The organism is Streptomyces sp. NBC_01214, assembly GCF_026340975.1.
Lineage (GTDB): Bacteria > Actinomycetota > Actinomycetes > Streptomycetales > Streptomycetaceae > Streptomyces.
Genome location: NZ_JAPEOS010000002.1, coordinates 2,286,859 through 2,344,529, shown reverse-complemented (window position 1 = coordinate 2,344,529; position 57,671 = coordinate 2,286,859). Strand labels below are relative to the sequence as shown.

General features: G+C 72.1%; 34 protein-coding genes and 1 tRNA gene (2 of these 35 only partly in view). 15 read left to right on the top strand and 20 right to left on the bottom strand.

Features of this window, described 5'->3' with window-relative positions:
- From OG594_RS35200 to ligD, 4 genes are all read right to left on the bottom strand, one after another.
- Positions 1 to 3,373, bottom strand: partial view of a type I polyketide synthase gene (locus OG594_RS35200; RefSeq protein ID WP_266606429.1) — the 5' portion only. It extends 3,095 nt beyond the left edge of the window; the window shows 3,373 of its 6,468 coding nt (coding positions 1–3,373); its start codon is at positions 3,371 to 3,373; its stop codon lies off the left edge, out of view.
- Between the two features lie 12 nt (positions 3,374 to 3,385).
- Positions 3,386 to 14,125 (bottom strand): type I polyketide synthase, encoded by a 10,740-nt coding sequence (locus OG594_RS35195; protein ID WP_266606428.1) that lies wholly within the window; start codon positions 14,123 to 14,125, stop codon positions 3,386 to 3,388.
- Complete coding sequence (locus OG594_RS35190) at positions 14,122 to 20,610, bottom strand: type I polyketide synthase (RefSeq protein WP_266606427.1); 6,489 nt, start codon at positions 20,608 to 20,610, stop codon at positions 14,122 to 14,124. The genes OG594_RS35195 and OG594_RS35190 overlap by 4 nt, the downstream gene beginning before the upstream one ends.
- A 1,427-nt stretch (positions 20,611 to 22,037) precedes the next feature.
- Positions 22,038 to 23,057 (bottom strand): non-homologous end-joining DNA ligase, encoded by a 1,020-nt coding sequence (ligD, locus tag OG594_RS35185; protein WP_030016235.1) that lies wholly within the window; start codon positions 23,055 to 23,057, stop codon positions 22,038 to 22,040.
- 75 nt (positions 23,058 to 23,132) lie between these two features.
- Here ligD and OG594_RS35180 point away from each other — a divergent pair, with 75 nt between their 5' ends.
- Entirely contained in the window at positions 23,133 to 24,230 is a 1,098-nt protein-coding gene (locus OG594_RS35180; RefSeq protein ID WP_266606426.1) for an ATP-dependent DNA ligase, read from the top strand.
- Between the two features lie 77 nt (positions 24,231 to 24,307).
- Here OG594_RS35180 and OG594_RS35175 read toward each other — a convergent pair whose 3' ends face one another.
- Both OG594_RS35175 and OG594_RS35170 read right to left on the bottom strand, forming a co-directional pair.
- Positions 24,308 to 25,708, bottom strand: a complete 1,401-nt coding sequence (locus tag OG594_RS35175) for an FAD-dependent oxidoreductase (RefSeq protein ID WP_266606425.1) — start codon at positions 25,706 to 25,708, stop codon at positions 24,308 to 24,310.
- A 194-nt stretch (positions 25,709 to 25,902) separates the two neighbouring features.
- Positions 25,903 to 26,880 carry an NAD(P)/FAD-dependent oxidoreductase gene (locus OG594_RS35170; protein ID WP_266606424.1) on the bottom strand — a complete coding sequence of 326 codons (978 nt, stop codon included), beginning with the start codon at positions 26,878 to 26,880 and terminating at the stop codon, positions 25,903 to 25,905.
- A gap of 66 nt (positions 26,881 to 26,946) precedes the next feature.
- On the opposite strand from OG594_RS35170, the gene OG594_RS35165 reads away from it, so the two are divergent.
- Both OG594_RS35165 and OG594_RS35160 read left to right on the top strand, forming a co-directional pair.
- The gene (locus OG594_RS35165; RefSeq protein ID WP_266606423.1) at positions 26,947 to 27,564 is read left to right on the top strand and encodes a helix-turn-helix domain-containing protein; all 618 of its coding nucleotides are present in this window, start codon (positions 26,947 to 26,949) and stop codon (positions 27,562 to 27,564) included.
- The gene (locus OG594_RS35160) at positions 27,561 to 28,073 is read left to right on the top strand and encodes an NUDIX hydrolase (protein WP_266606422.1); all 513 of its coding nucleotides are present in this window, start codon (positions 27,561 to 27,563) and stop codon (positions 28,071 to 28,073) included. The genes OG594_RS35165 and OG594_RS35160 overlap by 4 nt, the downstream gene beginning before the upstream one ends.
- 18 nt (positions 28,074 to 28,091) lie before the next feature.
- On the opposite strand, the gene OG594_RS35155 is transcribed toward OG594_RS35160, so the two are convergent.
- From OG594_RS35155 to OG594_RS35140, 4 genes are all read right to left on the bottom strand, one after another.
- Positions 28,092 to 28,754 (bottom strand): GPP34 family phosphoprotein, encoded by a 663-nt coding sequence (locus OG594_RS35155; protein ID WP_266606421.1) that lies wholly within the window; start codon positions 28,752 to 28,754, stop codon positions 28,092 to 28,094.
- 96 nt (positions 28,755 to 28,850) lie between these two features.
- On the bottom strand, positions 28,851 to 30,833 hold the full coding sequence (locus OG594_RS35150; RefSeq protein WP_266606695.1) for an MDR family MFS transporter: 1,983 nt from the start codon (positions 30,831 to 30,833) through the stop codon (positions 28,851 to 28,853).
- Between the two features lie 171 nt (positions 30,834 to 31,004).
- Positions 31,005 to 32,372, bottom strand: coding sequence for a 6-phospho-beta-glucosidase (locus OG594_RS35145; protein ID WP_266606420.1), 1,368 nt, complete (start codon positions 32,370 to 32,372; stop codon positions 31,005 to 31,007).
- Positions 32,373 to 32,516: 144 nt separating this feature from the next.
- Complete coding sequence (locus tag OG594_RS35140) at positions 32,517 to 33,389, bottom strand: helix-turn-helix domain-containing protein (RefSeq protein ID WP_266606419.1); 873 nt, start codon at positions 33,387 to 33,389, stop codon at positions 32,517 to 32,519.
- Between the two features lie 334 nt (positions 33,390 to 33,723).
- On the opposite strand from OG594_RS35140, the gene OG594_RS35135 reads away from it, so the two are divergent.
- The 3 genes from OG594_RS35135 to OG594_RS35125 all read left to right on the top strand — a co-directional run bounded on the left by OG594_RS35135 (position 33,724) and on the right by OG594_RS35125 (position 36,180).
- Positions 33,724 to 34,392 carry a helix-turn-helix transcriptional regulator gene (locus tag OG594_RS35135; protein ID WP_266606418.1) on the top strand — a complete coding sequence of 223 codons (669 nt, stop codon included), beginning with the start codon at positions 33,724 to 33,726 and terminating at the stop codon, positions 34,390 to 34,392.
- A 64-nt stretch (positions 34,393 to 34,456) separates the two neighbouring features.
- Positions 34,457 to 35,014, top strand: a complete 558-nt coding sequence (locus tag OG594_RS35130) for a toxin-antitoxin system, toxin component (protein ID WP_266606417.1) — start codon at positions 34,457 to 34,459, stop codon at positions 35,012 to 35,014.
- Positions 35,011 to 36,180: an MAB_1171c family putative transporter gene (locus OG594_RS35125; RefSeq protein ID WP_266606416.1), complete on the top strand. Its 1,170-nt coding sequence runs from the start codon at positions 35,011 to 35,013 to the stop codon at positions 36,178 to 36,180. Before OG594_RS35130 ends, OG594_RS35125 begins: the two co-directional genes overlap by 4 nt.
- A 25-nt stretch (positions 36,181 to 36,205) precedes the next feature.
- Here the strand turns inward: OG594_RS35125 and OG594_RS35120 are convergent, their stop codons facing one another.
- The gene (locus OG594_RS35120) at positions 36,206 to 36,988 is read right to left on the bottom strand and encodes a DUF4239 domain-containing protein (RefSeq protein WP_266606415.1); all 783 of its coding nucleotides are present in this window, start codon (positions 36,986 to 36,988) and stop codon (positions 36,206 to 36,208) included.
- Between the two features lie 85 nt (positions 36,989 to 37,073).
- Positions 37,074 to 37,682, bottom strand: a complete 609-nt coding sequence (locus OG594_RS35115; RefSeq protein ID WP_266606414.1) for a hypothetical protein — start codon at positions 37,680 to 37,682, stop codon at positions 37,074 to 37,076.
- Positions 37,683 to 37,797: 115 nt separating this feature from the next.
- On the opposite strand from OG594_RS35115, the gene OG594_RS35110 reads away from it, so the two are divergent.
- From OG594_RS35110 to OG594_RS35100, 3 genes are all read left to right on the top strand, one after another.
- Complete coding sequence (locus tag OG594_RS35110; protein WP_266606413.1) at positions 37,798 to 39,516, top strand: serine/threonine-protein kinase; 1,719 nt, start codon at positions 37,798 to 37,800, stop codon at positions 39,514 to 39,516.
- A 418-nt stretch (positions 39,517 to 39,934) separates the two neighbouring features.
- Positions 39,935 to 41,245 carry a sensor histidine kinase gene (locus OG594_RS35105; RefSeq protein WP_266606412.1) on the top strand — a complete coding sequence of 437 codons (1,311 nt, stop codon included), beginning with the start codon at positions 39,935 to 39,937 and terminating at the stop codon, positions 41,243 to 41,245.
- Positions 41,233 to 41,889, top strand: a complete 657-nt coding sequence (locus OG594_RS35100) for a response regulator transcription factor (RefSeq protein WP_266606411.1) — start codon at positions 41,233 to 41,235, stop codon at positions 41,887 to 41,889. Before OG594_RS35105 ends, OG594_RS35100 begins: the two co-directional genes overlap by 13 nt.
- 490 nt (positions 41,890 to 42,379) lie before the next feature.
- Here OG594_RS35100 and OG594_RS35095 read toward each other — a convergent pair whose 3' ends face one another.
- The 3 genes from OG594_RS35095 to metG form a co-directional block, all read right to left on the bottom strand.
- Positions 42,380 to 44,968, bottom strand: a complete 2,589-nt coding sequence (locus OG594_RS35095; RefSeq protein WP_266606410.1) for a bifunctional serine/threonine protein kinase/MFS transporter — start codon at positions 44,966 to 44,968, stop codon at positions 42,380 to 42,382.
- 59 nt (positions 44,969 to 45,027) lie between these two features.
- Positions 45,028 to 46,302 (bottom strand): glycosyltransferase 87 family protein, encoded by a 1,275-nt coding sequence (locus tag OG594_RS35090; RefSeq protein ID WP_266606409.1) that lies wholly within the window; start codon positions 46,300 to 46,302, stop codon positions 45,028 to 45,030.
- Between the two features lie 203 nt (positions 46,303 to 46,505).
- Positions 46,506 to 48,221 carry a methionine--tRNA ligase gene (gene metG, locus OG594_RS35085; protein WP_266606408.1) on the bottom strand — a complete coding sequence of 572 codons (1,716 nt, stop codon included), beginning with the start codon at positions 48,219 to 48,221 and terminating at the stop codon, positions 46,506 to 46,508.
- Between the two features lie 303 nt (positions 48,222 to 48,524).
- Between metG and OG594_RS35080 the strand changes: the two genes are divergently transcribed.
- The 3 genes from OG594_RS35080 to OG594_RS47185 all read left to right on the top strand — a co-directional run bounded on the left by OG594_RS35080 (position 48,525) and on the right by OG594_RS47185 (position 51,162).
- Positions 48,525 to 48,647 (top strand): hypothetical protein, encoded by a 123-nt coding sequence (locus OG594_RS35080; RefSeq protein WP_266606407.1) that lies wholly within the window; start codon positions 48,525 to 48,527, stop codon positions 48,645 to 48,647.
- 68 nt (positions 48,648 to 48,715) lie between these two features.
- Entirely contained in the window at positions 48,716 to 49,303 is a 588-nt protein-coding gene (locus OG594_RS35075; RefSeq protein ID WP_266606406.1) for a sigma factor-like helix-turn-helix DNA-binding protein, read from the top strand.
- On the top strand, positions 49,300 to 51,162 hold the full coding sequence (locus OG594_RS47185) for an IclR family transcriptional regulator C-terminal domain-containing protein (protein WP_323185384.1): 1,863 nt from the start codon (positions 49,300 to 49,302) through the stop codon (positions 51,160 to 51,162). Before OG594_RS35075 ends, OG594_RS47185 begins: the two co-directional genes overlap by 4 nt.
- 573 nt (positions 51,163 to 51,735) lie before the next feature.
- Here the strand turns inward: OG594_RS47185 and OG594_RS35060 are convergent.
- Positions 51,736 to 51,820: transfer RNA gene (locus OG594_RS35060), tRNA-Leu, on the bottom strand.
- A 291-nt stretch (positions 51,821 to 52,111) separates the two neighbouring features.
- Here OG594_RS35060 and OG594_RS35055 point away from each other — a divergent pair.
- Positions 52,112 to 53,293 (top strand): low temperature requirement protein A, encoded by a 1,182-nt coding sequence (locus OG594_RS35055; RefSeq protein ID WP_266606404.1) that lies wholly within the window; start codon positions 52,112 to 52,114, stop codon positions 53,291 to 53,293.
- Here the strand turns inward: OG594_RS35055 and OG594_RS35050 are convergent.
- Entirely contained in the window at positions 53,280 to 54,221 is a 942-nt protein-coding gene (locus OG594_RS35050) for a beta-ketoacyl-ACP synthase III (RefSeq protein WP_266606403.1), read from the bottom strand. The genes OG594_RS35055 and OG594_RS35050 overlap by 14 nt on opposite strands.
- Before the next feature lie 218 nt (positions 54,222 to 54,439).
- Between OG594_RS35050 and fdhD the strand changes: the two genes are divergently transcribed.
- Positions 54,440 to 55,267: a formate dehydrogenase accessory sulfurtransferase FdhD gene (gene fdhD, locus OG594_RS35045; RefSeq protein ID WP_266606402.1), complete on the top strand. Its 828-nt coding sequence runs from the start codon at positions 54,440 to 54,442 to the stop codon at positions 55,265 to 55,267.
- Here the strand turns inward: fdhD and OG594_RS35040 are convergent.
- From OG594_RS35040 to OG594_RS35030, 3 genes are read right to left on the bottom strand one after another with little or no spacing between them, the layout of a single operon-like run.
- Positions 55,257 to 55,733 carry a hypothetical protein gene (locus OG594_RS35040; protein ID WP_266606401.1) on the bottom strand — a complete coding sequence of 159 codons (477 nt, stop codon included), beginning with the start codon at positions 55,731 to 55,733 and terminating at the stop codon, positions 55,257 to 55,259. The genes fdhD and OG594_RS35040 overlap by 11 nt on opposite strands.
- Position 55,734: 1 nt before the next feature.
- Positions 55,735 to 56,166, bottom strand: coding sequence for a (2Fe-2S) ferredoxin domain-containing protein (locus OG594_RS35035; RefSeq protein WP_266606400.1), 432 nt, complete (start codon positions 56,164 to 56,166; stop codon positions 55,735 to 55,737).
- Positions 56,167 to 56,175: 9 nt separating this feature from the next.
- Entirely contained in the window at positions 56,176 to 57,219 is a 1,044-nt protein-coding gene (locus OG594_RS35030) for a bile acid:sodium symporter family protein (RefSeq protein WP_266606399.1), read from the bottom strand.
- Between the two features lie 126 nt (positions 57,220 to 57,345).
- Here OG594_RS35030 and OG594_RS35025 point away from each other — a divergent pair, with 126 nt between their 5' ends.
- Positions 57,346 to 57,671 carry the 5' end (the start) of a LysR substrate-binding domain-containing protein gene (locus tag OG594_RS35025; RefSeq protein ID WP_266606398.1) on the top strand. Its footprint extends 532 nt past the window's final position, so 326 of the gene's 858 nt are visible here — the first part of the coding sequence; the start codon lies at positions 57,346 to 57,348; the stop codon falls past the right edge of the window.

Below are 57,671 nucleotides of genomic sequence, written 5' to 3'. Positions count from 1 at the left end.
GGTCGGCGTTGTCGTCCAGGGCTACTTCGGCGTAGATCTCATCGCCGGAGCGCCATGCTGCCCGCATTCCTTGGAAGGCGGGGCCGTACTCGTAGCCCGCATCGGCCAGGCGCTCGTAGAGCCCCTCGACGGCGATGGGTTCGGCGCCGGCCGGGGGCCACTGGAGCGGGAACGGCTCCGAGGGCTCGGCGTCCGCAGTCAGCCAGCCACGGGCGTGGCACGTCGCTTCCTGCTGCTCGTCGCCGCCGGACTCCGGGCGGGAGAACACGGTCACCTCGCGGCGCCCGTCCTCTCCGGCCGGACCGACCGCGACCTGAACCTGCCGGGCGACGTCCTCTTCCAGGACCAGCGGCGCCTCGAGCACCAGCTCGTCCAGCACCTGGCTGCCCACCTCGCGGCTGGCTACGGACACCATCTCGACCAGTGCGACACCCGGCACGATCACCAGGCCGAACACCATGTGGTCGCGGGTCCAGGGCTGGGACTCGATGGACAACCGGCCGGTGAACACCCACTCGTCACGGCCGGCGAGTTGCACGCTCGCGGCCAGAACCGGATGCGCGACCGTGCCGAGACCGGCAGCAGCAGCGTCCGCAGCCCCCGCACTCGGAGTCAGCCAATACCGCTCGCGCTGGAAGGCGTACGTCGGCAGCGGGACCCGCTTGGCACCGGCACCGTCGAACAAGGTGGGCCACTTCACGCTCACGCCGGTGACATGCGCTTCGGCCAGCGAGAGCGTGAACCGTCCCAGACCACCTTCGTCACGCCGCAGAGACCCAACGACACCAACACGGTCCTCGGCGCCATGAGCCGTGATCGTTCCTTCGACAGCCATCGTGAGGACCGGGTGCGGGGAAACCTCGACGAAGCAATTCACACCGCTGTCGATCAGCGCACGGATCGCAGGCTCGAAGCCGACCCGGCCACGCAGATTGCTGTACCAGTAGGCAGCATCAAGAGACTTCGTGTCGATGAACCCGCCGGTGACCGTCGAATAGAACGGAATCTGCCCGGAGACCGGCTCGACCGGCGCCAGGACCTTCAACAACTCGGCCTCGATGGACTCGACATGCACCGAATGCGAGGCGTAGTCCACCGCGATCCGACGAGCCCGCACCTCATCACGCTCACACAACGCAATGAGCTCATCCAGCGCCCCGGGCTCCCCCGCGATCACCACAGAGGCAGGGCCATTCACCGCGGCAACGGACACCCGGCCCTCATACGCCTGCAAAAGGTCCTCGACCTGGTCGACCGGCAGTGCCACCGAAACCATGCCACCGCGACCAGCCAGCTCCTCCAGGACCAGCCGGCTGCGCAGGGCCACGATCCGGGCCCCATCCGCGAGGGAGAGGCCACCGGCGACACATGCGGCAGCGATCTCACCCTGCGAGTGACCCACCACCGCCGAAGGCTCCACACCGCGCGAACGCCAGAGCGCAGCCAGTGACACCATCACCGCCCACAGAGCGGGCTGGACCACATCGACCCGCTCCAACGAAGGCGCACCCTCCGCACCCCGCAGAACATCCTCAAGACGCCAGTCGACGAACTCCGAGAGCGCCTCACCGCATGCCGCGATCTCCTCGGCGAAGACCGGCGAAGACTCCAGGAGCTCCACGGCCATGCCCACCCACTGCGAACCCTGACCCGGGAAGACGAACACCGTCTTGCCAGTGACCGGGCGGCCCTCGACCACTCCGGCGGCCGGTTCGCCGCTGACGAGTGTCTCCAGGCCGGCGAGCAGTTCGTCGCGGTCCGTGGCCACCACCGCGGCGCGCCGCTCCAGCTGCGCCCGCGTGGTCACCGACGAGAAGCCGACGTCCAGCAGGGACACCTCGGGGTGCGAGACCAGATGCGCCCGCAGGCGTTCGGCCTGCGCACGCAACGCAGCCTCACTCCGGGCCGACACCAGAACCGGCACCGCAGACAACGGGCGAGACTCAACCTCGGCCTCGGCCAACTCCTGGGCCGGTGCTTCCTCCAGGATCACGTGCGCATTCGTGCCGCTCACACCGAAGGACGACACCGCCGCGCGCCGCGGCCGGTCCTGCGAAGCGGACCATTCCTGCGTCTCGGTCAGCAGCTCGATCTCGCCCGCTTCCCAGTCGACGTGCGGGGACGGGGCATCCACATGCAGGGTCGCCGGCAGCGTCTTGTGCTGTAACGCCATCACCATCTTGATCACGCCCGCGACACCGGCCGCGGTCGATGAGTGTCCGATGTTCGACTTGATCGACCCGAGCTTCAGCGGACCATGGCTCCGCTCGCGGCCGTAGGTCGCCAACAGCGCCTGAGCCTCGATCGGGTCACCCAGCTTCGTACCGGTGCCATGGCCTTCCACCGCGTCCACATCGGCCGGGCTCAGACCGGTGTTCTCCAGCGCCTGGCGGATCACCCGCTCCTGCGACGGACCGTTGGGGGCCGTCAAGCCGTTGCTCGCACCGTCCTGGTTGACGGCGCTGCCCCGTACCACCGCGAGCACGTTGTGCCCATGGCGCTGGGCGTCCGACAGCCGCTCCACCACGAGCAGGCCAAGACCGTCGGAGAAGCCCGTTCCGTCGGCGGCCGCCGCGTACGCCTTGCACCGGCCGTCGGGCGACAGGCCGCGCTGCCTGCTGAACTCCACGAAGAGGAAAGGACCGGCGAGCACGGTCACGCCGCCGACCAGCGCCAGCGAGCACTCGCCCGAACGCAGCGCCTGCGACGCCTGGTGCAGGGCCACCAGCGACGAGGAGCACGCCGTGTCCATCGACACCGAGGGACCTTCAAGGCCCAGGGTGTAGGAGATCCGGCCCGACACCACGCTCGTCGTCGATCCGGTCAGGCGGAAGCCCTCGATCTGCGGCAGGGCGCCCGCCGGCGCGGCCGCGTAGTCCGAGGCCCCGACACCGCAGAACACGCCGGTGTCGCTGCCGCGCAGCGACGTCGGGTCGATGCCCGCGTCCTCGAACGCCTCCCACGCCGCCTCCAGCAGCAGCCGCTGCTGAGGGTCCATCGCCGTGGCTTCACGCGGGCTGATCCCGAAGAAGTCGGCGTCGAAGTCGCCCACCCCGTCCACGAATCCGCCCGTGCGGGTGTACGACGTGCCGGGCTGGTCGGGGTCCGGGTCGTACAGCCCCTCCAGGTCCCAGCCGCGGTCGGTCGGCAGCCCCGACATCGCGTCGCGGCCCGAAGCCACCAGCTCCCACAGTTCCTGCGGTGAGGTCACACCACCGGGGTACCGACAGCTCATGCCGACGATCGCTAGGGGTTCGTTCGCCCGGTCCTCGTACTCGCGCAGCTGCGCCCGGGTGTTGTTCAGATCGACGGCCATCCGCTTGAGATAGCGAACGAGCTTCTCCTGCTGCTGTTCGGTGCTTTCAACGCTCATCTTCATTCCCCGTCATGCCTCGCCGAACTGGGCGTCGATCAACTGGAAGACCTCGTCAGCCGTGGTGGCCGCTTCGATCAGCTCGCTGGTGCTCTCTCCTCCGTCGGTGATGCTGGACAGGAGGGCGCGGAGCTGGCCCGCCACGCGCTCCTGCTCACTGGCGGTGATCGCGGCGAGCATGCCTTCGAGCTTCTTCAGTTCCTGGTCGATGAGCGGTTCCGCGACGGTGCCGCCGATCTCGGAAAGGAGCAGCTGGGCAACGGCCAGCGGTGTCGGATGGTCGAAGACCATGGTCGCGGGCAACCTGAGCCCGGTGGCCTGGGTCAGCCGGTTGCGCAGTCCAACGGCGCCGATCGAGTCGAACCCGAGGTCCTTGAAAGGCCGTTCCGGTTCGATCGCAGCACCGGAGTCGTGGCCGAGGACGGCCGCGACCTGCGCCTGCACCAGTTCGAGCACGACGCGTTCCCGGTCGGCCTCCGCCACTGCGGCCAGCCGCTGGGCCAGCGACCCGCCCGTGGACTCGACGCGCCGTGCCGGTGCCCGGACCAGCCCGCGCAGCAGCGAAGGCAGCAGTCCCGCACGGGCTTGGACCCGCAGCGCGGCCAGGTCCAGCCCGACGGGCGCCAGCAGCGCCGCGTCGAGGCGAAGGGCCTGGTCGAACAGGTCCAGCCCGAGCTCGGTCGGAAGTACGCGGCTACCCATCTGCTCGAGCCGCGCGTGGTCGGTCTCGTCGAGCTCGCCGGTCATACCGGTCGCGTCCGCCCACAGGCCCCAGGCGAGGGAGTGCGCCGGCAGCCCTGCCGCGCGCCGCGTTGCCGCGAGCGCGTCCAAGGTGGCATTGGCCGCCGCGTAGTTCGCCTGCCCTGGGCTGCCGATCAGCGGGGCCACCGAGGAGAACAGGACGAACGCCGACAGTTCCGTGTCCGCCGTGAGCTCGTGCAGATGCAGTGCCGCATCGGCCTTCGGGCGCATCACCCGCTCCATCTGCTCCGCGGTCAGCGACTCGACGACACCGTCGTCCATCACACCGGCCGCGTGGATCACCGCGGTGAGCGGCTGCTCCAACGAGCCGAGCAGTTGCGCCAGTTGGTCTCGGTCGGTGACGTCGCAGGCGGCGACCCGGGCCTGAGCGCCCAGCTCTTCCAGCTCGGCGACCAGCTCGGCGATGCCCTCGGCGGCCGGACCGCGCCTGCTCACCAGGAGCAGTCGCTTCGCACCGTGGCGGCCGGCCAGGTGCTTGGCGAACAGCGCGCCCAGACCACCCGTACCACCGGTGATCAGCACCGTCCCCTCCGGATCCAGTGACGGCGCCTCGTCCGACGGCTCCGCGGTAGCGCGTACGAGCCGCGGTGCTGTCAACCGGCCCTCACGTACGGCCAGTTGCGGCTCGTCGAGGTCCAGGAGCGAGCTCCAGTCCGGGTCACCGTTGCCGTCGGCATCGACCAGCACGATGCGGCCCGGGTGCTCGGTCTGGGCGCTGCGCAGCAGACCCCAGACCGGTGCCTGTACGACATCCGGTGCCTCGTTGCCGACCGCGATGGCGTTACGGGTCACGACGATCAGCCGCGACTCGGGCAGCCACTTGCTCGCCAGCCAGCGCTGCACCAGCTCCAGCGTGCTCGTGGCGACCGCCCTGGCCGCCTCGGCCACGTCGCCCGTCGCGGCAGGTGCCGCGATCGCGGTGACGACCACCTCGGGCGCTGCCGCTCCGTCGGCGAGTGCCTGCTCCAGGGCGTCCAGATCAGCGAACCGGTCGCCCGAAGCGTCCAGTTCACCCAGGACCGCCAGCCGTACCGGCTTGGGCGACCCGGCCCGTACCGCGGCCCAGTCGACCTCGTACAGCGGACGCTGACCTCCCTGCCGGGCGGCCTCGAGCTGCGCCTGCTCCACCGGACGGACGTCGAGCCGTTCCACACTCGCGATCAGCTGACCGTCCGTACCGGCAATGTCGAGCCGCAGCGCGGACTCGTCCGCCAGACCGATCCGCACCCGCAGCCGGGTGCGGCCGACCTCGTCCAGCCGCACTCGGGACCAGGAGAACGGCAGCCCGCCCGAAGCGTTGGCGTCCCCACCGAGCATGCCGAGCCCACCGTGCAGCGCGGAGTCGAACAGCGCGGGGTGCAGCCCGAAACCTTGGGCGGAACCGGCGACGTCGGGCAGCTCCAGCTCGGTGTAGACGTCGTCACCGAGGCGCCATGCTTCCTGGACGGCCCTGAAGGCGGGGCCGTAGTCGAAGCCGAGGTCGGTCAGGTGTGCGTGGTCGTTCACACGCTCGTAGAGCGTTTCTACCGGGACGGGTTCGGCGCCGGCCGGGGGCCACTGGAGCGGGAACGGCTCCGAGGGCTCGGCGTCCGCAGTCAGCCAGCCACGGGCGTGGCACGTCGCTTCCTGCTGCTCGTCGCCGCCGGACTCCGGGCGGGAGAACACGGTCACCTCGCGGCGCCCGTCCTCTCCGGCCGGACCGACCGCGACCTGAACCTGCCGGGCGACGTCCTCCTCCAGGACCAGTGGCGCCTCGAGCACCAACTCGTCCAGCACGGGGCAATCCACTTCACGCCCCGCCGTCAATGCCATCTCGACCAATGCCGTACCCGGCACCAGCACCAGCCCGAACACCATGTGGTCGCGGGTCCAGGGCTGCGACTCGATGGACAACCGGCCGGTGAACACCCACTCGTCACGGCCGGCGAGTTGCACGCTCGCGGCCAGAACCGGATGCGCGACCGTGCCGAGACCGGCAGCAGCAGCGTCCGCAGCCCCCGCACTCGGAGTCAGCCAATACCGCTCGCGCTGGAAGGCGTACGTCGGCAGCGGGACCCGCTTGGCACCGGCACCGTCGAACAAGGTGGGCCACTTCACGCTCACGCCGGTGACATGCGCTTCGGCCAGCGAGAGCGTGAACCGTCCCAGACCACCTTCGTCACGCCGCAGAGACCCAACGACACCAACACGGTCCTCGGCGCCATGAGCCGTGATCGTTCCTTCGACAGCCATCGTGAGGACCGGGTGCGGGGAAACCTCGACGAAGCAATTCACACCGCTGTCGATCAGCGCACGGATCGCAGGCTCGAAGCCGACCCGGCCACGCAGATTGCTGTACCAGTAGGCAGCATCAAGAGACTTCGTATCGATGAACCCGCCGGTAACGGTCGAATAGAACGGAATCTGCCCGGAGACCGGCTCGACCGGCGCCAGGACCTTCAACAACTCGGCCTCGATGGACTCGACATGCACCGAATGCGAGGCGTAGTCCACCGCGATCCGACGAGCCCGCACCTCATCACGCTCACACAACGCAATGAGCTCATCCAGCGCCCCGGGCTCCCCCGCGATCACCACAGAGGCAGGGCCATTCACCGCGGCAACGGACACCCGGCCCTCATACGCCTGCAAAAGGTCCTCGACCTGGTCCACCGGCAGTGCCACCGAAACCATGCCACCGCGACCGGCCAGCTCCTCCAGGACCAGCCGGCTGCGCAGGGCCACGATCCGGGCCCCGTCGGTGAGAGAGAGGCCACCGGCGACACATGCGGCAGCGATCTCACCCTGCGAGTGACCCACCACCGCCGAAGGCTCGACACCGCGCGAACGCCAGAGCGCGGCCAGTGACACCATCACCGCCCACAGAGCGGGCTGGACCACATCGACCCGCTCCAACGAAGGCGCACCCTCCGCCCCCCGCAGAACATCCTCAAGACGCCAGTCGACGAACTCCGAGAGCGCCCCGCCGCATGCCGCGATCTCCTCGGCGAAGACCGGCGAGGACTCCAAGAGCTCTACGGCCATGCCCACCCACTGCGAACCCTGACCCGGGAAGACGAACACCGTCTTGCCACCGAACACGTCGCCCTCAAGGACGTTCTCCGCAGGTCCGGCCACTGCCAATGCCCCGAGGCCGGCGAGCAGTTCGTCGCGGTCCGTGGCCACCACCGTGGCACGGCGCTCCAGCTGCGCCCGCGTGGTCACCGACGAGAAGCCGACGTCCAGCAGCGACACTTCCGGCCGCGAGACCAGATGCGCCCGCAGGCGGTCGGCCTGCTCCCGCAATGCAGCCTCGCTCCGGGCCGAGAGCAACACCGGTACCACCGACGGCGGTTGAGCCTCAACTTCGGTCAGCTGCTGGGCCGGTGCTTCCTCCAGGATCACGTGCGCATTCGTGCCGCTCACACCGAACGACGACACCGCCGCGCGTCGCGGCCGGTCCTGCGAAGCGGGCCATTCCTGCGCCTCGGTCAACAGCTCGACCTCGCCGGACTCCCAGTCGACGTGCGGGGACGGGGCATCCACGTGCAGGGTGGCGGGCAGCACGCCGTGCCGCATCGCCATCACCATCTTGATCACACCGGCCACACCGGCGGCCGCCGAAGAGTGTCCGATGTTCGACTTGATCGACCCGAGCTTGAGGGGACCATGGCTCCGCTCGCGGCCGTAGGTCGCCAACAGCGCCTGAGCCTCGATCGGGTCACCCAGCTTCGTACCGGTGCCATGGCCTTCCACCGCGTCCACATCGGCCGGGCTCAGGCCGGTGTTCTCCAGGGCCTGGCGGATCACCCGCTCCTGCGACGGACCGTTGGGGGCCGTCAGGCCGTTGCTCGCACCGTCCTGGTTGACCGCGCTGCCCCGCACCACCGCGAGCACATGGTGACCGTTGCGGCGCGCGTCCGACAGGCGCTCCAGGACGAGGACGCCCAGGCCGTCGGAGAAGCCGGTCCCGTCGGCGGCCGCCGCGTACGCCTTGCACCGGCCGTCGGGCGACAGTGCGCGCTGCCTGCTGAATTCCGTCAGCAGGTACGGCCCCGCCATCACCGTCACACCACCGGCCAGCGCCAGCGAGCACTCGCCGGCGCGCAGCGCCTGCGATGCCAGGTGCAGGGCCACCAGCGACGAGGAGCACGCCGTGTCCACCGACATCGCGGGGCCCTCAAGGCCCAGCGTGTAGGAGATCCGGCCCGACGCCACGCTGGTGGTCGTACCGGTGAGGCGGTACCCCTCCAGCTCCGGCTGCGACCCGCCGCCGTAGTCCGTGGTCACCACGCCGGTGAAGACGCCGGTGTCGCTGCCGCGTACCGAGGTGGGGTCGATGCCCGCGTCCTCGAGCGCCTCCCACGAAGCCTCCAGCAGCAGCCGCTGCTGGGGGTCCATCGCCAGCGCCTCACGCGGACTGATCCCGAAGAACTCCGCGTCGAAGTCTCCCGGCCGGTCAAGGAATCCACCGCCCCGCGTGTACACCTTCCCGATCTGGTCGGGGTCCGGGTCGTACAGCCCCTCGACGTCCCAGCCGCGGTCGGTCGGCAGCCCCGACACCGCATCGCGGCCCGAAGCCACCAACTCCCACAGCTCCTCCGGCGACGTCACACCCCCGGGGTACCGACAGCTCATACCCACGATCGCCAACGGCTCGTCGGTCACCACTCGGCGCCGCGACCGCTTCGCGGGGCTCGGAGCCTCGGCGACCGCGCCGACCTCGGTGAGGATCAGCCGGGCAACGGCCACCGGGCTCGGGTGGTCGAAGACCAGGGTGGCGGGCAGCCGCACACCGGTGGCCTGGTTCAGCCGGTTGCGCAGCTCGACCGCACTGAGCGAGTCGAAGCCGAGGTCCTTGAAGGTCCGTTCGGTAGCGACCGCGCCGGCGGAGGCGTGGCCGAGGACGGCCGCGACCTGCGCCTGCACCAGTTCGAGTACGACGCGTTCCCGGTCGGCCTCCGCCACTGCGGCCAGCCGCTGGGCCAGCGACCCGCTCGCCCCGGCACGTCGTGCCGGTACGCGGACCAGTCCGCGCAGCAGCGTCGGCAGCAGCCCCGCGCGGGCCTGCACCCGCAGCGCGGCCAGGTCCAGCCGCACGGGCGCCAGCAGCGCCGCGTCGAGGCCAAGGGCCTGGTCGAACAGGTCCAGCCCGAGCTCGGTGGAGAGCGCGCCGACACCCATCTTCTCGAGCCGCGCGAGGTCGGCTTCGGCGAGCTCGCCCGCCATGCCGCGCGCATCGGCCCACAGGCCCCAGGCCAGTGAGGTGGCGGGCAGCCCTGCCGCGCGCCGCGTTGCCGCGAGGGCGTCCAGGGCGGCGTTGGCCGCCGCGTAGTTCGCCTGACCCGGGCTGCCGATCAGCGCGGCCACCGAGGAGAACAGGACGAACGCCGCCAGTTCCGTGTCCGCCGTGAGCTCGTGCAGATGCAGTGCCGCGTCGAGCTTCGGGCGCATCACGCGCTTCACCTGCTCCGCGGTCAGCGACTCGACGACACCGTCGTCCAGTACGCCCGCCGCGTGGACGACCGCGGTGAGCGGCTGCTCCAACGAGGCCAGCAGTTGGGCCAGTTGGTTCCGGTCGGTGACGTCGCAGGCGGCGACCCGGGCCTGAGCGCCCAGCTCTTCCAGCTCGGCGACCAGCTCGGCGATGCCCTCGGCGGCCGGACCGCGCCTGCTCACCAGGAGCAGTCGCTTCGCGCCGTGCGAGGCGGCGAGATGCCGTGCGAACACCGCGCCCAGACCGCCGGTACCGCCTGTGATCAGTACGGTCCCGTCCGGGTTCAGCGGCTGCGCCTCACTCTGGGGCGCCGTGTCGGCGCGGCCGAGTCGCGGCGCCAGCGCCTTGCCGTCCCGTACGGCCAGCTGCGGCTCGTCCGTGGCGAGCAGCGCTGCCCAGTCCGGCTCGTGACCGTCGAGGTCGATGAGCCCGAACCGGCCGGGGTGCTCGGACTGGGCGCTGCGGACCAGACCCCATACGGGGGCCTGCGCGACGTCCGGCGACTCGTCGCCCACCGCGACGGCGTTGCGGGTCGCCACCACCAGTCGGGTGTCGGCCAGCGGCTCGCTCGCCAGCCACCGCTGCACCAGGCCCAGTGCGTCTGCGGCGGCAGCCCGTGCGGCGTCCGCCGTGGCGACGGCCGGGTTCGTCGCCCCGATGGGGGCGACGACCGCCTGCGGTACCTCGGCGCCTTCGGTGAGCGCCTGCTCCAGTGCGTCCAGGTCCGCGTAGTGGTTCTCGGCGCCGGTGTCGCCCGTACCGAGGTACGCGACGCGCTCCGGCCCTGTGGTCTCCTCGGCCGTGACCGAGGTCCAGTCGAGCTGGAACAGCGAGTTCTGCCTGCCGCGCTGGGCGCCTTCGAGCTTCGCCTGCTCGACCGGGCGTACGGCGACGGAGGCGACCGAGACGACCGGGACGCCGGAGTCGTCGACCGCGTCGAGCCGTACGGAGTTGTCGCTGGTCGCGATGGAGCGGACGCGCAGTCGCGAGACGCCCTGCTGCTGGAGCCGGGCGCCGGACCAGCTGAACGGCATCTTGTGCCGGCTGTCGTCGCGGTCGGTCAGCAGGATGACACCACTCTGCAGCGCCGCGTCGAAGAGCGCCGGGTGGATCCCGAAGCCCTCGCCGTTGGCACCGTCAGGCAGCGCCACCTCGGCGTAGGTCTCGTCGCCGGCGCGCCAGGCGGCCCGCACCCCCTGGAAGACGGGGCCGTAGTCGTAGCCGAGGTCGGCCAGTTGGGCGTAGAGCGTGTCGACCGGGAGCGGCTCGGCGCCCTCCGGCGGCCAGGTGGTGGGCCATGCCTCGGTGGGTTCGGCCGTGGCGGCGAGGGTGCCCCGTGCGTGGCAGGTGACGTCCGGTTCGGCGTCCTGCGCCCCGGTCTCGGGGCGCGAGTAGATGCCGACGGCGCGGCGGCCGTCCTCGTCGGCCTCGCCGACGGTGACCTGGAGCTGCCGTGCGACGCCGTCCTCCAGGAGCAGCGGTGCCTCCAGCACCAGCTCGTCGAGGACCGGGCTCGCGACCCGCCGTCCGGCGGAGAGCGCCAGCTCGACCAGGCCGGTGCCCGGCACCACCATGTTGCCGAGAAGGACGTGCTCGGCGGCCCAGGGCTGGGTGTCGGTGGACAGGCGGCCGGTGAAGACCCACTCGTCGCGGTCGCCGACGGAGACCGCGGCTGCGAGCAGCGGGTGGTCGATCCGGCCGAGCCCGGCCGCGATCGCTGCCCCCTCCCCGGTGTTCGGGGCCAGCCAGTACCGCTCGCGCTGGAACGCGTAGGTCGGCAGGGCCACCTGCTCCGCCCCGGTGCCCGCGTAGAACGCCGGCCAGTCCACTCCGACACCGGCGATGTGCGCCTGGCCGAGGAATCCGGCGAAGGTCTCGGCCTCGGGGTGGCGGGCGCGCAGTGCCGCGGTCAGCACCACGTCGGTGGCGTCCTCGAGGCACTGGCGTGCCATCGCGGTCAGCACACCGTCGGGGCCCAGCTCCAGGAAGCGGCGGACGCCCAGCGTGTGCAGGGCCCGGATGCCGTCGGCGAACCGCACGGCCTGCCGTACGTGCTTGACCCAGTACTCCGGGTCGGTGACCTCGCTGCTGACCAGCTCTCCGGTCACGTTCGACACGATCGGGATCTGCGGCTCGTTGAACCGCAGCCCCTGCGCCACCCGCCGGAACTCGTCGAGCATCGGTTCCATGTGCGGGGAGTGGAACGCGTGGGACACCCGCAGCCGGGTCGTCTTGCGGTCCTTCCACTGCGGCAGCCACTCCTCGGCGGCGTCCGCGTCACCCGACACCACCACCGCACGCGGTCCGTTCACCGCGGCGATCTCCAGCCGGCCGTCGAACCCGGCGAGCGACGCGGTGACTTCGGCTTCGTCGGCCTGTACGGCGACCATCGCGCCGCCGCCCGGCAGCGCACCCATCAACCGGCCGCGCGCCGCCACCAGCTCACAGGCGTCCGTCAGCGACAGCACGCCCGCCACATGCGCGGCAGCGATCTCGCCGACCGAGTGCCCGATCAGGTAGTCCGTCCGTATGCCCAGCGATTCGACGAGCCGGAACAGCGCCACCTCGATGGCGAACAGCGCCACCTGCGTGTACTCGGTGGCGTTCAGCAGCGCCGCTTCATCGGATCCCTCCTCGGCGGTCAGCAGATCCCGCACCGACCGCCCGACCCTGGGGTCCAGCTCCGTGCATATCTCGTCCAGGGCCTCGGCGAAGCGGGGGAACGAGGCGGCCAGTTCCGCGCCCATCCGGGCCCGCTGTGCGCCCTGTCCCGTGAACAGCGCCGCGGTCTTGCCGCCGGTCTGGCGGCCTTCGGCCACGCCGGCACCCGGCTCTCCGGCTGCGAGGGCCTCAAGACCGGCGAGCAACCGCTCGCGGTCGGGGGCCACGACCGTGGCGCGCTGCTCCAGCAGAGCGCGCGAGGCCACGAGCGAATAGCCGATGTCCGCCGACGACAGCTCGGGGTCCGCGAGCACCCGCGCCCGCAGACGCGCGGCCTGGGCCCGCAGTGCCGCCTCGCTCCGGCCGGACAGCAGCACCGGCACGGCGCCCAGCGGCTGCCCCGCCGGACCGTCGGTCCGCGCCTCGTCCTCGACCGGCGCTTCGACCGGTGCTTCCTCGATGATCACGTGCGCGTTCGTGCCGCTGATCCCGAACGACGACACTCCGGCGCGGCGCGGCCGTCCCGAAGCGGGCCATTCCTGCGCCTCGGTCAGCAGCTCGATCTCGCCCGTTTCCCAGTCGACGTGCGGGGACGGGGCATCCACGTGCAGGGTGGCGGGCAGCACGTCGTGCCGCATCGCCATCACCATCTTGATCACACCCGCGACACCTGCGGCCGCCGAGGTGTGCCCGATGTTCGACTTGATCGACCCGAGCTTCAGCGGGCCGTCGGTGCGCTCGCGGCCGTAGGTGGCCAGCAGTGCTCGGGCCTCGATCGGGTCACCCAGCTGCGTGCCCGTGCCGTGGCCCTCCACCGCGTCGACTTCGGCCGTGCTCAGGCCCGCGTTGGCCAGCGCCTGGCGGATCACCCGCTCCTGCGAGGGTCCGTTGGGGGCGGTCAGGCCGTTGCTCGCACCGTCCTGGTTGACGGCGCTGCCCCGTACCACCGCGAGCACGTTGTGCCCATGGCGCTGGGCGTCCGACAGCCTCTCCACCACGAGCAGGCCGAGACCGTCGGAGAAGCCGGTCCCGTCGGCGCCCGCCGCGTACGCCTTGCACCGGCCGTCGGGCGCCAGACCGCGCTGCCTGCTGAACTCCACGAAGAGGAACGGACCGGCGAGCACGGTCACGCCACCGACCAGCGCCAGCGAGCACTCGCCCGAACGCAGCGCCTGCGACGCCTGGTGCAGGGCCACCAGCGACGAGGAGCACGCCGTGTCCACCGTGACAGCGGGCCCTTCCAGACCCAGGCTGTAGGCGATCCGGCCCGAGATCACGCTTCCCTGGGTACCCGTCAGACGGAACCCTTCCAGCTCCGGGAGCATCGACCCGCCGTAGTCCGAGGTCACCGCCCCGGTGAACACACCGGTGTTGCTGCCGCGCAGCGACGTGGGGTCGATGCCCGCGTCCTCGAACGCCTCCCACGCCGCCTCCAGCATCAACCGCTGGGCGGGGTCGATGGCCAGTGCCTCGCGGGGGCTGATCCCGAAGAACTCCGCGTCGAAGTCGCCGACGCCGTCGATGAACCCGCCCGAGCGGGTGTACACCTTCCCGATCTGGTCGGGGTCCGGGTCGTACAGCCCCTCCAGGTCCCAGCCGCGGTCGGTCGGCAGCCCCGACATCGCGTCGCGGCCCGAAGCCACCAGCTCCCACAGTTCCTGCGGTGAGGTCACACCACCGGGGTACCGGCAGCTCATACCGACGATCGCCAGGGGTTCCGCCTCGCGCTGTTCCAGCTCCCGCGCACGGCGGTTGGCCGTGCGCAGTTCCCCTGTCACCTTGCGCAGGTAGGTACGGAGCTTGTCTTCGTCGGTCATCGATCCGCCCCGCACGTTGTCCGCGTTTTCGGTCATGCCGACCCGAGCTCCTTGTCGATCAGTTCAAATATGTCGTCGTCGGACGCCGCGTCGAGGTCGTCGTCGGACACGTCGTCCGTGACGGTGGGCTGGCTGCCGGCCCTGTTGAGGACGGTCCTCAGCCGATTGCTGAGGTAGCGCAGCCGCGGCTCGATCTCGGCGACCCGCTCTTCGTCGCTCGACACCGTGATCAGCAGCGCTTCGAGCTGCTGTAGTTCCGCTTCGAACGGCGAGGAGGACTGCTCCTCGGCGCCGCCGCCGACCTCGGTGAGGATCAGCCTCGCGACCGCCATCGGTGTCGGGTGGTCGAAGACGAGGGTGGCGGGCAGCCGCAGCCCGGTGGCCTGGGCCAGCCGGTTGCGCAGCTCGACCGCGGCCAGCGAGTCGAACCCGAGTTCCTTGAAGGCCCGTTCCGGTTCGATCGCCGCGCCGGAGTCGTGGCCGAGGACGGCCGCGACCTGTGTCTGGACCACGTCGAGCACGACCGGCTCCCGGTCGGCCTGTGCCACTGCGGCCAGCCGCTGGGCCAGCGACCCGCCCGTGGACTCCGCGCGCCGTGCTGGTACGCGTACCAGTCCGTGCAGCAGCGACGGCAGCATCCCGGCCCGGGCCTGTGCCCGCAGTGCGGCCAGGTCCAGCTGGATCGGCACCAGCAGTGACGCGTCCAGCCCGAGCGACTCGTCGAACAGTTCGAGACCGAGGTCGGCCGCGAGCGCGCCGATGCCCGTCCGCTCCATGCGTGCGAGATCGGCCTCGTCGAGCTCACCGGTCATTCCGGTGGCGTCCGCCCACAGGCCCCAGGCCAGCGAGGTGGCGGGCAGCCCCGACGCGCGCCGCGTTGCCGCGAGGGCGTCCAGGGCGGCGTTGGCCGCCGCGTAGTTCGCCTGGCCGGGGTTGCCGAGTTGCGCTGCGGCCGAGGAGAACAGGACGAACGCCGACAGCTCCATACCCGCCGTGAGCTCGTGCAGGTTCCAGGCCGCGTCGACCTTCGGACGCATCACCCGCGCCACCTGCTCCGGAGTGAGCGATTCGATCACCCCGTCGTCCAGCACACCCGCCGCGTGGATGACCGCGGTGAGCGGGTGCTCCAACGAGCCGAGCAGCTTGGCCAAATGGTCCCGGTCGGTGACGTCGCAGGCGGCGACCCGGGCCTGAGCGCCCAGCTCTTCCAGCTCCGCGACCAGCTTGTCCACGCCATCGGCGGCCGGACCGCTCCTGCTGACCAGCATCAGTCGCTTCGCACCGTGGCGGCCGGCCAGGTGCTTGGCGAACAGCGCGCCCAGACCACCCGTACCACCGGTGATCAACACCGTCCCCTCCGGATCCAGCGGAGCCGGAACCGTCAGCACGATCTTGCCGATGTTGCGGCCCTCGCGCAGGAAACGGAACGCGTCCTGCCCCCGGCGCACGTCCCAAGTGCGGATCGGCGACGCCACGAGCACACCCTGCTCGAACAGCCGGGTGATCTCGACCAGCATCTCCTGGATCCGCTCCGGGCCCGCCTCCAGCAGGTCGTAGGAGCGGTACCGCACGCCCTCGTGCTCGCGAGCCACGACTTCCGGGTCACGGATGTCGGTCTTGCCCATCTCAATGAACCGTCCGCCGCGCGGCAGCAACTCCAGCGTGGCGTCCACGAACTCACCCGCCAGCGCGTCCAGGACCACATCCACCCCGGCCCCGCCGGTCGCCTTCAAGAAGGTGTCCCGGAAGCCCAGGTCACGCGAGGAAGCGATCCGCTCGTCCGGGATGCCGAGGGCCCGCAACGCGTCCCACTTGGGCTGACTCGCCGTAGCGAAGAGCTCCGCACCGAAGTGCCGGGCCAGCTGCACCGCCGCCATGCCGACACCACCGGCAGCGGCATGCACCAGCAGCCGCTCACCCGCACGCAGTCCGGCAAGATCGACCAGACCGTAGTACGCGGTCAGGTACACCACCGGAACGGCTGCCGCCTCCACGAACGACAGGCAGTGCGGCATCGGCACGACCGTCCGCCGGTCCGCCACCGCCACCGGTCCGAACGCGTCCGGGATCAGGCCGAACACCCGGTCGCCCGGCGCCAGGTCGGTGACGCCCGAGCCGACTTCGAGGACGACGCCCGCCGCCTCGCTGCCCAGCGGCGCGTCACCCGGGTACATCCCGAGTGCGATCAGTACGTCGCGGAAGTTCACACCCGCTGCGCGTATCCCGATCCGCACCTCACCCACACCGAGCGCCCGTCCGCCGTCCGACGGGACGATCACCAGGTCCTCCAGCGAGCCCTTGCGCCGGGTCGACAGCCGCCACGCGTCATCGGCCGCCCCCGCGGGGGCACGCTCCAGTCGCGGTACCAGCAACCGGCCCTCGCGGACGGCCAGTTGCGGCTCGTCGAGGTCCAGGAGCGGACCCCACGCCGGCTCACTGCTGCCGTCGACGTCGACCAGCACGATGCGGCCCGGGTGCTCGGACTGCGCACTGCGCAGCAGACCCCAGACCGGTGCCTGTACGACATCCGGTGCCTCGTTGCCGACCGCGATGGCGTTACGGGTCACCACGACCAGCCGCGACTCGGGCAGCCACTCGCTGGCCAGCCAGCGCTGCACCAGCTCCAGCGCATTCGTGGCGACTCCCCTGGCCGCCTCGGCCGCGTCGCTCGCGGCGAGAGGCACCTCGACCTCGGCGAGGACCGCGACCGGCGCCGCCGCTCCGTCGGCGAGTGCCTGCTCCAGGGCTCCCAGATCAGCGAACCGCTCGCCCGAAGCGGCCAGTTCACCCAGGACCGCCAGCCGTACCGGCTTGGGCGACCCGGGCGACACCGCGGTCCAGTCGACCTGGAACAGCGAGTTCTGCTTGGTGCGCTGCGCGCTCTCCAGCTGGGCCTGGTCCATGGGACGAACAGCGAGGGCGTTGACGGCCACAACGGTGGCGCCGGTGTCGTCGACGACGTCGATCCGGAGGGCGGACTCGCCCGTCGAGCCGATCCTTACGCGGACCTGCGTGAGGCCCGTCCGCCCGAGCCGGACGCCCGACCACGAGAAGGGCAGGTCCACCGGGGACCCCGTCTCCTTGGAGAGCATCGAGCCGTGGAGCGCGGCGTCGAACAACGCGGGGTGGATACCGAACTCTCCGGCTCCGGCGTTGTCGTCCAGGGACACCTCGGCGTAGACCTCACCGCCGGATCGCCATGCTGCCCGCACGCCCTGGAACAGCGGACCGTAGTCGAGTCCGATGTCGGCCAGCCGCGCGTAGAGCGTTTCGACCGGTACGGATTCGGCGCCGGCCGGGGGCCACTGGAGCGGGAACGGCTGCGAAGGCTCGACGTCCGTGGCCAGCCAACCGCGTCCGTGGCACGTCGCCTCGGGCACACTGTCCGCCTCGTCCGCGGTTTCGAGGCGCGAGTAGATCGCGACCTCACGGCGCCCGTCCTCTCCCGCCGGACCGACCGCGACCTGAACCTGCCGGGCGATGTCCTCTTCCAGGACCAGCGGCGCCTCGAGCACCAGCTCGTCGAGCACGGGGCAATCCACTTCACGCCCGGCCGTCAATGCCATCTCGACCAATGCCGTACCCGGCACCATCACCAGCCCGAACACCATGTGGTCACGGGTCCAAGGCTGTGCGTCCTGCGAAAGCCGCCCGGTGAACACCCACTCGTCGCGGCCGGCGAGTTGCACGCTCGCGGCCAGGACCGGGTGTGCGACCGTGCCGAGGCCGGCAGCAGCAGCGTCCGCAGCCCCCGCACGGGGAGTCAGCCAGTACCGCTCGTGCTGGAAGGCGTAGGTCGGCAGTGAGACCCGCTTGGCGCCGGCACCGTCGAACAGGGTGGGCCACTTCACGCTCACGCCGGTGACGTGCGCTTCGGCCAGCGAGAGCGTGAACCGTCCCAGACCACCTTCGTCACGCCGCAGGGAACCAACGACACCGACACGGTCCTCGGCGCCATGAGCCGTGATCGTTCCTTCGACGGCCATCGTGAGGACCGGGTGCGGGGAAACCTCGACGAAGCAATTCACACCGCTGTCGATCAGCGCACGGATCGCGGGCTCGAAGCCGACCCGGCCACGCAGATTGCTGTACCAGTAGGCAGCGTCAAGAGACTTCGTGTCGATGAACCCGCCGGTGACCGTGGAATAGAACGGAATCTGCCCGGAGACCGGCTCGACCGGCGCCAGGACCTTCAACAGTTCGGCCTCGATGGACTCGACGTGCACCGTGTGCGAGGCGTAGTCCACCGCGATCCGACGAGCCCGCACCTCATCACGCTCACACAACGCAATGAGCTCATCCAGCGCCCCGGGCTCCCCCGCGATCACCACAGAGGCAGGGCCGTTCACCGCGGCAACGGACACCCGGCCCTCATACGCCTGCAAAAGGTCCTCGACCTGGTCCACCGGCAGTGCCACCGAAACCATGCCACCGCGACCGGCCAGCTCCTCCAGGACCAGCCGGCTGCGCAGGGCCACGATCCGGGCCCCGTCGGTGAGAGAGAGGCCACCGGCGACACATGCGGCAGCGATCTCACCCTGCGAGTGACCCACCACCGCCGAAGGCTCCACACCATGCGAACGCCAGAGCGCGGCCAGTGACACCATCACCGCCCACAGAGCGGGCTGGACCACATCGACCCGCTCCAACGAAGGCGCGCCCTCCGCACCCCGCAGAACATCCTCAAGACGCCAGTCGACGAACTCCGAGAGCGCCTCACCGCATGCCGCGATCTCCTCGGCGAAGACCGGCGAAGACTCCAGGAGCTCCACGGCCATGCCCACCCACTGCGAACCCTGACCCGGGAAGACGAACACCGTCTTGCCAGTGACCGGGCGGCCCTCGAAGACATGGGCTGCGGGGTCTGCCACGGACAGTGCGCCCAGACCGGCCAGCAGTGCGCCACGATCCGTGGCCACCACCGCGGCACGCCGCTCCAGCTGCGCCCGCGTGGTCACCGACGAGAAGCCGATGTCCAGGACGGACACGTCCGGCTGAGCGATCATGTACGCGCGCAGGCGGTCGGCCTGCTCCCGCAGGGCCGCCTCGCTCCGGGCCGAGAGCAACACCGGTACCACCGCAGGCGGTTGGACTTCAACCTCGGCCTCGGCTGTCGCAGGCTCCTCGGCAGGTGCCTCTTCCAGGATGACGTGGACGTTCGTGCCACTGATCCCGAAGGACGACACTGCTGCGCGTCGCGGCCGGTCCTGCGAAGCGGGCCATTCCTGCGCCTCGGTCAGCAGCTCGACCTCGCCGGACTCCCAGTCGACGTGCGGGGACGGGGCATCCACATGCAGGGTCGCCGGCAGCATCTTGTGCTGTAGCGCCAGCACCATCTTGATCACACCGGCCGCGCCTGCGGCCGCCATGGTGTGTCCGAAGTTCGACTTGATCGACCCGAGCTTCAGCGGGCCGTTGGTCCGCTCGCGGCCGTAGGTCGCCAGCAGGGCTTCCGCCTCGATCGGGTCGCCGAGCGTCGTACCCGTCCCGTGGCCCTCGACGGCATCCACGTCGGCCGGGCTCAGCCCCGCGTTGGCCAGCGCCTGGCGGATCACCCGCTCCTGCGAGGGTCCGTTGGGGGCGGTCAGGCCGTTGCTCGCACCGTCCTGGTTGACCGCACTGCCGCGTATCAGGCCCAGGATCCGGTGGCCGTTGCGGCGCGCGTCCGACAGGCGCTCCACCACGAGCAGCCCCGCGCCCTCGGCCCACGCCACGCCGTTGGCGGCGGCCGCGTACGCCCTGCACCGGCCGTCGGGCGACAGGGCCCGCTGCCTGCTGAACTCCACGAAGTTGTTCGGCCTCGGGAGCACGGTCACGCCGCCGACCAGCGCCAGCGAGCACTCCTTGCCCCGCAGGGACTTGATGGCCATGTCCACCGCGACGAGCGAGGACGAGCACGCGGTGTCCACCGACACGGCGGGGCCCTCGAACCCGAGGGTGTAGCTGATCCGCCCCGAGGCGACGCTGCCCGCGGCGGCGGTCGGGAGGTAGCCCTCGATCTCGGCGCTCCGCTCGCTCATCCCCGCGACGAACCCGTAGTCCTGGAACATCACGCCGGTGAAGACGCCGGTGTCGCTGCCGCGCAGCGACGTCGGGTCGATGCCCGCGTCCTCGAACGCCTCCCACGCGGTCTCCAGCAGCAGCCGCTGCTGGGGGTCCATCGCCAGCGCCTCACGCGGACTGATCCCGAAGAACTCCGCGTCGAAGTCGCCGGCACGGTCCAGGAATCCGCCGTGCCGTGTGTACGACGTACCCGGATGATCGGGGTCCGGGTCGTAGAGCCGCTCCAGGTCCCAGCCGCGGTCGGTCGGGAACTCCGAGGTCCCGATGCGCTTCTCGGCCAGGAGCTGCCACAGCTCCTCCGGAGATGTCACACCACCCGGAAACCGGCAGCCCATTCCGACGATGGCCAGTGGCTCGCTCGCTCGGTCCAGAAGTTGTTGGTTCTGTCGCCGGAGACGCTCGGTCTCCTTGAGCGACTGCCTAAGGGCTCCGACGATGTCGTTCTTCTCGGTAGCCACTTCTACTCCTCCGTGTCAGGGCGCCCAGTGGCAGCCACGTTCCCGACTGCTGTCACACCACGCTCGCTTGGACCGTCCGGATCGGGGCCTCGGCTGTCAGCCTGAGGTGCGATTCCCACGATCACGGTGTGTTGTCGACTGGCGCCTGTCATGGCGATCCCCGTCACCGCATTCCCCCGCCATGGACTACATGTCCGATGAACACAAACCACGCTACGTAGGCTCGTCTGCGACCAACGGGTCGCTGTCCACTACTTGCCAAAGTGATCGGGGTTGGCTTCGAGCATGTTGCGTACACAGCATCCGCTGGTCGTGTCCCACGACCTGGTGTAGGGGATCAGGCCTTACCCATTCCGGTTCGAGGCCCGTGGTGATCTGCGCGGAGGTGGCAGCCCGAGGGGCACGCCGGTAAAATGAGTTGGATGCCCCATCAGACGCAGTTGCGCTCCCTGGCCTGCGGATTCCCGTGTCTTGATCCCCCACTCCACCTGACGGGACACCATCCATCCGCTCGCCGGTTGCCATGGGCCGCGCCGTCAGTCTGTGGGGGTATGAACCGTCTGCCGACGCGGATTTCGGGTCGGCGCCCAGGTTCCGGTTCTCCTCGTTGGCCTCGATCACCCTGGGGTCCGCACGGGGGTGTGCCATGGGAGACCGGCTCCTCTTGGATCGGCGTTCATGCCAAAGCCCCTGCCGGAGCGACCCCGTGGCGGTGTCAGGTTTTGACCAGCGGCACCTGCCGGTAGCGGTAACAACTCCGTGGTATAGAGCTCCGGTTAGCCACCATATGGGCGGTGGCTGCTACCGGGGTTCACCCGACCGCCCCCCGTCACTCTCGGTGTCCTCGGGCAAGCGAACGCCCCGTACAAGCCTGTACGGGGCGTGACTGCCGGAGGGATCCGGGGGAGTCAGGCGGAGCCCGGAGGGGTGGAGCCGCCGGTGGGCATCAACGGCCGCCGGGACGGCGGCGCGCCGAAGCGCGTCTCGCACGAAGCGGCGGTGGCGATCAGCTCACCGGCCACGCAACTCTCGCCGGGGGAAAGGCGTTGGGTCCGACCAGCCGGTCCACCCGGACCACGTGCCGCACGGTGAATCCGGGTGTGGACCGGCCGGTGGAAGACCACCTTGCGGGCCGCGGCCAACGCCCGGCCCGGTGCTCGACCAGGTAGAAGTGGCGGCCGGGAAGGACGGTGAGCTCGAAGCCCTTGGGAGCGATGTCCGCCCCAGGTCGCCATGGCCTCGGGTGTGATGTGCGGGTCCGCGTCGCCGACATAGGCGTGTACGGGGCAGCGCTCCGTCGGTCCCGCCGAGCCCGGGCACCTCGTCGATCAGCGCCTCGTCGCCACCCCGCGGGCGAAAGGCAGCTGAGCCGGCCGACCCGGCCCCCTTCCTCGGGCAAGGGGCCGCCACGTAGCTCCCGGCGCCCGTCAGTCCTCGTGCTTCGCCCGGCTGGGCTGGACGCGCTTGGGCTCGCCCGGCATCTTCGGGTAGTCCGGGGGGTAGGGCATGTCCCCCAAGCCGTGCTCGTGTTCGTCGCGGGCCGCGAGTTCCAGTACGGCGTCCAGGGCGAAGGCGTGCTCGTCCATGTCGGCGTGCAGATCGCCCAGTTCGGCGAAGCGGGCCGGCATCGTCACGATGTCGAAGTCGCGCGGCTCCGCGTCGTCCACCTCGTCCCAGCGCAGCGGCGCCGATACCGGGGCGTGCGGGCGGGGGCGGACGGAGTAGGCGGAGGCGATCGTGCGGTCGCGTGCCGTCTGGTTGTAGTCAACGAAGATTCGCTCGCCGCGCTCCTCCTTCCACCAGGCCGTCGTGACCTTGCCCGGCATGCGGCGTTCCAGTTCTCGGCCGAGGGCGATGGCGCACCGCCGGACCTCGGTGAAGGTCCAGCGCGGCTCGATCGGCACGAAGACGTGCAGTCCGCGGCCGCCCGAGGTCTTGGGCCAGCCGCGCAGCCCCAGCTCCTCCAGTAGGGCCCGCAGTTCATGCGCGGCGGCCACCGCATGGTGGTAGTCGGTGCCAGGCTGCGGGTCCAGGTCGATCCGGAGCTCGTCGGGACGGTCGGTGTCCTCGCGCCGCACCGGCCAGGGATGGAAGGTGAGGCACCCCAGGTTGGCGGCCCACAGCACGGCGGCCGGTTCGGTCGGGCAGATCTCGTCGGCCGTGCGGCCGCTGGGGAAGGCGATGTGGGCGGTGGGGATCCAGTCGGGGAGGTTCTTGGGTGCCCGTTTCTGGAAGAAGGACTCGCCCTCCACCCCGTCCGGGAAGCGTTCCAGGGTCGTGGGCCGGTCGCGCAGGGCGCGCGTGATGCCGGGCGCGACCGCCAGGTAGTACTCGGCCACGTGCCTCTTGGTGAGGCCGCGCTCCGGGAAGTACACCTTGTCCGGGCTGGACAGCCGTACCGTCCGCCCGCCCGCGTCCAGCTCGATCGCATTACCGGCAGCACCCATGTGCGCCACGGTAGGCGGGCCCGGCCATGCCCGCATACCGGGCAGGTCCGGACGTACCACCGCAGAATCGAAGGCATGGATCTGCCAGTGATGCCGCCCGTGAAACCGATGCTCGCCAAGTCCGTCTCGAAGATCCCACCGGGGATGCAGTACGAGGCCAAGTGGGACGGCTTCCGGGCCATCGTGCATCGCGACGGCGATGAGATCGAGCTCGGCAGCCGCACCGGCAAGTCCCTGACCAGGTATTTTCCCGAGCTGGTCACGGCTCTCAAGAGCAACTTGCCCGCTCGTTGCGTGATGGACGGCGAGATCGTCATCGTTCATGGCGGGCGCCTCGATTTCGACCGGCTGACCGAGCGGATCCATCCCGCACAGTCCCGCGTCGCCCTGCTGGCCGAGACGACGCCCGCCAGCTTCGTCGCCTTCGACCTGCTCGCCCTCGGCGACGACGCGCTGCTCGACACCCCGCTCGCCGACCGCCGTGCCGCCCTCGTCCGTTCCCTCTCCACCGCTCGGCCCCCCGTGCATCTCGCGCCCGCGACCACGGATCCCGCGCTCGCGCAGGAGTGGTTCGAGCGGTTCGAGGGCGCCGGGCTCGACGGGGTGATCGCCAAACCCCTCGATCTCCCCTACCGGCCCGATGCCCGCCTCATGTTCAAGGTCAAACACGAACGTACCGCCGACGTCGTCGTCGCAGGTTTCCGTTTCCACAAGAGCGGTCCGATTGTCGGATCACTGCTGCTCGGCCTGTACGACGTCCACGGCACCCTCCAGCACGTGGGCGTGTGCGCCGCCTTCCCCATGAAGCGCCGCGCCGAGCTGGTGGAGGAACTCGAACCCCTTCGGATGCCTGATCCGACCGGCCACCCGTGGGCCGCCTGGGCCGAGGAGTCCGCCCACGAGAGTGCCCGGCTACCCGGTGCGCAGAGCCGCTGGACCGGCAAGAAGGACCTCTCCTGGGTTCCGCTGCGACCCGAGCGGGTCGTCGAGGTGAAGTACGACCACATGGAGGGCGACCGCTTCCGGCACACCGCCCAGTTCCACCGCTGGCGGACCGACCGGACGCCCGGGAGCTGCACCTACGCCCAGTTGGAGGAGGTCGTCGGCTACGACCTCGCCGAGGTGCTCGGCCCCACCGCCGGCGCCGCCGATGCCGACGGCTCCCCCGGCTGAGCGACCGACCACCGCCGAGCCGCCACCACCACCAAGCTGCCACCGCGCCATCACCACCGGGCCGCCTCCCCCTCGGCTCAGCCCGCCGTCAGCTTCTCCCACTCCTCCCGGTCCGGCCCCGACGCGTTCGGCGCGTAGTGCGGCCGAGCCGCCAGCCAGCGGGCCACCCTGGCACGGATCTCCGGATCCGCGTACGCCCGCCCCGGCGGCTCCGCCAAGTGCCGGACCCTCGCCCGCGCCCGCATCACCTCCGGGTCCTCCAGCGCGCAGTCGAACAGCGCGGACACCTCGCGCGCCGTCCCGCCGCGCACCGCCCGGGTCGCGAAGCGCTCCCCGATGGCCGCGTCCGCGACGACCTGGAAGTCGAACCACGGTTTCAGGGTGCCCTCCGCCCAGGCGTGGTGATCGGCGGCGTACCGCGCCGATCCCGGGTCCTGATGCGCCGTACGGGCCACCCTGCGCGCGGCCCACAGCGCGAGCGAGGTGCCCTGCCCCAGGGTCGGATTGGTGTGCGTGATCGAGTCCCCGACCGGCACCAGCCCGGTCACCACCGGGCCCGCCTCGTCGACCAGCGCGCTCCACCGGTTGTCCAGGCCCGCCGTGGCCAGGACGCCCGACAGCGGCTCGGCGCCCAGTCCCAACCAGGCCGCGCCGGGCGGGAAGGCGCGCGCCGCCGCCTCGAAGACGGCGGGGTCGCGCAGCGCCGCGCGCGTGGAGTCGGCGGTGTGCACGAACAGCGTCACGGCGAACATCCGGTTGTCGGCCGGGAAGACGGCGCAACCGGCGAAGGGACCGCCGGTCACCGCCCACGGCCGGCGCGGCCCCTCGTCCCTGCCCGCGGGCAGCCGGTACCAGCGGCAGAAGTACGCGAGCCCGGTGCGGTGCCGTTCCACGACGGGCGGCCGGCAGCCCGCCTCGGCCAGCCTGCGCTCGGTGCCACCGCGCCGCCCGCCGGCGTCCACGACGAGGTCCCCCGGGTAACTTCCGATCTCGGTGGTCACTCCCGTCACCTGGATCCCGACGCCCTCGGACGGCCTCGGGGCCGTGATCAGCCCGGTGACCGGCTCCCCGTACCGGACGACGACCCCCGGTTCCGCGCGCAGCGCCGTGGCCAGCGCGCTCTCCAGCACGATGCGCCGGGCCTGGAGCATCACGAGGTCCTCGTCGCCCGGTCGCGCGGGCGGCCGTACGTCGAACCAGTCCAGCTCGTGCCGTTCGCGGGCGCCGAGCCGGAGCATCTCCTCGTGGACGTCGGGCAGATCGCCGCGCAGCACGTTGCGGGCGGCCCCGAGCAGCACGTGCGGCTGGGCCGCCTGCGGTACCGTCGGCCGGCGCCAGCCGAAGAAGTCACGGTCGAGCGCCGTGCCAGGGGCCCGCGTATCGCGCTCGAAGACCTCCGCCGTGTGTCCGTGCCGCGCCGCGAGCAGCGCGGTGGCGGCCCCCGCGACACCTCCGCCGATGACCAGCACATGTGCCATGGAGCGTCCCCCCGAGCCGTTGGACCGTACGACGATCACACCGCCCAGAGCCTGCACGGGCGAGGGCCGACCGAAACCCGCACAGATGTCCGAAAAGCGCTCCAGTGCTCGCCCCGAGCGGCCCCTCCCCACACACCCCGCACCGCGTACCGCGTACCGCATACCGGACACCGAAACCCAGCCCGTACGCCGGCTCACACTCCGGCGCCCGCGCGGTGGGCCCGAACGGCCCGCCGGGTCTCCGCCTCGATCAGGTCGGTGTTGATGGCCACCGCGGCCCGCACCCCCTGGGCGGCCGCGCCCGGGACCTTCTCCAGCGGGGAGGTCACGTTGCCCGCGACCCAGACCCCGCGCAGGGCGGTGGCTCCGGTGGCCGGATCCGACGCGATGCAGGTGCCGATCGCCCGGCCGTCCCGCTCCACGACCGTGGTCGGCAGGCCGAGGCCGGTCAGGACACCCGAGCGGGCGGTGAACCGCGGGGCGACCACCAGGGCCCGGCACTCCACCACGGCGCCACCCGCCAGGGTCACCCCGGTCAGCTCCTCGCCCCGGACCGCGAGACCGGTCACCTCGCCCGCGACGACCCGGACACCGAGGGCGGCCAGCAGTTCCCGGTCCTCGGCGGTGGGCCGCCAGGTGTGCGCGAGCAGGGTGATCCGATCGCTCCACTGCCGCCAGAGCTCGGCCTGGTGCACGGCGAGGGGCCCGTCGGCCAGTACCGCGATCGGCTGGTCGCGGACCTCCCAGCCGTGGCAGTACGGGCAGTGCAGCACGTCCCGCCCCCAACGCTCCCCGAGGCCCGGCACGGCGGGAAGCTCGTCCACCAGGCCGGTCGCGACCAGCAGCCGGCGCGCCACGGCGGTGCTGCCGTCCCCGCAGCGGACCAGGAAGCCCCCGTCGGGCAGCCGGTCCGCGGCGACGGCCGTGCCCGGCCGGACCTCCCCGCCGTAGCCGGTCACCTCCGCACGCCCCTTGGCCAGCAGTGCGGCGGGGCTCTCCCCGTCCTGCCCCAGGTACCCGTGCATGTGCGCAGCCGGGGCGTTGCGCGGGCTGCCGGAGTCGATGACCAGTACCGTACGGCGGGCCCGGACCAGGGTGAGCGCCCCGGCCAGCCCGGCGGCCCCACCGCCCACGACCACCACGTCGAAGGAGCTGTCGCTTGCGTTGTCCATACCTGCGAGGGTCCGCCCACGGCGGCCCGCTTGACAAATGTTGTTGCTGAAGCGGCAAATGGATCCATGGCCACCGAGGAACAGGACGAGGAACTCGCCGGCGTGCTCACCGCCGTGGGCCCGCGGCTGCGCGCCCTGCGCCGACAGCGCGGCACCACGCTGGCCCAGCTCAGCGAGACCACCGGCATCTCGCTCTCGACCCTCTCCCGGCTGGAGTCCGGGCAGCGCAGGCCGACGCTGGAGCTGCTGCTGCCACTGGCCAGGGCGCACCGGGTGGCGCTCGACGAGCTGGTCGGCGCGCCCGAGACCGGGGACCCCCGGGTCCGCCCGCGGCCCTTCGTCCGGCACGGCAGCACCTATGTGCCGCTGACCCGGAAGTTCAGCGGGGTGCACGCCTTCAAGCAGATCCTGCCGCCCCTCGACGGTCCGCCGCCCGAGCCCGAACTACAGGTCCACGAGGGCTACGAGTGGCTGTACGTGCTCTCGGGACGCATCCGGCTGTTGCTCGGCGGGCACGACCTCGTCCTCGGCCCCGGTGAGGCCGCGGAGTTCGACACCCGCACCCCGCACGCCTTCTTCAACGCGGGTCCCCAGCCGGCGGAGTTCCTCAGCCTCTTCGGCCCCCAGGGCGAGCGGATCCATGTCCGGGCCCGGCCCACCCCTCCTTCGGAAGGACGTCCATGAGCACCTCCCACGAACGCCCCGAGCGGGCCGCGCCGCAGCCGCATGCCGTCGTCGGTGTCGGACTGGTCGTCCTGGCGGCGGACGGCCGGGTGCTGCTCGGTCAGGCGCACGACGGCCGCTGGGAGCTGCCCGGCGGCAAGGTCGACCCCGGGGAGGGCTTCGAGCAGGCGGCCGCCCGGGAACTCGCCGAGGAGACGGACCTGCGGGCGGCCCCCGAGTCGATCCGGATCCTGTCCGTACAGATCGACGCGCAGTCCGGCTTGACCAGGCTGACGGCAGCCGCCGTCACCACCTCGGCGGAGGGCGTCCCGGCCGTCACCGAACCCCACAAGATCACCCGCTGGCAGTGGTTCGCCCCCGCCGAGATCCCCTCGGCCCTCTACGCCCCGTCGGCGGCCGTGCTGCGCGCCTGGCGGCCGGACCTCACCACGCTGCCGCACGACGAAGCCTCGTACGCCTACCCGACCTCGAACCCGGCGCCGACGCCGCCGCCGGCGCCGAGTGCCTGAACGTCCGCGGTGCTCGGTCTAGGTGGTGGCCGTCAGGACCGTCACCGTGGTCACCGTCACCATCGCGGCCTGCATGTCCCGGATGGCCGCCCGCACGCTCTCGGCCGCCCACTGGCCTTCGGCCATCTGCGCCGTCCTCGCGCTCACCTCGTCGGGCTCCCGGCCGGGGAAGGCGAGCCGGTGCAGCTTGGCCGAGTGGATCAGGGCGATGAGTCCCGCCGTGCGCTCGTCCGGCTCGGCGCCGCCGATGACGACTGCGTGGAGCCGCTCGCGCAGGGCGTGCTCGACCGTGCCGTCCGCCTCCGGATAGCGGCGCTGCGGGAACACCCCGAACACCTTGTGCACCTGCGCGACCACCAGCCCGCGCTCGCTCAGTCGTTCCAGGGCGGCACCGACCGCCTTGGGCTGGTCCTTCGTCAGCCAGTCCGACGCCCGGCGCTTGCCGCGGCTGCGCAGCCAGGCCTCCATCAACCGGATCCGGCCGTCGAGCAGTTCTTCCCCGGTGGACTCGGTGCTCCTGAGCTCCAGGTACTTGCCCGACACCGACACCCGTTCCGCCAGGACGAGTTCGAGCAGGAGCGCGCCCGCCACGGCCCAGCCCGCCGACTGCCGCTGCCGCGCCGCCCCGGACTCGTCGTCCAGGGACAGCAGCATGATCTCCTCGGCCAGTGTGATCCTCACGAGCGCCCCCCGTCGTCCGTCTGCGGTCCGGCTGTCCCACCGCCTCGTAGGGGAGGACGGTGGACGGATCCGCGAGGTTCCGTTGCGGGCCGGGGTCTACCGCCGCACCACCACCTTTGGCGCGAAGTTGCCCTCCCCCAGGTCCTCCGCGAGCAACCGTTTGGCGATCGCGTCCGACGCCACCCGCAGTTCGGCGCTCCGCGGCCGCCCCCGGTCCTTCTCCAACTGGTCCCCCAGCCATTGGGCCCACGCCTTCGAAATCACGTCGGCCTCCCGCTGCCCGGCCGCGGTGAGGGTGACGAAGCCGTCCTCGCGGCTGACGAAGCCCTCGTCCGCCATCCGCTCGTAGACCGGGATCAGCACCTCGGGCGGCAGGGACCGGCGGCCGGCGATCAGTACGAGACTGGCGTGGCCGATGGTGCGGGTCATCAGCTCCACCTGCATCACCGCCCAGGCGCCCGCGATGTCCAGCCGGGTGTCGGAATCCCGGACGATCCCCCGCGCCGTGTCCGCGCCCATGTTCCGTACGAGTTTGCCGACGGCCAGCTCCAGCAGCTTGGCCGAGTCCCCCGAGGCCGTGGCCGGTGAGCCGAACCCGTCTCCCATGTCCGTGGAGCCGGCCCGGGCGCTGTCGCGCAACCGCACCTGCTTGAGGAAGAGCGCCACGACGAAACCGACCACGGCGACCGGGACGGTGTACAGGAACACGGTCTGCAGGGCCTGCGCGTACGCGTCGATCACCGGGGCGGCGACCGCCGGATCGAGCCGGTGCACCCCTTCCGGGGTGGACGCGGCCCTGGCCAGCTCCTGCGGATCCTGCCCGGAGAGCCGCGCCGCCTCCACGTACGCCGCCTCCAGTCCGGGCCCCAGGTGGTTCGCGTAGATCGTTCCGAAGACCGCCGTCCCGAAGGCGCTGCCGAGCGTACGGAAGAAGGTGACGCCCGAGGTGGCCGTGCCCAGGTCGGCGTAGTCGACGGTGTTCTGCACGGCGATGGTCAGCACCTGCATGGACAGGCCGATGCCCACGCCGAACACGAACATGTACAGCGATTCCAGCAGGGTGCTGGTCCCGGGCCCCATCCGCGACAGCAGGTACAGGCCGATGCCCATGACCGCGTTCCCGACGATCGGGAAGATCCGGTACTGGCCGGTCTTGCTGGTCACGTTGCCGCTGAACACGGAGGCGATCAGCAGGCCGATGACCATGGGCAGGGTCCGGACGCCCGAGATCGTGGCCGAGTCCCCGTCCACGTACTGGAGGTACGTCGGCAGGAACGTCATCGCGCCGAGCATCGCGAACCCGACGACGAAGCTCAGGACGGTGCACACGGAGAAGACCGGATTGCGGAAGAGCCGCATGGGCAGCATCGGTTCCGCGGCACGGGTCTCGGCCAGGCAGAACAGCGCCAGCGCGACCGCGCCGCCCGCGAACAGGCCGATGATGACCGGCGAGGTCCAGCCGTACTCGTTCCCGCCCCAGCTGGTGGCCAGGATCAGCGCGCTGGAGCCGACGGCGACCAGCGCGATGCCCAGGTAGTCGATCACCGGCTTGCCCGAGGCCCGGACCGCCGGGATCGTCTTGGCCGCCGCGATGACGACGAGGATCGCGATCGGGACGTTGACGTAGAAGCACCACCGCCAGGTCAGCTGGTCGGTGAAGAACCCGCCGAGCAGCGGGCCGATCACGGTGGCGACCCCGAAGACGGCGCCGATCATGCCCTGGTACTTGCCGCGTTCGCGCAGGGGCACCACATCGGCGATCAGCGCCATCGCGGTGACCATCAGACCGCCGGCCCCGATGCCCTGAACGCCGCGCCACACGATCAGGAGGGTCATGTTGCTGGACAGGCCGCACAGGAAGGAGCCGCTGATGAAGACGATGGCGGAGATCTGGAAGATCAGTTTCCGGCCGAAGAGGTCACCGAACTTGCCGACCAGGACCGTCGCCACGGTCTCGGCGAGCAGGTAGGAGGTCACCACCCACGACATGTGGTCACCGCCGCCCAGGTCCCCCACGATCGTGGGCAGCGCGGTGCCCACGATCGTCTGGTCGAGCGCCGCCAGCAGCACGCCGAGCATGATCGTGCCGAAGATGACGTTGCGCCGCCGCCGGTCGATCTCGGGGGGCGCGGGGGCCGTGGCGGGGGCAGTGGTCACCTTCGCACTGTCACAGCGCGCCCGCCGCGGCGCATGTGGCGCTGAGCCGTACGGGGGAACCGCCCGCCGGGCTCGACGCAGGTGGACCGGGCCTCAGCGCAGGTAGGCCAGGCCCGGGTGCTCCGCCGCGTACCCGTCGAGCAGCCGTCGGGCCACCCCCACCGAGTCGACCAGCGGATGGAGCGCGAAGGCCTTGACCGCGTCCGCCCGCGCACCGCTCGCGGCCGCCGCCAGGACCTCCCGCTCGACCGCCTTGACCGCCGTCACCAGGCCCACGGCGTGCAGGGGCAGCTGTGCGACGCCCACCGGGTGGGCGCCGTTCGCGTCGACGAGGCAGGGCACCTCGATGACGGCCTCGGCGTCGAGGACGGAGAGCGTAGACCGGTTCCGGACGTTCAGGATCAGTGTGGCCCGCTCGTCCCGGGCGATGGCCCGCATCAGCGCGAGCGCGACCTTCTCGTAGCCCCCGGATTCGAGGTCGCTCTCCTCGCGCTCCGGGGCACCCGCCGCCTCGCGGTTCTCGGCCATGTACGTGGCCTCGCGCTCGGCCCGGGTACGGTCCCAGGCGGCCAGCGCCGCCCCGGCCGGCGCCCCGGCCCGGCCGGCCTCGGCGTAGAAGCCGCGCTGCTGGTCGCGCAGGAAGGCGCCGCGGGTCTGCTTGGCCTCCTGGTACGCCCGTACCGTGTCACGGTTGAAGTAGTAGTAGTGCAGGTACTCGTTGGGGATCGCGCCGAGCGAGCGCAGCCATTCGGCCCCGAAGAGCCGGCCCTCCTCGAAGGACTCCAGGGCTTCGGTGTCGGCCAGCAGCCGGGGCAGCTCGTCGCGGCCGCCGATGCGCAGCCCGCGCACCCAGCCCAGGTGGTTGAGGCCGACGTAGTCGATCCAGGCCTCCTGCGGGCGGGCGCCCAGCAGCCGGGCGATGCGCCGGCCGAGGCCCACGGGGGAATCGCAGATGCCGATCACCCGCTCGCCGAGTTCCTCGGCCATGGCCTCGGTGACCAGCCCGGCCGGGTTGGTGAAGTTGATGACCCACGCCTCGGGGGCGGTACGGGCGATCCGGCGGGCGATCTCGCGCGCCACCGGCACGGTCCGCAGGCCGTACGCGATCCCGCCCGCGCCCACCGTCTCCTGGCCCAGGACTCCCTCGGCCAAGGCGATCCGCTCGTCCGTGGCACGCCCTTCCAGGCCGCCGACGCGGATGGCGGAGAAGACGAAGTCCGCCCCGCGCAGGGCTTCGTCGAGGTCCCTGGTGACCGTGACGGCCGGGACCTCGACCGCCGGATCGGCCGCCGATGCGGCCGACGCCTGGTCGCGGAGCACCCGGGCCATGGCGGTGAGCCGCGCCGGGTCCTCGTCGTACAGGGTCACATGGGACACCCTGCCCTCGGCGCGGTCGCCGAGGAGCGCTCCGTAGACGAGCGGTACCCGGAAGCCGCCCCCGCCGAGGATCGTCAGCCGCACGCCCCTACCGCCTTTCGCCCGTGCAGATCCCGTTGCCGGCGCCGCCGTGCCGGCCGGTGCCACGATCGGTGACACGATCGGTGACGCGATCGGTGACGCGGAAGCCACGGCTCACGTCCGCCGGCACCAGTCTGCCCCGGTCGGTCACTCCACCGGCGACGGCACGGCGCGCAGCCTGGCGCCCTGCTGCTGCGTGAAGCCCGCGCCGCTGCGGACGGGGCCCGTCGGTGTACCCGTGGGCGTCGAGAGGATCAGGGTGATCCGGGTCAGTCCCATCTCGCCCAGCATCCGAGTGGTCTCGGCCACCATCCGGCAGCGCACCAGCCCCCACCGCGGGTCGGGGTGGCGCACGGTGCGCACCGCCCCGTCGAGCTCGGCGGCGTCGGCCCCGTGCGTGCTCAGCCAGTGCGGCACCCCGTACCGGTAGGCCGCCTCCATGAACGGGTCACGGGCCACTTCCTGGCGGATGCTGCGCAGCCCCTCGTCCTCGGGGGCCCCGGCCAGCGCGGTCGCGAACTGGGCCAGCAGCGGTACGCACCAGGCGGGTTCGTGGTCCTCCAGCACGGCGGCCGCGTCCGGGTGGAACAGCACGAAGCGCAGGAAGTTGTCGTCCGGCAGGGCCGTCGGGTGCGGTCTGACCGACTGGAAGAGCTGGTCGAAGGCCGAGTTGGTCAGGGCCACGTCCCAGCGGTGGTCCACCAGGAAGCTCGGGTACGGCACGGACTCCATGAGGGCCGCGTAGTCGCACAGGTAGTCGCGCTGCGCCGGGTCCTCGGGCAGCCGGTTCTCCTCGGCGGCCCGCCACGTGGGCGGCGGGTCGCGGTCGACCATGACGCGGAACAGCCAGAAGCACTGCCGCTCGCTCATCTCCAAGGCCTCGGCCAGGGCGAGGAGTTTGCGGTCCGTCCACTCCTTGACCAGGCCTCTTTCCCAGTTCCCGTACGCGCGCACGCTGATGCGCAGCCGGGCGGCGAGGTCTTCCTGGCTCAGGCCCAGCTCCTCGCGGCGCTGGCGCAAAATCTCCTTGCGTCGCTCCGACCGCACGGCGCCGCGGGCGGGTTCTTCGCCCGCCAGGCGCTCTTCAACGGCTCGGGCGAGTCCATCGGACGGGCCCACCGCTGCGAGATGTGGCACTGAGAGCTCCCCCTCCTCCGGTCTGGATCTTCATTTCCGTGTGGCGATCCTGCTACCGACTTCATTCGAGTGTCAACTATTGTGGCAATTCCAGCCTCTTGACAGCTCATTCCCGCCACAGCTGTGGCACGTTCTAGCCCTTCTAGGAAAGAGCGGCTAGATTCCAGAAGCCGACCATGTGCCCATACCGACTTCGCGCGATCTAGGAGAACCACTGGTGACAGACGGCTTCCCGGCTCCCGTCGCGGTAGCCGACGCACCCATGGCAGCCACCATCACGCGTGTCGCCGAACTCGCGGGCAAGATGGGCCGCGACCTGAACCAGGTCTTCGACCTGCGGCGGCTCTCCGAGGCCTCCGGCGTACCCACGGACGTGGTCAGGACCCTGCTCGACGGCAGGCCGGCCGGCGAACCCGATCTACAGACCCGGTTCCTCCAGCGTCTCGACCTGCTCCGGCGGACCCGCGTCAAAGCGAACGGCCGCCGCTACACCCAGCAGGAGATCGCGGACGGCGCCGGCATGTCCCGGCAACAGGCCGGTGCGCTGATCAACGGCGACCGACGCCCCACCATGGAGCATTGCGACGCGATCCAGCGGTTCTTCGGAGTGCACGCCGGCTTCCTCACGGCGCACGACGCCGACGCCCTGACCGACGCGCTCCAGCGGACCGAGCAACAGCTGCTCCAGGACTTCGCGGGGCGGGCGCGGGAAACCGTACCGGCGTCGGCCGCATCGGCGGGCGATCCACTGGCAAGACTCCTCCAGAACCACGGTGTACGGGGCATCGCCTGGCGCGCCGCCCAACTGCCCAGCGACAAGCACCGGGACAAGGTGACCGAATGGCTGGACATGCTCCTCGAAAGCGTCAAACCGAACGAATCCTGACCCAGTCGAAAGTCTGGGTCTGATCCTTGAGTCCTGATCCGGATCCGCGCCGACGGGGAGAACGGTGAGCATAGGCAGAGAGCAGCGGCGGTTGTGCGGGGAGTTGGTGGCCGGCATCCGGTTGACCGCCCCCGTGGAACCCGTGGACCTCTACGCTGCCCTCTGCGAGGGCATGAGCAGACACCGCGGTCGCCGGGTGGACTTCCGGATGGCCTCGTTCCCGCCGCGGACGGCCAGCGGCCTGTGGCTCGACATGGCGGACCGCGATCTCGTGGTCATCGAGGAACGCACCGCGCCGGACCACCAGTTGGTGATCCTGGGCCACGAGCTGTGGCACATGAAGGCCGGCCACTGTAGCCACCACGTCGACGGCGCCGCCGTCGCCGCGCGGCTGCTGACCGACGAGGCCGACATCGGCGAGACGGTGCGCCGCGTCGCCGCGCGCACGCGCGCCGACGTCCGAGAGGAGACCGAGGCCGAAACCTTCGGCTTACTGCTGGGTAGTCGGTGTCGGAACTGGCTCGCCGGATCGGCGAGCCACCGCGCTCCGGTCCAGCGCGATCAATTGGCGGGCCGGATCGAGGCTTCGCTGGGCTACCGGGGGCACAGGAAAGAGCGTTGAACGGCAAGGACTACTACATACCGGCGGCCGCGATGGCGGTCTCACTCGCCTTCAAGCTGCCGGCCCTGCGGCACAACTGGCGCGACCCCCTCCTGAGGTCGGTCGTCGCCCTGCTGACCCTGGCCGGAGCGGTGTTCACCTTCGCGGCCCCGCCCACCATCGCTGCGGTCAACCGCTGGACCGGGATCGTCAACGTCTCGGCCCCCCTGGTCTACTGCCTGATCACCGCGTTCAGCGCCTCCTGCCTGGTCCTGATGGTCAACTGGCGGGGCGGCCCGCCCGAACAGACCCGGCTCGTCTCGCGCCGCTGGATCCTGGGCTACAGCGCGGTGGTCCTCTCCCTGATCATGCTCTTCGCCCTCGGCGAGACCCCGGTGGAGCGGCTGCGCGACTTCGACACCTACTACGCGAACACGCCCTACATCGGCCACATGATCGCCCTCTACCTGCTGGCGCACTGCGTGGCCGCGGTGGTGATGGTGGTCCTGTGCTGGCGCTGGTCGCTCCAGGTCCGCGGCTGGCTGCGGGTCGGCCTGGTGATCATCGTCATCGGCTACATCTTCAACCTCTCCTACGACGCGACCAAGATGACCGCGGTCGTCGCCCGCTGGTCGGGTCACGACCTGGACGGCCTCAGCACCTTCGCCGCTCCGCCGCTCGCCTCCCTCGGGGCGCTGATCAGCGCGATGGGCTTCGTGGTCCCGCTCGTCTGCCAGCGGCTGTCGGACCACTGGCAGACCTGGGCGACGTACCGCCGGCTCGGCCCGCTCTGGCACGAGGTGCAGATCTCCGCGCCCAGCGGCACCCCCTCCGTCCAGATGGCCTGGTGGTCCGCGGCGGAACTACGGGTGATCCAGCGCGAGTCGGACATCCACGACGGCTTCCTGCACCTCGGGCCGTACTTCGACAAGGGCCTCGGCGACGGCGCCTACGAGAGCGCCGTCGCCGCGGGTGCCGACGAGGAGACGGCCCGCGCCGTCGCCGAGGCCGCCATGGTCGCGGCCGCCGTACGGGCCCGCTCCGCCGACCCCGACGGAAAGGTCATCGGAGAGGACGAGGAGACCGTCCTCGACGCCGCCGACGGCCCGCGCGACCTGCTGCGGATCTCCCACGCACTGCGGCACTCGCCGGTGGTGCAAGCGGTCCGGCGCGAGGTGACCGCGTAGCGGCGGACGGGGAGTCCGCCGGCCCTCAGCGGCTGGCGACGGCCGCCGACGCCGTGGCCGGGAACAGGTCCTGGAACGGTGCGGCCGAGTCGATCCCCTCCCGCCCGTACGGCGCGTCGAAACTCCACACCATGAAGAGCAGGAACACGATCAGCGCGCTGAACAGCCCGGCGAGCAGCAACTCCCGTCCGGAGCGTCGGATCTGCAGGGTGAAGATCAGCCCGACCGTGACCAGCCCGCCGACCAGCAGCCCGAACCACACCACGCCCGGCAGCGTGGACTCGGAGCTCTGCGTCCGCGAGTGCCGGGCGTCGTCGGCGGCCGCGATGTGGTCCAGCAGCGGCTGGTAGGCCTGCGCCTGGAGCTCGTTGGCCGGGCTCTGGTGCGTGACGTCGGTGCGCAACTTGCCGAGCAGCGCAGCGCCTTCGGGCGAGGCGCTGTCGCCGGAGGTCAGCAGCGGCCAGTCCACGGCGACGGTGTGGGAGACGTACGCGTCCACCTCGCCCCGGATCCGGTCGCGGACGGCCGCCGGGTAGACGTCGGCGCGCTGGGTGACCTCGTACAGGGCCTGGGCCTCACGGCGCACGCTGTCCTCGGCGGCGCCGCGCGCCTCCCAGACGCCCGCGATGGCCAGGCCCAGCACGATCGCGTAGACCACCCCCACCATCATCGTCATGTACTCGATGACATCGGGGGTTTCGCTGGTGTCCTCGTCGGCGGCGGCCCGGCGGTGCCGGATCGCGGTGATGGCGAGGACGAGGGCGCAGACGAGCGCCATGGCGATGGCCAGGACCAGCCATTCGGACACGTGGATTCTCCCGGTGCGGATCGGTGTTCGACGGATCGGTGGATCGGTGGATCGGTGGACGGGGGTGCGAAGGGTTCGGCGGCGGTCAGCCGCGGCTCTTGGAACGGGGGCGCAGGGCGGCGGCGGCGAGTACGGCCGGAGTGGTGACGACGACCATGAGCGTCATGGTGGACATCCCGCCCGGGCCGCGCCGCTCCAGGGCCACCGAGCGGTACGGACGCACGTGAAAGGCGCTCACCCGTGCGGCGGCGGCCCTGGCCGCGGGCGGGGCGGGTGCGTCGGCCGACGCCGGTTCGTCCCGGCCCTCGGGACCCGGCGCGGGCTCCGGCGGCTCCGACCGCCCGGCCCTTGCCTGCGCGGAAGGCTCCACCGCTGCGCCGGGCGGACGCCGCTGCGCAGGCCCGACCGGCCGCACGGGCCGTTCCGCGGGGGTGGCGGACTGTGCGGGCCGCCCCGGGTGACGCACGGTCGGCCGGTCGGCGCCGGGCACGACCACCCGGACGGAGGGCCACCCGGACGGAGGCCGCAAGACCGGCCTCTCCGGCTGCCCGGCCGGCACGCACAGGTCGACGCGGGCTCCGTAGCCGTGGCCGTAGCCGTCGCCGTCTCCCTCGCCCGCGACCGCCACGTGGCCGTGCAGCGGGCAGAGTGCCGCCACCAGGCCCGCCCCGGCGAAGTATTGCCAAGCGGTCACCGCGCGCCTCCCGAAATCCGCAGCAGAAGTAAGGGCTACCGCTGAAGAAACGATCAAGGGGCGGCTTCGACACGCCGCGGACGGGTGCTCATCCGCGATGCGGCATGATGTCGCCATGGGGACCGAGGGGGCGAACGCCCGGCTGATCGCAGGGCGCTACCGGCTGGACGCCAAGCTCGGACGCGGTGGCATGGGCATCGTGTGGCGCGCCACCGACCAGCTGCTCGGCCGGAACGTCGCCGTCAAGGAGGTGGCGCTCGATCCCGCGCTGTCCGAGGACGAGGCCCGGCACCAGCGTGAGCGCACGCTCCGCGAGGCACGGGCGGCCGCGCAGCTCAAGCACCCCCACATCATCGTGGTGCACGACATCGTCGAGGACGGCGAACTCCCGTACATCGTCATGGAACTGGTCGAGGGCGGTTCCCTCGCCGACCGGCTCTCCCGGACCGGCCCGGTGGACGTCGTCGAGGCGGCCCGGATCGGGATCGCGCTGATCGGCGCGTTGCGCACGGCGCACGCGGCCGGGGTGCTGCACCGGGACATCAAGCCGGCGAACGTGCTGTTGGAGGCGCCGGGCGGACGGCCCGTGCTCACCGACTTCGGCATCGCGCAGGTGTCGGGCGCCACGACGCTGACCACCACCGGGTCCTTCGTCGGTTCCCCCGAGTACACCGCGCCCGAGCGGATGTCGGGGCAGACGCCGGCGGGACCCGAAGCCGATCTGTGGTCGCTGGGCGCCCTGCTGTGCGCGGCCCTCAGCGGCGCCTCGCCGTTCCGCCGGGACTCGCTCGGCGGGATCCTGCACGCGGTGGTCTTCGACGAGATCCGGCCGCCCGAGGCGTGCGGCGCGCTGTTGCCGGTGGTGCGGGGGCTGCTGGAGCGCGATCCGGCCGGGCGGCTCGAAGCGGAGCGGGCCGAGCAGATGCTGCGGGCCTGCGCGGAGGCGGCGGCCCAGTACACCCCGACGCAGTACGCCCCGGCCCCGCAGGACCCCGCCCCGCAGAACCCGGCCCCGGCCGCGCCCACTGCGATGCCCGCCCCGCACGCTCCGGTCCCGCACGACCCGACACGGCCCGGCGCGACCCCGGTGTCCGCGCCGACGCCCGTATCGGCCGCCGTACCCGCGCCCGGGCCCGTACGCGCCCCCGGGAAGCGGCGGCCGGGGGCGGCGCTGATCGCGGGTCTGCTGGTGGCCGCGATCGCCGGTGCGGGCGTGTCCGCCGCGCTGCTCATGAACGACGGCCAGCGGGGCGGGCAGACGTCCACGAGCGGGGCGGCCGGCCGACCGCACGCGCCCGCCACCGGGACCGCCGCCCCCGCCACCGCCGCCCCCGCCACCCCCGGCGAGCGGATCGACACGGGCTCCCCCTCGTCCGACGACGAGCCCGCTCCCGCCGGCTACCGCGTCGTCACCGACCCGGAGGGATTCTCGCTCGCCGTACCGCTCGGCTTCACCCGCAAGGTGGAAGGTCCGCGGATCTTCTACATGTCACCCGGTGAGACCTTCCGCATCGGCATCAAGGTCGCCGAGCCCGAATCGGGCGGCCCGCTCGCCGTCCATCAGCGGGCCCATGCCAAGGGGCCTGGGACCAACCCCGGTTACCGTGACGCCGAGGTCGTGACCACCTCGCAGAACGGCCGGCAGGCCGCCCTCTGGCTGTTCACCTGGGACGGCTTCTCGACGACCGAGGGCCCCCGGCACACCCGCGACCTGTGCTGGGAGGAGGACGGCCGCCTGTACGACGTGTGGGTGTCCTCGCCGGTCCGCCAGGGCGACGAGGCCCGGGGCTACTTCGACACGGCGGTGCGGACCTTCGTACGCACCGGGGGCTGACAGCCGCCGCAGCGCCCCGGTTCACCCGCCAGGCGCAGCCCACCGCAGCACCCGCCCCGCCCCCGCTCCATGATCGGGGGAGCGGACCGGCGGGCCCCCTCAGGGATGGTGGCGGATGGAACCGGACAGCCGGGGCACCCCTTGAGCACGGCTCCCCCGGCCCCCGCCGATCCGGCTCCGTCGCCGGCCCCGCAGGAGCCCGCGGGCAAGGGGTTCAGCCTTCCGAGCGCGCTGACCGTCCTGGCCGCGGTCGACCGCGGCATCGCCCGCCTCGCCCACCGGTTGCGCCACCGCGGCACCTTGCTGATCGCCGCCGTGATGCTGGTCTTCTCCGTCCTCGGCACCGTGGAGGGCTCCGCGGCCGATCGGCAGGGCCGCCGCCCAGGACACCCCTGGACACCCCCTAGGCTGGGGAGACATGTCCCACTCCACGCCCCTCCACGAACCGGCGGGCCTTCCGCCGGTCGCCCTCCTGGCCGCGATACGCCGGCCGCTGCGGTTCCTCGGCTCGTGGTGGCCCTGGCGGTGCTGGGCGTACCTGGTCAGCGGGTTCCTCATCGGCTATCCCGTGCTGGTCGTCCTCGTCCTGCTCCTCGGGGTAGGGGTGGCGCTGGCGGTCGTCGGGATCGGACTGCTGCTCCTGCTCGGCGCCGTCGTCGCCGGGGTACCGCTGGGGGCGCTGGAGCGGTGGCGGCTGCGGTGCGTGGAACCCGAGCCCGTACCGGACCCGCACGCCTCCCTCGCCGGGGCCGGGCCCGCGGCCTGGTTGCGGACCCGGCTGCGGGAACGGGCCACCTGGCGGGAGTTCGCGTACGCCACCCTGCTCGGGCCGGTGTTCGGGGCGGCCGGGTTCGCCGTGATCGCGCTGCTGGCGTTCGCCCTGATCCTCGTCGCGACCCCGGCGATCGTCTGGGCCATCGCCCCGGACCACGTGATGCTGATCCCCGGCCGGCCGGTCTCCGGGCCGCTGGAGGCCCTGGGCGGCACGGCCGTCGGACTGGTCGGCATGCTGGTGGCGGCGTACGCGGGCGCCCTGCTCGCCGCGGCCCAGGTGAAGACCGCCCGCCTGTTGCTCGGACCGCGCGTGGAGGCCGACCGGATCTTGGAGCTCACCCGCTCCCGGGTCCGCCTGGTCGACGCCTTCGAGGCCGAACGCCGGCGCATCGAGCGGGACTTGCACGACGGTGCGCAGCAGCAGCTGGTCGCCCTGAGCATGACGCTCGGCCTCGCCGAGCTGGAACTGCGCGGCATCCCGCAGGCGGCCGGGGCCGCCGCCCTGGTGGCCCGGGGGCGCGGGGAGGCCAAGGTCGCCCTGGAGCAACTGCGCGAGCTCGTACGGGGCATCCACCCGCAGGTCCTCACCGACCACGGGCTCGCGGCGGCCGTCGCCGAAGTGGCCCTGCGCCATCCCGTACCGGTGACCGTGGACCTCGACGTGCCCCGACTGGCCGAATCGGTGGAGATCACGGCGTACTTCACCGTCACCGAGGCGCTCGCCAACGCGGCCAAGCACAGCGGTGCCTCGCGCGTCGCCGTGGTCGGTAAGGTCGAGGGTGACCGGCTCACTCTCACCGTCACCGACGACGGTCGCGGCGGCGCCGATCCCGGCGCGGGAGCGGGCCTGGCAGGACTCGCGGACAGGGTGGCGATGTTGAAGCGCAGGCTGGTGGTGTCCAGTCCGGTGGGCGGACCGACCCGACTCCGGGTGGAGGTCCCGTGCTCCGGCTGATCCTCGCCGAGGACTCCGTACTGCTGCGCGCGGGGCTGACGGAGCTCCTCACCCGCGGCGGCCACCAGGTGCTCGCCGCCGTCGGGAGCGCCGATGAGCTGGTGCGGGCGGTGGAGGCGCAACGACCGGACGCCGTCGTGACCGATGTGCGGATGCCGCCCGGCTTCCGCGACGAGGGTCTGCGGGCCGCACTCGAACTCCGCTCCCGGGACGCCTCGTTGCCCGTGCTCGTGCTCTCGCAGTACGTGGCCACGGCCTACGCCACCCAGCTGCTCACGGGTTCCTCCGCGGCCGGGCTGGGCTATCTCCTCAAGGACCGGGTCGGCGAGGTGGCCGAGTTCCTCGACGCCCTCCAGCAGGTCGCCGAGGGCCGCACGGTCATCGACCCCGAGGTGGTACGGGTCCTGCTCAGCCGGCAGTCCGAGGAGCGGCCGCTGGCCCGGCTGACCCCGCGCGAGCGGGAGGTGCTGACCCTGATGGCCTCGGGCCTCAACAACCAGGCCCTGGCGGCCCGGCTGTTCATCACCGAGGCCGCCGTCGTCAAACACGCGTCCAGCATCTTCATGAAGCTCGACCTGGACGCCACGGAGGGCAACCGCCGCGTCCTGGCGGTCCTGGCCCACCTGTCGGGCCAGGAATCGTAGGCTCTGTCGACCTCGCGGTCTCGCCGGCAGGTCCGCCTCGCGAGCGCCGCTTCAGTCCACCGGGGAGCGGCAGCGCACCGAAGGCGAGGGGGCCGGCCTGAGCAGGGTGCTCCAGGCGGCCACGGTGATCCCGCGCCGCTTCGGCGCGAGGTGGACCAGCGTCGCAGCGTCGCGTTCACCGCGAGGAACAGAACAGACCTGCGTCGGGGGCGAGCGTGATCGCCGGGGCGATCGGGGCGCTGATCACCTGCCGGCGATCCCGCGCCACGCGGGGAGTTCGGCGGTCAGGGCGGTGGCGAAGGCGGTGGCGGCCGTCGGGTTTCCGCCGTTCACGCGGTGCACGGCGCGGTCGGTGAGCACGATCTCGACGTGGCGCCCGCCGTCGGTACGGCCTCCTGGACCACCGCGAGGGGGATCTCCCTACGGGTGCGGCCGTCGACGAGCCGGAGACCGCCGTCTCGCGGCACGGTCTCGGCGCCGTCGCCGCCGATCAGTACCTGTGCACAAGCCGTCGCTCGCCGCCCTGTTGACGCGGGGTCCTGAGCAGCAGGGCGGCCGGCAGGGTCGCGAGCAGGAGGGCGCCGGCCCCGCACCAGAGGGTGGTGGTGTAGGCGCTTAGCATCCGGGCGAACACGTCGGTGTCGTCCGAGACCTGGCTCAGGCGGCTCACCAGGACGGTGCCGAGCACCGCCCCGCCGATCGACTGGCCCAGGTAGTGGGCCGCGCCGAGGGCCGCCGAGGCCGCACCCGCGTGGCGCGGGGCCACCCCGGCGGTCGCGGTGGCGTAGAGCGGGGCCAGGGCCAGGCCCAGGCCGATGCCGGTGAGCAGCATGCCGGGCAGCACCCCGGTCGCGTAGGTGGACGCACCCCCCACACCGGCCAGCAGGGCCAGCCCGAGGGCGGCGACCACCAGGCCCGGCAGGACCAGGACGCGCGGCGCGACACGGGGCAGCAGGCGGGCGGAGACCTGGGTGGCGACGACGAGGGCCGCGGCGACCAGGGGCAGGTGGGCCGTCCCGGACGCGGCAGGACCCTCGCCGCGGATCTGCTGGGCGAAGAAGCCCAGGGCCGGGAGGAGGGCGACCAGGGCGACGCCGGTGAAGAGGACGGCCAGGAGGGAGGCGAGGCGGCTCCGGTCGGCGAGGACGTACGCCGGAAGCAGCGGGCCGGACGTTCCGGCCTGCCACCACAGGAAGGCGGCGAGCAGCGCGGCGCCGACCACGAGCAGGAGCAGGCTCGGGACGACGGCCCAGCCGGTCGTCTGGGCCCGGGCGAGGCCGTAGGCGAGGGCGGCGGATCCCGCCGTGCCGAGGAGTACGCCGAGTCCGTCGAACCGGGCGCCGGTACGGCCCGGACGGGCGGGCAGCAGGGTGAGCGCGCCGATCAGCGCGAGCACGGCGAGCGGGACGACCGACCACAGGGCCCAGCGCCAGTCCAGGGTCTCGACGAGCCACCCGCCCGTGAACACGCCGAGCGCACCGCCGCCCGCGGCGACCGCCGCGTAGATCCCGAAGGCCCGCCCGCGTTCCCGGGGGTCGGTGAATCCGGTGGCCACCAGGGACAGCGAGGCCGGGACGAGCAGGGCGGCGAAGGCACCCTGGAGGGCGCGGGCGGTGATCAGCGGTCCGGAGCTGCCGGCCGCGCCGCCGAGCACGTCGGCCGCAGCGAATCCGATCAGGCCGGCCACCAGCATCCGTCGGGCCCCGAGCAGGTCGACGAGGTGCCCGCCGAGCAGCAGCAGTCCGCCGAGGGCGACCAGGTAGGCGCTGAAGATCGGGACAAGGCCGTCGGCGCTGACGGCGAGGTCGCCATGGATCTGCGGAACCAGCAGGTTGAAGTGCGCCGCTTCGACGAGCACCAGCAGCTGCGTCAGGGCGAGGACCGCGAGGCCCCACCAGCGCCTCGGGTGCGGGGGTGCGGGGACGGACGGGTCGCCGGGGAGGGGGCCCGGGGGCGGACCGAAGCCGTCCGCGGGACCGAAGCGACCGGGCGCCGTGGGGGCATACGCGGGCGGCGGGGGCGGTGTCACGGGCGGCAGGGGCGGTGTCACGGGCGGAGGGGCGTCCTGCCGGGACTGCGCCGGCACGCGGCGGGGGTCCGGCATCTTCTCGACGGGGGTCCCCTCGACTGGGGTCCCCTCGGCAGGGGTCCCGCCGCCGGCTCCGACTCCCGCCGGGGACGCCGGGGCGTAGTCCAGCAGCCGCGCCGCATGGCGGCCCAGTTGGGCCAGCACCGCGCCCGGAAGCCATTCCCCGACGGCGTCCGCTGCCGTACGCGCCGCCACCTCCTCGGGAGTGGGCCGCAGGGCCGGGTCCTTGTGCAGGCAGGCGCCGACGAGTTCGACCAGCGACTCCGGTACCCCGGTCAGGTCCGCCTCCTCCTCGGCGATCCGGAAGAGGTGGGCGTTCAGACCGGTGTCCTTCGCGCCGAAGAGCATGCGTCCCGTGGCGGCGTACACGAGGACCGCGCCGAGGCAGAAGACGTCGCTGGCGGGGCCCAGTTCGAGGCCGCGGACCTGTTCCGGGGACATGAACCCCGGTGAGCCGATCAGCATGCCCGTGCGGGTGTGCAGGCTGTCGCCGGTCAGGCTGTCCATCGCCCGCGCGATGCCGAAGTCGATGACGCGGGGCCCGTCGACGGTGACGAGCACGTTGGACGGCTTCAGGTCGCGGTGGACCAGGCCCGCCTCGTGCACGGCCCGCAGGGCGTGGGCGAGCCGGTTGGCGAGGGTCCGCACCGAGTCCTCGGGCAGCGGGCCGAACTGCCGGGCGACCACGGTCTGCAGGTCCGGCCCCGGGATGTACTGGGTCGCCACCCAGGGCACGGCGGCCTCGGTGTCGGCGTCGAGCACGGCCGCCGTCCAGCTGCCGCCCACCCGCCGCGCGGCTGCCACCTCGCGGGCGAACCTCCTGCGGAATTCGGGGTTCCCGGCGAACTCCGTCTGGACCACCTTCACGGCAACGGTTCGGCCGCCCTCGGAGCGGCCCAGGTAGACCAGGCCCATGCCACCCGCACCCAGCCGGGCGATCAGGCGGTACGGTCCGATGCGGCTCGGGTCTTCGGCGATCAGCTGATCCACGGAGCGAAGGCTAGTGCAACGAGCCAATGCGCAGGGGGCCGTCAGGCGAAACGTCCTCCCTACCGCTCGTTCCGTACCCGCGGCCGCCCGTCCGAGGGTCGGAGCCGGAACGAGCCCGCCACCACCCGCGAGACACCCGGTACGGCCACCGAGCGGGCCCAGACCGACAGCAGGACCGGCAGCGCCAGGTACCCGAAGCGGCCCGCCGGGGCCAGGAGGAAGGCCAGCGCGAGACCGAGGGCGAGGCGGTCTGCGGCGGCCACCACCGTACGCGGCGGCCGGACGAGCAGGGAGAGGGCCACCGCGAGGCCCCCCGCCAGCAGCAGACCTACCGTCAGGTACCATCCCCAGGACCCGAGTTCGGCCAGGAGGCGCCCGGGCAGCGGGCTGCTCGCCGGGGTCGGCACCTCCGCCCGCCCGGTGGGGAAGGCGAAGACCTGGCGCCACAGCTCCGCCGGCTGGAGCAGTGCGGCCGGCAGCACCAGCAGGGCCGTGCCGCCGGCCGCCGCCAGAGCGCAGCGCACCGCCGGCCGCCCGCCCCGGCAGACCGCGAGCAGGGCGACGGCCACCGCGACCGCGGGCAGCGCCGTCCACTTCAGTGCGCACGCCCCGGCGAGGGCCGCCCCGGAATGGACGGGCCGCCCGGCGGCGGCCGCTGCCAGCGCGAGGCAGCAGAGCCCGGCCAGCGGCAGGTCCACCCCGCTCACCGCCAGGGGCAGGGCCACCACCGGCGAGGCCACGAGGACGGGCAGCAGCCGGACCGCCCCACCGACCGGTCCGGCGCCGGTCCCGCCGCCGGTCCCGCGGCCGGTCCCGCCGCCAGCCCCACCGACCAGCAGCCGCCGGGCCGCCCCCAGGCAGCCGAACAGCACGACCGCGCACCAGATGCGGGCGTCCCCCAACAGCCGCACCACCCAGCCGTCACCGCCACCGTCGCCCCCGAGCAGCGCCCGCGGTACGCCGAGCAGCGCCATGCCCGGCAGGTAGGGGGTGTACTCCTCGACGTGCCCGGGCCGGTCGACGTAGAGCCGGCCGGACTCCAGCAGGAGCCGTCCGGACCGTTCGATGACCGTCACCTCCGACTGCCCCTGGCCGGTCAGGACCAGCCAGAGGAGGGGTACGGCGACGGCGCCCAGCAGGGCGGCGGCGAGCGCCGCGCGACGGCGGCCGAGTGCGGTGGCCGCGGCGGCCCCGAGGTATCCGGCGGCGGCGCACCAGCCCCACAGCCGGTGCGGCGCCAGCGAGGAGAACAGCGGGAAGGACAGCGCCCACGCGGCGGCGAGCAACCAGGGCAACCAGCCGGTGGCCCACCGGGCGGTACGGGAAGGGATCATGGGCCCATTCCAGCCGCGCGGCCCCGGTCGGGTCTGCACGGCCAGGTGGACGGTCAGCGGTGGGGTTTCCCCTACCCTCGCCCCTCCCCCGTCCTCCCTGCGGGCATGCGAGAGGGGCACGACCCCGGCGGGTCGTGCCCCTCACTCAGCTGTCACCGGGCCTCAAGGGGCCTCGGGCCTCCGGACCTCCGGGCCCTCCGGCCTCAGGCCTCCGGGTTGCCGCCGAACCGCTCGCGGTAGGACTCCAGGTCCTCCTCGGTGACCCGCGCGAACAGCACCGGCGGGACGGTGAACGGGGCGCCGGCCGGAACGGCGTCCAGGGACCGCGCCTGCTCCGGGGTGATCCACGTGGCCGTGTCGTCGGCGAGCGCGAACGAGGAGCGCATGGCGCGCGCCGAGGCCGGGATGAACGGCTCGGAGACCACCGAGTAGAGGTGGATGAGGTTCATCGCGGTGCGCAGGGTGAGCGCGGCGCCCTCCAGGTCGGTCTTGACCTCCGTCCAGGGGGCCTTCTCGTCGAGGTAGGCGTTTCCGGCCGACCACAGGGCGCGCAGCGCGGCCGCGGCCTTGCGGTACTGGAGGGTGTCCATGTGGCCCTCGTACTCGGCCAGCAGCTCCGCGATCTGCTCGCCCAGCTTGGCCTCGGCCTCGCCGGCGGGGCTGCCCGCGGGGGCCTCGTCGCCGAACTTCTTGCGGGAGAAGGTCAGCACGCGGTTGACGAAGTTGCCGAGGGTGCCGCCGAGGTCCTTGTTGACGGTGGCCTGGAAGTGCTCCCACGTGAACGACGAGTCGTCGGACTCGGGCGCGTTGGCGATGAGGAAGTAGCGCCAGAAGTCGGCCGGGAGGATCTCCAGCGCCTGGTCGGTGAAGACGCCGCGCTTCTGCGAGGTGGAGAACTTGCCGCCGTAGTACGTCAGCCAGTTGAAGGCCTTGACGTAGTCGACCTTCTTCCACGGCTCGCGGGTGGCCAGTTCGGTGGCGGGGAACATCACCGTGTGGAACGGGACGTTGTCCTTGGCCATGAACTGGGTGTAGCGGACGTCCTCGGCCTCGTACCACCACGACGTGTAGTCGCGGTTCTCCGGGTCCAGGTCCGACCACTCCTTGGTCGCGCCGATGTACTCGATCGGGGCGTCGAACCAGACGTAGAAGACCTTGCCCTCGGCGGCCAGCTCGGGCCACGTGTCGGCCGGGACCGGCACGCCCCAGTCGAGGTCACGGGTGATGGCGCGGTCGTGCAGGCCCTCGGTCAGCCACTTGCGGGCGATGGAAGAGGCGAGCTGCGGCCACTCCTCCTCGTGCTCGGCGACCCAGGCCTCGACCTCGTGCTGGAGCTTGGACTGCAGGAGGAAGAGGTGCTTGGTCTCGCGGACCTCCAGCTCGGTGGAGCCGGAGATGGCCGAGCGGGGCTCGATCAGGTCCGTGGGGTCCAGGACGCGGGTGCAGTTCTCGCACTGGTCGCCGCGGGCCTTGTCGTAGCCGCAGTGCGGGCAGGTGCCCTCGACGTAGCGGTCCGGCAGGAAGCGGCCGTCGACCGGCGAGTACACCTGCCGGATCGCGCGCTCCTCGATGAACCCGTTCTCCTGCAGCTTGCGCGCGAAGTGCTGGGTGATCTCGCGGTTCTGCGCGGAGGAGCTGCGGCCGAAGTAGTCGAAGGACAGCTCGAAGCCGTCGTAGACCGCCTTCTGGGCGTCGTGGGCCTGCGCACAGAACGCGGAGACCGAGACGCCGGCCTCCTTGGCGGCGAGCTCGGCGGGGGTGCCGTGCTCGTCGGTGGCGCAGATGTAGAGGACGTCGTGGCCGCGCTGGCGGAGGTACCGGGAGTACACATCCGCCGGAAGCATCGACCCGACCATGTTGCCCAGGTGCTTGATCCCGTTGATGTACGGAAGCGCGCTGGTGATCAGGTGTCGAGCCATCCTCGGATGCTCCATTTCCTATGTGCGGTACAACGTGACGTAACGGATTGTGAATGCGGTTCATCGTATCGAACCGCCGCGAGGCCACGCGCCGCATTTGTTCATGGGTGGACGTAAAGCAAAAGCGAGGGCAGTGACCTCTCCGTCACGGCCCTCGCGATCAGGCACATGTTACAGCCGGACCGCGGCGCACCCGACCGGTGCCCGGGCGACGGCGGCGACCGCAGTGGCGACGGCGCCGACGCCGGCATCTGAGATGGCACCGTCGGCGGGCATATGCAAACGCGCTGGCTGGAGCCGCGCGTGATCGAGGTCGATCACGAGTCGATCATCCGCGACGTATTGCTTGCAGCTTTCTTCTCTGCGCCCTCCGAGTGCGCCCGCGCTGCTTTCCTGTTCAGCACAGGGGATGAGGTGGAGCGGTGAACGATGGCGGACCGGAGGAGTCCGGTGGGGCCGTGGGACTACCGAGCCGGCGTCGGCGGCCGACTCCCATGAGCCAATGGGATCCGACGGCGCGCCTGTCGTACTGGGCCTTCCACGCCAATCGGCGGCCCGCGTACATGCGCTTCGCGTATCTGCAGCTGGGCTCCGACGCGGCGGCGGAGGCCGCGGTCGACGCCGCTTTCGACTCGATCATGGATGAATGGCTGCGGATGCTCCACATGGACCGCCTCGACGCCTACGCCTGGACCGTCCTCAAGCACTGCCTGGTCGACCGGCAGCGCCGGCGTCATCCCTGGCAGCAACGACCGGAGCCGATGGACATCAGCGCCTTCGAGGCCGCCCTCAAGGAGGCCCACGCCGATCAGTACGAGGTGCTGACGGACACCATCCGCTTCTACTCCGCCGTCTCCCGGCTCGCCGAGCGGCAACGCGACTCCGTGCTGCTGCGGTACGGGCTCCAGTGCACCCCCGGTGAGGCCGCAGCCGTGATGGGGGTCGACGAGGCCACGGTCCGCTCCTACCTCGGACAGGCCCACCGGCGGCTCGCCCGCCTGCTCGCCACGTCCACCGCATCCGCCCCATCACCCGACTCAGCAGAATCAGCAGAATCAGCAGAAGAACCAGCCGAATCATGAGGCGCCACGAACGGCAGGAGCTGCAGGACGGCGACCCGGTCGCCCGCTCCCTGGCCGAGTTCCTCGCCCGGGCGGGCGTCCGCGACCGCTACCGGTACTACGACCTCGGCGCCGCCGAGGCCCGGCTGCTGCGCGCCACACCGCACCCGCCCGCCTCCGGACACTGCGCCCGGCGCCGGCCGGTGCACGGCTGGAGCGACCCCGCACGGGACTGCCCGCTCGAAGCCGAACGGGCCCGGCGTGACCTCAAGGCCGTCTGCCTCGCCTCCGCGTGCGCGCCCAAGGCCGCGGCACACCTCGACTCCTTCCTCACCGAGGGACACACCGACCTGTCCGGGGCGGTCGTCTTCGGCTGCCTGCTGCACCTGGCCGGGCTGCGCGAAGGAGCCCGCTTCTGGTGGCAGTTCGCCGCCGGCTCCGGGAGCCCGCGGACCTCCGCGGCCGCGTACTGCCTCTTCCTCGACCACTCCCGGCGCGGCGAGCACCACGACGCCCGGCACTGGGCGCGCGAGCTGGGCCGGCGCGGCTTCCGGCCGGGGGGCCGACGGGATCTGCGGGAGGTCCGGCTGTGCACGCAGGCGGCCGTGCTGCGCTACGTCGACCAGCTCGAGGACCCCGACCTGGGCCCGGTGCCGCTGCCGAGGCCGGGGCTGTCCGGGGTGCTCACCGCGTTCCTGCCGCAGCAGCCCGCCGCGGTCGTCGCGCCGGTGGCGGCCCGGCCGGCCGCCGGCCCGCTGCGCCACCCCGCGCTGACGGCCGCGGCCCGCGGGAGCGTCGTACGCGGCGGTACGGGCGAGGCGCTGGCGGAGGCCCGCCGCGCGCTGGGCGTCGTACGCGTCCTGGAGCAGCATCCGTTGGGGGTCCGGGCCGGCCAGCTCGCGCGGGAGTCGGGCCTCGCGGAGGCGCAGCTGGGCCCCCTCCTGGCGATGCTGTGCGAGGAGGAGTACGCATACCGGCCGGGGGCGGGGGTGTACGGGCGCGGCCCGGCCCTGGACCGGCTCGCCGCCCCCGGCGGCCACGGCCTGGCCGGGCAGCTCCAGCGCACCCTGGCCCTGGCCCGGGACAGCGCGGGCGCCGCGGTGTACCTCAGCCGGTACGCGGGGGGCGAGGTCCACATCACGCAGATGGCGGCCGGGCCGGCGACCCCGCCGGTTCGGGAGTGGGTCGACTTCCGGGACGCCGCACACGCCAGCGCGGTCGGCAAGTGCCTGTTGACCCAGCTCGACCACGACCGCCGCGCCGATCACGTGGCCCGGCACCGGCCCGCCCGGCTCACCGCGCAGACCATCACCGACAGCCGGGCCCTGTTCACGGCGCTGGACGCGGTGGCTCCGGGCGCGCCGGTCTTCGACCTGCTCGAGTACTCCCCGGGGGTCGTCTGCTCGGCCGTTCCCATCGCCACGGGCGGCGCCGCGGGGAGCCTGGCGCTGTCGCTGCCCGCGGCCCATGCCCACCGGTTGCGCTCGGCCACCGAGGCGCTGCGGCGCAAGGCCGTGCCGATCCTCCTCGCCCTGCTCCTGACCGGCGCGATCCCTCCGGACGCCCCGGTGGCCCCCGCCGTCGAAGCCGACTCCGCGCCCGGCCGGCCCGAGGCCCGGCCGCTGCGGGCCCCGGTCACCCCGGAGACCCTGCGTCACCTCCGGCTGCTCTTCCGCACCCCGCTCGCGGAGGCCGCGACGGCGGCGGCGCACGGCCCGCACCTGGTCAGCGACACCACGACCGCGGCGGCCTACCTCTTTGAAGCCGCCCCGGACGGCGCGACCCCCCGGCTGTCCCTCCCCCGCACCTTCACGTCGGTGACCCCGGGCAGCCTGACCCGCCCGACGGACCCGACGGGTCTGGTGGTGCTGGGTACGTGACGACGGGCCGGCCGGCTCCACCGCCAGGCCGGCAAGGGGTCAGGAGGCTCCCTGGGCCTGAGGCCGAGCTCGTCGCAGCGCCGCTGGTACTCGGCCGCGGCAGCGGCGTCGCGGAACTCGACCCTGTGCCAGCGTTCGAGGTCGTAGCCTTCACAATCGCGCCAGACCTGCAGGCCGTAACAGAGGGCGTTCCAGTTCTCGCGAATCTTGTCGAGGCGCCACTCGTCCCGGGCGTGGAGCACGGCCTCGGACGGCGGCGCCCATACGAGGACCGGCGTGGTGCCCCGCCTCGTGCGGTAGGGCCTCCAGAACCGCTCCCGGACGTCCCCCTCCAGGTGCAGTACGGCGCTGACCAGCATCCGGGCCAGCGCATCGGCCGTCCTGTGTTCGTCGGTGCCCGGAGCGTGGCCGGCTTCCAGGGCCTCCAGCCGCGGGTTCAGGAACGCGTAGACCTCCCAGAGGTCGTCCTCCGTGATGTCGCAGGCGTACCGCAGTGGCGCCCGTTCCGTGTTCATGTCCGCCCCCGGGATAACAGCAGGAGCCCCACACTAGGTGTGGGGCTCCTGCTTTTTGTGTCCGAGGGGGGACTTGAACCCCCACGCCCGATAAAGGGCACTAGCACCTCAAGCTAGCGCGTCTGCCATTCCGCCACCCGGACTAGGTGGTCGGCCCCGGTTTCCCGCGGCGACATGGACAACAATAGCAAAGGATCGGCGGGGCTCCGACCACTTATCCGGGCGGTGATCCTCCGCCACGCCGGGCTGACCTGCACGCATGCACCGAAGGCCGTAGCGAGACGGCCCGTCTCGCCACCGGCGGGGCGGCCGCCCGGTCCCGGCGGCGGGAAGAAGGGGATGCCTCGCGTCCACTTCTGGGTGCCGATACCGGCTGGACATCAGGGGGAGCCGGGCGGTCGGATGGCTGCGCACACGTCCGGGGGGAGCCGCGCATGGAATCCGAGCACCGCGTCAGCACGCTGGAGCTGTTCTTCGACCTCGTCTTCGTCTTCACCATCACGCAGTTGACGGTGCTTCTGGCGGACGACCTGAGCCTGCGGGGCGCGGGGCAGGTGGTGCTGATCTTCACCGTCCTGTTCTGGATGTACGGGGGCTACGCGCACCTGACCAACCAGGTGCCGCCGGACCGGACAGTCCGGCGGGTGCTGCTGATGCTGGCCATGGGGGCGTTCATGGTGTGCGCCCTGGCCGTGCCCACGGCCTTCGGGGCGGGCGGCGTCGCCTTCGGCCTGGGGTACCTGCTGGTCGTCCTGGTCCACGGCGCGCTGTTCACACAGGCGCACGGCCGCGGGGTGCTGTGGTTCGCGCTGCCCAACGTGCTGTGCGCGCTGGCCGTGACGGCAGCCGGGTTCTTCGACGGGCTGCCGGCCTGGGGGCTGTGGATGCTGGCGCTGCTGCTCCAGTTCGTGACGCCGATGGTCGTGCAACGGGTCACGGCGAGTGGGACCGCCACGGAGCCCGAGGTGCCCGAGCAGACGGTCGGTGACCAGCTCGGCGGGATGAACGCGGCGCACCTGGTGGAGCGGCACGGCCTGCTGCTGATCATCGTCTTCGGTGAATCCGTGATCGCGATCGGCATCGGGGTGGGCTCGCTGCCGCTGTCCCCCGGTATCGCCGGCGGCGCGTTCCTGGCCCTGACGGTCGCGTCGGCGATGTGGTGGATGTACTTCGTGCGCGACGAGGGCCGGGCCGAAGAGGTCTTCGCGCAGACCCCGCCGGCGCGGCGTTTCAAGCTGGCGATGGTCGCGTACTACTACGCCTTCCTGCCCGTGCTCCTGGGCATCGCCGTCTTCGCGGCCGGTGTGAAGAAGACGATCGGGCACCTCGGGGAGCACCTGCACACCGGCCCGGCGGTCGCGCTGGCCGGCGGGGTCGCCCTCTACCTGGCAGGGAACCTGGTCTTCCGTGCGGTGCTGGGCATCGGGCCGGCCCGCTACCGCGCGACGGCGCTGGTGCTCGCGCTCGCCACCGTGCCCGTGGGGACCAGCTGGACGGGAGCCGGCCAGCTGGTGGCCCTGTCGGTCGTCCTGGTCGGCGCGGTGGTGGCCGAGGGCGGCCGCTCCCCCGCCGCGCAGGCGCGGGGAACGGACGCCGGAGCCGTCACGGGCAGCTGATGACCTGGCCCGCGTAGGAGAGGTTGCCGCCGAAGCCGAAGAGGAGGACCGGGGCGCCGGAGGGGATCTCACCGCGCTGGACCAGCTTCGACAGGGCCATCGGGATGCTGGCGGCCGAGGTGTTGCCGGACTCGATGACGTCGCGGGCGACGACGGCGTTGACGGCGCCGATCTTCGCGGCGAGGGGCTCGATGATCCGCAGGTTCGCCTGGTGGAGGACGACCGCGGCCAGTTCCTCCGGGGTGACCCCGGCCTTCTCGCACACCTTGCGGGCGAGCGGCGGGAGCTGGCTGGTGGTCCAGCGGTAGACCGACTGGCCCTCCTGGGCGAAGACCGGCGGCGAGCCCTCGATCCGGACCGCGTTGCCCATCTCCGGGATCGAACCCCACAGGACCGGGCCGATGCCCGGCTCCTCGCAGGCCTCGACGACGGCCGCGCCCGCTCCGTCACCGGTGAGCACGCAGGTGGTGCGGTCGGTCCAGTCGGTGATCTCGGTCATCTTGTCGGCGCCGATGACCAGCGCACGGGTGGCGGAGCCGGCCCGGATGGCGTGGTCGGCGGTGGCCAGGGCGTGCGTGAAGCCCGAGCAGACGACGTTGATGTCCATCACGGCGGGTCCGCCGCCCATGCCCAGCTTGGCGGCGACGCGCGCGGCCATGTTGGGCGAACGGTCGATCGCGGTCGACGTGGCGACCAGCACCAGGTCGATGTCGTCCGGGGTCAGGCCGGCGCCGGCCAGCGCCTTGCCCGCAGCCTGGTAGGCCAGCTCGTCCACCGGTTCGTCCGGGCCAGCCATGTGGCGCGTGCGGATGCCGACGCGGGACCGGATCCACTCGTCGGTGGTGTCGACCATGGCCGCGAGGTCCTCGTTGGTGAGCACTTTCGCGGGCTGGTAGTGCCCTAGCGCCACCACGCGTGAACCGGTCATGGGCGGGGTCCCCCCTTGTACGGAAGTCAGGATCACCCAGCTTTGCCTGCTACTGGTGGGTACGTGTGCGTGTGACCCGACAGGATTCCGGCCCCGGATTTTGGAGCTTCCCGAGGATCCACCTGCCGGGGGCGTCGTGTGAAGCGGAACCGGGACAATGAGCTCGTCGGGAGCCGGCGGAAACGAAGACCGAGAACAGAAGGGGTGGGCTGATCACCATGGGACGGGTCACCGAGCGCCGTCGCGTCGTCCGGATCCGGAGCGGCGGGGCGGGTGTCCGGCCGGACACACTGGTGGCCGAGGAGCCGCTGGAGATACGGCTGAACGGCAAACCGCTGGCCATCACGATGCGCACGCCGGGCGACGACTTCGCCCTGGCGGTGGGCTTCCTGGTCAGCGAGGGCGTGCTCGGCGCCGCCTCGGACGTGCAGGCCGTCACCTACTGCGAGGGGGCGACCGAGGAGGGTTCGAACACCTACAACGTGGTGAACGTCCAGCTGGCCGCCGGAGTCCCGGTGCCGGACATCACGCTGGAGCGGAACGTCTACACCACCTCCTCCTGCGGCCTGTGCGGGAAGGCCAGCCTGGACGCGGTCCGTACGGCGACCCGCTTCCCGGGGATCGCCGCCGATCCGGTACGGGTGCCCGCGGAGGTCCTCAGCGCGATGCCGGACCGGTTGCGCGCGGCCCAGAAGGTCTTCGACCGTACGGGCGGACTGCACGCGGCCGGGCTGTTCACGGCCCAGGGCGAGCTGCTCGACCTGCGGGAGGACGTCGGCCGGCACAACGCGGTGGACAAGATCGTGGGCCGGGCGTACCAGTCCGGGCGCCTCCCCCTGGCGGGCGCGGTCCTGCTGGTGTCGGGCCGGGCCTCCTTCGAGCTGGTGCAGAAGGCCGTGATGGCGGGCATCCCGGTGCTGGCGGCCGTCTCGGCGCCGTCCTCGCTGGCGGTTGACCTGGCGCTGGAGTCGGGGATGACGCTGGTCGGCTTCCTGCGGGGGCCGGACATGAACATCTACGCGGGCGAGGAGCGGATCACCCTGTAGGGGTGCGCCGGAACAGCTCCCTGCCCCGTTCGTAGCTGCCTATGAACGAGGCCCACACGTCGCTGCCGTCTCCTGCGGTGCCCCCCTTGCCGGTGCCGTGGAGCGTGAACCAACCGTCGCAGTCCTGTACAGCGGGCGTTCCGTCGGCAGTGAACTTGATCAGGATCAGGATCCCCGGGTCCTCGTCGGAGAGACTTCTGATGGTCCAGCTGCCCTCGCCGGTGAACGTGCCCGGCTGCGGGCCTTGACCGCATCCCCAGCCGTCGAGCTCCGTGAGGCGGACCCGGCCGTCGGCCAGCACCTCGATCCGGCCTCCGCGGTCGCCCTGCCACGTGCCGGTGACGTTCTGCGCCCTGAGCGGAACGGAGGGTTTTCTGTCGAACAGGTCGAGGGACAGGGCCATCCAGACCACCAGAGCGACCAGCAGGCCGAACAACACGAGCACCGTGCGCGCGAGGTTCTGCACGTCAGCGCCCCCGGCGGCCGCGGCGCGGGGAGTCCTTGGCCGGCTTCGGGGTCGGCGGGTCGATGCGGTGCAGGTCCAGGGTGGGCGGGAGCGGGGTGGTGCCCGGGCCGCCGGATTCGGCCCAGGCGATGATCTCGTCCGTCGCGGTGTCGTCCAGGGCCCAGCCGAACCAGGTCGCGCGGGCGCCGCGGCGCCGGGCCGCGGTGGTGGGCTGGACCACGATGACGTTGGCCTGGGCGCAGGGGCCGAGGCACTCGCTGGTACGGACGGCCAGGCGGCCCCCGGAGGCGGCGGCGGCCTCGCGCAGCCGGGCGAGCTGGCCGGCGTGGTCGGAGCCGGGGTTCTTGCGGGGGTCACCGCAACAGCAGCCGCGGCAGACCACCAGCGTGCAGGGGCGTTCGGCGTGCGCGGCGAGCGGGCGTATCCAGGTCACCACCGAACGTTAACGGGCCCGGGACGCGGGCCGTTCGAGCGCGGGCGAGACGTCCGCCACACGGTCGGCGGCGAGTTCGGGCTCCGGGTCCTGGGCGCGGCGCCGGGCGATGACCGCGCAGACCATCAGCTGCATCTGGTGGAAGAGCATCAGCGGAAGCACGGCGAGGGCGGCATGGGGCCCGAACAGCACGCTGGCCATGGGGAGTCCGGCGGCCAGGCTCTTCTTCGACCCGGCGAACTGGATGGCGATGCGGTCCGCGCGGCCGAAGCCGAGGCGGGCCGGGCCGTACCAGGTGGCGAGGAGCATGACGGCGAGGAGCACGGCCTCCACGAGCATCAGGGCGGCGAGCCGCGGGAGGCTCACCCGGTGCCAGATGCCCGCGACCACGCCCGCGCTGAAGGCGGCGTAGACGACGAGCAGGATCGAGCCGCGGTCGACGTGGCCGAGGACCTTCTCGTGGCGGGAGAGGAAGCCGCCGACCCGGGGGCGCAGGGCCTGTCCGAGGAGGAAGGGCAGCAGGAGCTGGAGGGTGATCTTCAGGAGGGAGTCGGGGGAGAAGCCGCCGCCCGCGCCGCCGCCGAGCAGGGCGGCGGCGAGGAGGGGGGTGAGGACGATGCCGGCCAGGCTGGAGAAGGAGCCCGCGCAGATCGCGGCGGGGACGTTGCCGCGGGCGATCGAGGTGAAGGCGATGGAGGACTGCACGGTCGAGGGGACCAGGCAGAGGAAGAGCAGGCCGCTGTAGAGCGGGGCGGTGAGCAGGCCGGGAACGAGGACTCGGGCGGCGAGGCCGAGGAGCGGGAAGAGTACGAAGGTGCAGGCGAGCACGGTGAGGTGGAGCCGCCAGTGGCGCAGGCCGTCGAGGGCCTCGCGGGTGGAGAGCCGGGCGCCGTAGAGGAAGAAGAGCAGGGCCACGGCCGCGGTGGAGGCGAGGTCGGCGGCGGTGGCGGCCGGGCCGCGGGCGGGCAGCAGGGCGGCGAGGCCCACGGTGGCGAGCAGGGCCAGGACGTACGGGTCCAGCGGCAGCTGGGCGGGAAGGTGCGGGCGGCGCATGCGGGGGTGCTCACTTGCTGTCGGGGCGGGGGCTCCCCCTCATGGTCGGCGGTGGACGTTCATCGGGAAACCCGCATACCGCACTCACTGCCATCGTGAATCGTGATGAGCGGCTAGCGTGGCGGTATGTACGACCCCGTCCACTTGCGGACCTTCCTCACGGTGGCCCAGACGCTCAGCTTCACGCAGGCCGCGGGGCGGCTCGGGGTGGGGCAGTCCACGGTCAGCCAACACGTGCGTCGGCTGGAGGAGGCGACGGGGCGGCCGCTGTTCGTCCGGGACACGCACAGCGTGGGGCTGACGGAGGACGGTGAGGCGCTGCTCGGTTTCGCGCGCACGATCCTGGAGGCGAACGAGCGGGCGGCGGCCTTCTTCGCGGGGACGCGGCTGCGCGGGCGGCTGCGGTTCGGGGCCTCGGAGGACTTCGTGCTGACGCGCCTTCCGGAGATCCT

What these genes read in the sequence shown, in the direction of transcription:
- OG594_RS35195 (WP_266606428.1), bottom strand. Translation starts at nt 14,125, where the DNA reads ATGACCGAAAACGCGGACAACGTGCGGGGCGGATCGATGACCGACGAA.
- ligD (WP_030016235.1), bottom strand. Translation starts at nt 23,057, where the DNA reads ATGGGTGCTGCCGGTAATGCGATCGAGCTGGACGCGGGCGGGCGGACG.
- OG594_RS35180 (WP_266606426.1), top strand. Translation starts at nt 23,133, where the DNA reads ATGGATCTGCCAGTGATGCCGCCCGTGAAACCGATGCTCGCCAAGTCC.
- OG594_RS35175 (WP_266606425.1), bottom strand. Translation starts at nt 25,708, where the DNA reads ATGGCACATGTGCTGGTCATCGGCGGAGGTGTCGCGGGGGCCGCCACC.
- OG594_RS35170 (WP_266606424.1), bottom strand. Translation starts at nt 26,880, where the DNA reads ATGGACAACGCAAGCGACAGCTCCTTCGACGTGGTGGTCGTGGGCGGT.
- OG594_RS35165 (WP_266606423.1), top strand. Translation starts at nt 26,947, where the DNA reads ATGGCCACCGAGGAACAGGACGAGGAACTCGCCGGCGTGCTCACCGCC.
- OG594_RS35160 (WP_266606422.1), top strand. Translation starts at nt 27,561, where the DNA reads ATGAGCACCTCCCACGAACGCCCCGAGCGGGCCGCGCCGCAGCCGCAT.
- OG594_RS35150 (WP_266606695.1), bottom strand. Translation starts at nt 30,833, where the DNA reads ATGCTCGGCGTGCTGCTGGCGGCGCTCGACCAGACGATCGTGGGCACC.
- OG594_RS35110 (WP_266606413.1), top strand. Translation starts at nt 37,798, where the DNA reads ATGGGGACCGAGGGGGCGAACGCCCGGCTGATCGCAGGGCGCTACCGG.
- OG594_RS35105 (WP_266606412.1), top strand. Translation starts at nt 39,935, where the DNA reads ATGTCCCACTCCACGCCCCTCCACGAACCGGCGGGCCTTCCGCCGGTC.
- OG594_RS35090 (WP_266606409.1), bottom strand. Translation starts at nt 46,302, where the DNA reads ATGATCCCTTCCCGTACCGCCCGGTGGGCCACCGGCTGGTTGCCCTGG.
- metG (WP_266606408.1), bottom strand. Translation starts at nt 48,221, where the DNA reads ATGGCTCGACACCTGATCACCAGCGCGCTTCCGTACATCAACGGGATC.
- OG594_RS35075 (WP_266606406.1), top strand. Translation starts at nt 48,716, where the DNA reads ATGAGCCAATGGGATCCGACGGCGCGCCTGTCGTACTGGGCCTTCCAC.
- OG594_RS47185 (WP_323185384.1), top strand. Translation starts at nt 49,300, where the DNA reads ATGAGGCGCCACGAACGGCAGGAGCTGCAGGACGGCGACCCGGTCGCC.
- OG594_RS35055 (WP_266606404.1), top strand. Translation starts at nt 52,112, where the DNA reads ATGGAATCCGAGCACCGCGTCAGCACGCTGGAGCTGTTCTTCGACCTC.
- OG594_RS35050 (WP_266606403.1), bottom strand. Translation starts at nt 54,221, where the DNA reads ATGACCGGTTCACGCGTGGTGGCGCTAGGGCACTACCAGCCCGCGAAA.
- fdhD (WP_266606402.1), top strand. Translation starts at nt 54,440, where the DNA reads ATGGGACGGGTCACCGAGCGCCGTCGCGTCGTCCGGATCCGGAGCGGC.
- OG594_RS35030 (WP_266606399.1), bottom strand. Translation starts at nt 57,219, where the DNA reads ATGCGCCGCCCGCACCTTCCCGCCCAGCTGCCGCTGGACCCGTACGTC.